Raw genomic sequence first — 57,671 nt, forward strand, 5'->3', positions numbered from 1 at the left:
GGGTGCTGCGCGTGGCGCGCTTCGCCGCCCGCTATGCCGAACTCGGTTTCAGCGTCGCCGCTGAAACCCAAGCGCTGATGCGACAGCTCGCCGAATCGGGGGAGCTCCAGGCGCTGACACCGGAGCGTAGCTGGAAAGAAATCTCGCGCGCGCTAATGGAGCCCCGCCCCGATGTGTTCGTGCAGGTGCTGCGCGATTGCGGCGCCCTGAAGGAGCTTTTCCCGGAGATCGATGGATTATTCAGCGTGTCGCAACCGCGCTCAGGTAACGCTGAAGCCACCCTCGGTGATCACGTGCTCGAGGTGCTGCGGCAGAACGCAATGCACGCACAACCGCTGACGGTGCGTTGGGCCTGCCTGCTGCAGCATCTGGGCGGGACGGTAGTGGATGACCGGGATCCGCCGGCCGACAAGGCGGGCCTGCCGCTGATCGCAGCGCTCAGCGCTCGATACAAGGTTCCACGCGATTGCCAGGATCTGGCCATGCTGGCCGGGGAGTTTTGCCCGTGCGCGCACCGGGCACCGGAGCTGCCCGCCCAGGCGCTGTTCGAAATGCTTCAGCACTTCGACATCTACCGTCGTCCGGAGCGCTTCGAGCAGTTCATTGCCGCCTGCGAGATGGATGCGCGTGGCCGCGCCGCCCCCGAACCTACCGACTACCTTCAGGCCGACTACTTGCGCGGCGCGGCCGAGGCGGCTCGCGGCGTACAGGCGAAACCACTGATCGAGCAGGGTTATCAGGCAGCGGAACTGGGCGAGGCGCTCAAACGCGCACGTTTGCTGGCCGTGCAGGCCTATCAGCGGAGGCAGCAGAGCAACGCTGGCGAAGCACCGAGCGACCCGAACAGCGGCTAGCTGATCACAGCCGCCTTCAGGTGTCTGCGCGAGGCGCTGACGCTATCAGCGCCATAGGCGTCAGCTGCGTGCCTTTCCACTGGAACGGCACCGGCCAGAGCTGCTGCTCGATGGTCGAATCGCGCCACAGCTCGGCGAAGCTCCGCCCCGCACGCGGATGCATCACATCTGGCGCCAGTAGCGCCAGTGGCCAGAGCACGAAGGCATTTTTCAGCGTCTCTGGACGCGGCAGTTCCAAGCCATTGAAATTGCCCGTCAGGTCGCCGTACATCAATACATCGATGTCCAGCGGTAGACCTTTTCGGTCAGGCGCGTAGCGGCCGTTGTCCGCCTCGATGAACTTGAGCCGACGATCCAGCTCCATCAACGGCAGTTCGGTGGTTCCGGACACGACCAGATTGTAGAAATTGTCGCCCTTGTAGCCCACTGCGAGGCTTTCGAAGACGGCAGAGCAACGCATGTCGCCAAGCAGTTGCGCCAGCGCATCGAGACCGGCAGTCAGATTCTGCTCGCGCTTGTTATTGCTGCCCAGCCCTAGCAGTACACGAGTCAGCGACATCCGCGTTCGATCTCCACGCCCAGCGCCGAAGCGCGTGTATTGACGCCCGGTTTGGTGACCCGCAGCCGCAGCCAGGGGATGCCGAACTGGCTCATCAGGTCAGCAGCCAGCCGCTCGGCAAAGGTCTCCACCAGCTCGAAGCGCGAAGCCTGCGCGAACCGATCGATGGCGGCAGTCACTTCTGCATAGTCCAGGGCCTTATCCAGCTCGTCATTTTCCGCGGCGGGACGAATGTCCCAGCCGAGGGTCAGATCCAGACGCAGGCACTGTCGAATGCCACGCTCCCAATCATAGGCGCCGATCAGCGTATCCACTTCCAGCCCCTCGATGAAAACTGTATCCACGCAACTCTCTCCCACGACACGACAACTTCGGTGCGCGCCGTTAGACTCAGGAGCTCCCTGCCCCGGATGGATGCCATGTTCTGGCAACTGACACTACTCGCCTATCTGACCGGTTCGCTGTCGTTCGCCATTCTACTAAGTCGCCTGACCGGTGCACCCGATCCGCGAGCCAGTGGCTCCGGTAATCCCGGCGCCACCAATATGCTGCGACTCGCCGGCAGACGCCTGGCAATCGGCACCTTATTCGGCGACCTGCTCAAGGGGCTTCTGCCAGTGTTGCTCGCCCAAGCGCTAGGCCTACCTATCGAACAACAAGCCTGGATTGCCCTCGCGGCAGTGCTGGGCCATCTGTATCCGCTGTATTTTCGTTTTCGTGGCGGCAAGGGCGTTGCCACTGCCGCTGGCGCCTTGCTCGGATTGAACCCGCCGACCGCATTGCTGGCTCTGACCATCTGGCTGGTGGTATTCAAGATAACCCGAACCAGCTCACTGGCCGCACTTGCCGCACTACCGCTCTGCCTGCCGCTGCTGGCCTGGCAACAGCCTGACGCGTTCTTGCCCATGGCGCTACTAGCCGCCCTGATCGCCTGGCGTCATCGGAGCAATCTGCGCGACCTGTTCGCCGGCACAGAGCGGCATTTCTAAGCGACAAGCCGTTCATACCGCCGCGAGTGTCTCCATCGGCCAGCGCGCCTGAACGGAAATCTCCGGCCCGTCCTGCTGCCCTGCCAGCAAGCGCTGACAACCGGCATACGCGATCATCGCACCATTGTCGGTACAGAAGCGGGGCCGCGCATAAAACACCTGGCCCTTCAGCTCACCGAGCATTCCTTCGAGGCTCTGACGTAGCGCCAGATTGGCGCTCACGCCACCGGCGATCACCAAATTCTTCAGGCCCGTCTGCTGTAGAGCGCGTCGGCATTTGATGGTCAGCGTTTCGACCACCGCTTGCTGGAAGGCCAGCGCGATATCGCAACGCGTCTGCTCACCATCGTCGCCAGCGTTACGGCATTGCTGCCAGGTCGTAAGGGTCGAGGTCTTTAGGCCGCTGAAACTGAAATCCAGCCCGGGCCGATCGGTCATGGGGCGGGGAAAGACGAAGCGGCCCGGCGTACCGCGCTCGGCGAGTAGCGCGATTTCGGGACCTCCGGGATAACGCAGCCCCATCAGCTTCGCCGTCTTGTCGAACGCCTCACCGGCCGCATCGTCCACCGACTCGCCCAGCAGCTCGTAGCGACCAATCCCGTCGACTCGAACCAGTTGCGTATGCCCGCCGGACACCAGCAGCGCGACGAACGGAAACGCTGGCGGCTGCTCTTCGAGCATTGGCGCCAAGAGGTGCCCTTCCATATGATGCACGCCGACCGCCGGCACACCCCAGGCAAACGCCATCGCCTGCGCGCAGGAGGCCCCGACCAGCAACGCACCGACCAGGCCAGGACCAGCGGTGTAGGCCACCGCATCGATCTGACTCGCCTCGCGGTCGGCTTCGGCGAGCACCTGGCGGATCAGTGGCAGCATCCGCTTGACGTGATCGCGCGAGGCCAGCTCCGGCACCACCCCACCATAGACGCGGTGAAGGTCGATCTGACTGAACAGAGCGTCGGCCAACAGGCCGCGCTCACTGTCGTACAGCGCGACACCGGTCTCGTCGCATGAAGTTTCCAGCCCCAGCACCAGCATGGGTACAACCTTCCAGAGAAGCGAATGAAGCCGTGCATATTAATCGTCGCAAGCGCCGACCGACCAGCGCTTTTCGCTAAGGGGGCTTTGCATTCCATGCGGCAAGGCGTTAACATCCGCAACCCTTAAAACCAGCGTGCTCGCGATATTTGCCGAAGCGCGTTGTAACCGGTAAACAAGTGAAGGTACGTCCTGGATGCCCAACGTTAAAGTTAAAGAGAACGAACCATTCGACGTAGCTCTGCGTCGCTTCAAGCGTTCTTGCGAAAAAGCCGGTGTTCTGGCTGAAGTCCGCAGCCGTGAGTTCTACGAAAAGCCCACTGCCGAGCGCAAGCGTAAAGCTGCTGCCGCAGTCAAGCGTCACGCCAAGAAAGTGCAGCGCGAACAGCGCCGCAGCGTTCGCCTGTACTGATCCAGTACAACTGAAGCTGCATCAAGCCCGGCATATGTCGGGCTTTGCATTGAAATAGACTCCGCTTCGCCAGCTGGCGAATGGCCGGAGTTTTTTTCATTCCGGCCCGAACACCGCGAGCGTATTCTCATACCCCTATGGCCGGCTTGATCCCGCAATCATTCATTGATGACCTGCTCAACCGCTCCGACATTGTCGAGGTGGTGAGTTCGCGCATCCAATTGAAAAAAGCGGGCAAGAACTACACCGCTTGCTGCCCGTTCCACAAGGAAAAGACCCCATCCTTCAGCGTCAGCCCCGACAAGCAGTTCTATTACTGCTTCGGCTGCGGCGCTGGCGGCAATGCGCTCGGCTTCATCATGGATCACGACAGCCTGGAGTTCCCCCAGGCCGTCGAGGAATTGGCCAAGCGCGCCGGCATGGAGGTTCCTCGCGAGGAAAGCGGACCGGGGCGCAAGCCGCGTCAGCCCGTAGACTCGCCGCTCTACCCGCTGCTTGAGGCCGCCGCCGAATATTACCGCCAGGCCCTCAAGGGACACCCGGCCCGCAAGGCTGCCGTGGAATATCTCAAGGGGCGCGGATTGTCCGGGGTTATCGCCAGGGATTTCGGCCTCGGCTTCGCACCGCCCGGCTGGGACAACCTGATGAAACACCTGGGCGGCGATACCCTCCAGCAGAAGGCGATGATCGACGCCGGCCTGCTGATCGAAAACGCCGAAACCGGCAGGAGCTACGACCGCTTCCGCGACCGAGTGATGTTTCCGATCCGCGATAGCCGTGGCCGCGTCATTGCCTTTGGCGGTCGTGTACTGGGCGACGATAAGCCAAAGTATCTGAACTCCCCGGAAACACCAGTGTTCCACAAAGGCCAGGAGCTGTATGGCCTCTACGAAGCCCGCAAGGCCAACCGCGACCTGGACGAGATCATGGTTGTCGAAGGCTACATGGATGTGATCGCATTGGCCCAACAGGGTCTGCGCAACGCCGTTGCCACACTCGGCACCGCCACCAGCGACGAGCATCTCAAGCGCCTATTTCGTATCGTGCCGAGCGTGCTGTTCTGCTTCGACGGAGATGCTGCCGGGCGCAAGGCCGCCTGGCGCGCTCTGGAGTCGACGCTGCCAAACCTGCAAGATGGCCGTCGCGCACGCTTTTTGTTTTTGCCCGAAGGCGAAGATCCAGACACCCTGGTGCGCAGCGAAGGCACCGATGCCTTCATGGCACGGATACAGCAACAGGCCCAACCCCTGGCCGACTACTTCTTTCAGCAGCTCAGCGAAGAAGCCGATCCGCGCTCGCTGGAAGGCAAGGCCCACCTGGCCACGCTTGCGGCGCCGCTCATCGAGAAGATTCCCGGCGCCAACCTGCGCGCACTGATGCGCCAGCGCCTCGGCGAAATAACGGGCTTGCACAGCGAAGCTCTGCAACAGATGAGCACGGCATCACCAAGCGCCGCTCCAGAATACGATGACAGCATCTATTACGACACGGGCTCCGGGAATGACGAAGGCGATTACTACGCACCACCGGAAGCTACCCAACCGAAGCGCAGCGACAATAAAGAATGGAAGAAAGACTGGAAAAAACCCGGTCAGCGTCCAGACTTCAAGTCACGCAAACCGAGAACGCCCGCCACGGTAGAACCGCCGGCGCTGACCACTTTGCGGACACTACTGCACCATCCAGAGCTTGCCCAGAAAGTCGAAGATGCCAGCCATTTCGCAGCAGAAGATGACACTTATGCGCAACTCCTTGTCGCGCTCCTTGGAACACTGCAAAAGAATCCCAAGCTGCGCAGCCTGCAGTTGATCGCACGCTGGCACGGAACCGACCAAGGGCGCCTTTTACGCGCACTTGCCGAGAAAGAATGGCTGATCTCGGCCGATAACCTTGAACAACAGTTTTTCGACACCATAACAACCCTGGCCGCCAGGCAACGCGAGCGCAGCCTCGAATCGTTGCTCCGCAAAGCTCGTCAGGGAGAACTCAGCGCGGAGGAGAAAGAACAGCTGCGCAACTTGTTAAATCGCAACTCAACACCCGCTATATCGACCTCAACTGGCGCGTGAGGTCCTTGCTCGGCTATAATGGTCAGCTTGTTTTCAACCCGCCAGAACCGTCAGTGGATAGGGTTATATGTCCGGAAAAGCGCAACAGCAGTCCCGTCTCAAAGAATTGATCCAGCGTGGCCGTGAGCAGGGGTACCTGACTTACGCCGAGGTCAATGACCACCTACCGGAGGATATTTCCGATCCGGAACAGGTGGAAGACATCATTCGCATGATCAACGACATGGGTATCAATGTATTCGAGGTCGCCCCGGATGCCGATGCCCTGTTGCTGGCCGAAGCCGATACCGATGAAGCCGCAGCCGAAGAAGCCGCAGCAGCGCTTGCCGCTGTCGAAACCGACATCGGCCGCACCACAGATCCCGTGCGCATGTACATGCGCGAAATGGGCACCGTCGAACTGCTGACCCGCGAAGGCGAAATCGAAATCGCCAAACGCATCGAGGAAGGCATTCGCGAAGTGATGAGCGCAATCGCCCACTTTCCGGGCACCGTAGACAGCATTCTCGCCGACTACGAGCGCGTCACCACCGAAGGCGGCCGTCTGTCCGACATCCTCAGTGGCTATATCGACCCTGACGACGACGGCGCCGCCGGCCCGCAACAGGAAGTCGAACCCGCCACTCCGCAGACAGCGGCAAAGCCGGCTGCAGATGACAAGGACGACGACGAAGAGGACGACTCCGACAGCGAGGAAGAGGAAGGCGATGGCGGTCCGGATCCGGAAGTCGCTCGCGTTCGCTTCGGCGCGGTTGCTGAGCAACTTGAAGCCGCCAAGAAAGCGCTGAAGAAGCACGGCCGCGGCAGTCAGCAAGCGACCGACGCGCTGCAGGAGCTGGCCACGCTGTTCATGCCGATCAAGCTCATCCCCAAGCAATACGATGCGCTGGTCGAACGCGTACGCAGCGCCCTGGGCCAGGTTCGCGCCCAGGAACGCGCCATCATGCAGATCTGCGTGCGTGACGCGCGCATGCCTCGCGCCGATTTCCTGCGTCAGTTTCCGAACAACGAGACCGACCTGGGTTGGGCCGATCAGTTGGCTAGCGGCAAAAGCAAGTACGCCGAAGCCATCGCCGCACGCAAGGAAGATATCCAGCGTTGCCAGGAAAAGCTGCTCGCACTCGAAGAAGAATGCGCACTGCTGATCACTGACATCAAGGACATCAACCGTCGCATGTCCATCGGTGAGGCCAAGGCTCGCCGGGCGAAGAAAGAAATGGTCGAGGCTAACCTGCGTCTGGTTATCTCCATCGCCAAGAAGTACACCAATCGCGGCCTGCAATTCCTCGACCTGATTCAGGAAGGCAACATCGGCCTGATGAAAGCGGTGGATAAGTTCGAATACCGCCGCGGCTACAAGTTCTCGACCTACGCCACCTGGTGGATTCGCCAGGCGATCACTCGCTCCATTGCCGACCAGGCGCGGACCATCCGCATCCCCGTGCACATGATCGAGACGATCAACAAGCTCAATCGCATCTCTCGTCAGATGCTGCAGGAAATGGGTCGCGAACCCACACCCGAGGAGCTTGGCGAGCGCATGGAAATGCCCGAGGACAAGATCCGCAAGGTACTGAAGATCGCCAAAGAGCCGATCTCCATGGAAACCCCTATCGGTGACGACGAAGACTCGCATCTGGGCGACTTCATTGAAGACTCCGCCATGCAATCGCCGATCGACGTGGCGACCGTGGAGAGCCTCAAGGAAGCCACTCGCGAAGTGCTCTCCGGCCTCACTGCCCGTGAAGCCAAGGTACTGCGCATGCGCTTCGGCATCGACATGAACACCGACCACACCCTCGAGGAAGTCGGCAAACAGTTCGATGTCACCCGCGAGCGGATCCGCCAGATAGAAGCCAAGGCGCTACGCAAGCTGCGCCACCCGACGAGAAGCGAGCATTTGCGCTCCTTCCTCGACGAGTAAAACCAGAACCCCCGGCCCGTGCCGGGGGTTTTGCATTCAAGGCCAGACAAAACAACGACGTACGCTCAGCTTCGCTTGGCGCATCAGCAGCAGCACCGGTATAATCCGCCGGCCTCTGAGGGCCTATAGCTCAGTTGGTTAGAGCAGAGGACTCATAATCCTTTGGTCCACGGTTCGAGTCCGTGTGGGCCCACCAAAAAAATCAAAGAGTTAGGCCAGCTTTTCGTAGCTGGCCTTTTCTTTTTCTGGTCCGAAAATATTTTTACGGGTACCGCTTTCTTAGCCAGGCGTAGGGACGTCGGCGAGCAAGGCATCCCCCGCTGCGACGTCTAAGACGCCTGTGGGCTCCCGGGCTTGCCACCCACGAAAAGTACGCCCACCACCGAGCGGGCGTGGAGTGCCAAGCGTCACTACATCCCTGCTGAGCGTCTGCAAGCGCAACGCGAACACCTGGGCTGGCAGTTGCTGACCAACTACGTGGTGCGCAATGCTGACTGCCACTCGAAGAACATCGCGCTGTTTTACACCTCGCGTGCTGATGCTGCCCTGACCCAGTCTATGGCCTTAAGCTTACCCACGCTTCGCCAGCAGCCGCTGGCTTGTCCAGCTGCGGGGGATCTGGCCGATTAGCTGCGCATTATGGTTTCAGTCTCCGTTGCCAGTAATTCAGAGCGACCGGTCACCTCTCGGCTGTGCTCCGGCTTGCACGGTCCTGACTAACCTGTTTCTTCGATAGCGGTATCCACGCCGTGAACATGCGGAGCGGCTTTGGGGTTGCGCAATGTCTCCATGCCTTTTGATCCAGACATGCACCATATGTTTGGCTACATCACGCCAGGCGGGCTCGTTTTCGCGGCTTCGATAACTTCATTGCCGACCTCTACCGCGGACTCGCAGGGTTGCTCAACCATGGCAGCCTACTTGCTCGGGGGAATGCTCAGCACGGCTTTGAGAAAGGTTTCCAATGATCGACCCGGTGTACAGGTTTGTCTTCCGCCTATGAGGGAGAAATGGCATCGTGGCCTGGCGCGACTATTACCCGCTCTGCCAGATGCTTAAAGCAGACAGTGATCATTGCCACAATTTAGCGAAGGCGACAAAAGCTGGGCGGACGACACGCGTATACGCTTAGTCAGCTCGTCAATGACATATACGGCGGGGACGTATTCAGCAAAACCCCATAACGAGGAAAGCGCCCCATATGCTACGGAAAGCACTTTGCGTCATCGGCTTAATGCTGCAGCTGGCGGGATGTGAAACAGTCGTGTCCGGTGGAGTGGTCGGTAGCTGCGCAATGCGGCCCGAACCGACCCTGCTGCCGGAGGCCTTGCCAACCGCCAAAGTCGGAGTCCCGTACAGCGTACAGCTCAGCGTGACCAATACTTCTTCACCTGTCCACGGCATCTATGTAAGTGACGCCCACCCCTTACCCGATGGACTGAGTATCCATCACCAAAACCGCGAACCGACTGGGCACATCAACGGCACTCCGATCAAGGCTGGCGCCTATGAAGTGCATATATCCGCCGGCACCTATGGCACCCAGTGCGCCGGCCTCAGGGCACGTCGCGTCTACACGCTTGAAGTTGCGGAATAACCGCCCCAGTGCGCCAACCAGAACGTGGCGCACGTCTACAAAATAAAGCGAAGAAATAGTAAAACCCATGAATAACCTTCGACGCACCTCTCTCATAGGCCTGGCCGTTCTGCCACTGGTTGCCCTGGGACTTTATTCTGCTGCTACCCGAATTGATCCCAACCCCAGCATGCCGTGGGCGAGCCGCTCGATGAGCTAAACGGCGTAGCCATTTACTACAACGGTGGGGTCACACGGTGCGAGGCCGTAACCTGACGCAGGACGGCTACAACCTGGGCCTTCGCTATCAGTGCGTTGAGTTCGTCAAACGCTACTACTTCGAGCGCCACGGCCACCGTATGCCGGACAGCTACGGGCATGCCAAAGACTTCTTCGATCCACAGGTCGGTGACGGCGCCCTGAATGCCAGGCGCGGCCTGTTGCAATTCACGTACCGCGCCGCCGCAAGCGGACGACCTGCTGGTATATCGAGAATGACCGGGTGCAGGGTTGGCTCCGGCTGCCTGCAGCGAATGAGCAAATCCCAACGCTCGATCAACCCGTCGGGTTGATGCACTAGCCACGCCGTGCCGGATTCGCAGACGTGAGTTCCGGGCTTGTGGATTAGACAGTGAGCCGAATAGCCGGCATTATCGACTCATCAAATGAGCCGAATAAGCTCGCTAATCGGCTCACAGACGAGCAGCCCTCATGAATGACCCGCTCTGGATTTGGCAGCAACCCAACTGGCCGCAATTCAGCTGGCAAGCCGAACCGCTAGCCCCGCTGCTGCGCGCGTGCGCCCAGGCTCAGGGCCGCCTACTCGGGATGCTCGGCGCTGTGGGTAGTGACACCGAGGTGCAGAGCAGCCTGGATGCCATGCTGCAGAACATCGTCACCTCATCCGCCATTGAGGGTGAGCAGCTGAATGTCGGCTCGGTGCGCTCATCACTGGCACGGCGCCTGGGGCTGAACGAAGAAGGCCGCACCACCTCTCGATCCGAAGGCCTGGCGGAACTAATGCTCGATGCCACCCGCGCCTATCAGCCGCCGCTCGATCTACAGCGGTTGTTCACATGGCATGGTTGGTTGTTCCCCAGCGATGACCACCTGCTGACCCGCCCGCTACGCATCGGCATGCTGCGCGGCGAAGAACCCATGCAGGTAGTTTCCGGCAGGCTCGACCGCCCTACTGTGCATTTCGAGGCTCCACCCCGCGCCGGGCTGGAGGAGCAACTAGACGATTTCCTTGCCTGGTTCGAGAGCAGCCGCAGCGATGCCAGCCTCGACCCGTTCCTAAGGGCCGGCATTGCGCACTTTTGGTTCGTTACGCTGCACCCCTTCGATGACGGTAACGGCCGCCTTACGCGCGCCATCACCGACCTGGCACTGGTTCAGGGCGAGCAGCAGGCCATCCGTTTTTACGCCATGTCGGCGAGCATCCTCGACGACCGCGCCGGCTATTACCGCATCCTGGAAGCGAGCCAGAAAGGCACGCTGGATATCACCGCCTGGCTGCAGTGGTTCCTCGCAACGCTGCTCAAGAGCCTGGAGCAGGCCCTTGCTCGTATCGACCGCGTGCTGGTCAAGACGCGCTTCTGGCAGGCTCACCGTAGCCAAGCCTTGTCTGCCGAGCAGATCAAAGTGCTTAACCGCCTACTCGATGGCGGCGAGAGAGGTTTCGAGAACGGCATCAGCGCCGCCCAATACCAGGCCGTGGCCAAGGTCTCGAAGGCCACCGCCACGCGTCATCTGAGCGATCTTGTCGAGAAGGGCTGCCTTTCACGACTACCAGGGGGCGGGCGCAGCACGCGGTACCAAATACAGCACTCGGCAAACGCTCACGGCTAACCCCGAAGCGACAAAGCAGAGCAGCACATCGGGCTCGTCGTAATGCTGTAGTGCCATTACGCCAGGTTTCGGTACTATCCGGTTAATTCTGGATTACTAGGACAGGAAATGGACTTCACTCCGATCATCGCGCAGGTCTGGGGCACACTCGGTTGGGTTATCCCGCTGATGCTGCTGATCGGTCTGCTCAAATCGCCTTGGGCCAAGGGCCATATCGGCGAACTCCTGGTGCGGCTGTTTGCCCATTGGCGGCTGGATAAGCAGACCTACCGCCGCCTGCACAACGTCACCCTGAACACGCCTGACGGCACCACGCAGATCGACCACGTATTCCTCTCGCCCTACGGCATCTTCGTGCTGGAAACGAAGAACATGAGCGGCTGGATCTTCGGCAGCGAGAAGCAGGCGCAGTGGACGCAGAAGCTTTACAAACGCACCTTCAAATTCCAGAACCCGCTTAGGCAGAACTACAAACACCTCAAGGCTCTGGAAGCCACCCTTGGCGTCAGCCCTGAGCACCTGCACTCGGTCATCACCTTTGTCGGCGGCAGTACCTTCAAGACCGAAGTGCCGGCCAACGTGACCCAGGGCATTGGCTTTATCCGCTATATCAAGTCATTCCAACAGCCGCTATTCAGCGAGGCTGAAGTCGACGCCATGCTGCAAGCCCTACAAAACGGCCGCCGCGCGCCGACGCTCGCCACCCAGCGCGAGCACGTGCAAAACCTCAAACGCCGTAGCGATCCGACAGCCGAGCGGGAGTGTCCGAAATGCGGCAGCGCGCTGCTGATCCGTACCGTGAAATCAGGGGCGAAAGCGGGGCAGCAGTTTTGGGGATGCTCGGCTTTTCCCAAGTGCCGGACGATGCAAAGTTTTGAGCGTTGTAGCAGGGAGACCATCAAGAAGCCCGCGTTCAAAATAGATCTATACATTTTTCTTATTGCCTTCATCGCAACGAAGGCAAGTGATTCCTCGAAGGAAACCTCGAAAGGAGTAGCAACATGGCAGTACCACTGGATGGCGTGCTGAGTCAGGCCCAGCGCGAGAGCTTGGAAATTGTCAGCTTCATTTTCCATATTATCGACTCAGATTCTGAGGGGGATGAAGACGTCGTTTTTCTCGACGAAGTACAACTGCAGGCTGCCCAAAAGAAGTTCTTCCTGGATCGGCTACGTGATATCGCGGAAGGCACGCAATATGTTTTCAAGCAGGACGCCGTACACCTGAAAGAGAAGTGCCAGCAACTGCTCGATGCTCCAGATAGGTTCATTGAGTTTTCACGCCAGATCACCACAGATTTTTCTGGCCGCCACCAAGGACAAATGTCAGCTGGCGTATTCATCGTGTCCACGGTGAAGTACCTAGCGGCTGCACATGATTGGAGGCAGTTAGTTTTCCTAGTGAAAATGGACAAGCAACCCTCGTTTACTTACAGCTACGAGGAAAAGGATGGTCGAAGAGTTGCTGTCATCAATGAGGTTCAAAACTCTCTTAATGAGAACAAAAACGCCATTCAGAAAAGCGCCCTGATAGATGTATCCGACCAGTTCGCATGGGATGCGCTAGCTTTTGACCGAGTGAAGAAACCGGGGTTGAGTGACTACTTTAGAGCTTTTCTCGGGGTAACAGAGCGCCAGCAGGACGCTGTATTAACGAGGGTGGCCCATAATCAGGTACGAAAATGGGCTAAAAAGCTGACAGCTGAACAGCTACCACCGGGGGAGGATATGAATACCTTTGCGGGCAGGTCGCTCAACTATCTCAATGACCATGACACTTTTGACACAGACGATTACCTCAACGCGGTGGTACGCGACGAAGATGCTGATCGTAAGGCAGTACTGATGGGGTCTTTGCGGGAGGCTCTTGCCGAAACTGGCGTCGCAGGGCAACAATTCCGCCCCCAGCCCGGATCTTTGCGTACCAGAGAGCGAAAGCAGGTCTATCAAACGCTTGAGGGCGTCACCATTTCTTTTGAAGGTAGTGCCGAAGCGGTTGGTATGGCTATCGAGCCGCTAGGCAATGGTCGAGCCCGAGTTACGATTGAAACGAATCGGCTGGATGCCAAAGGTTGAGGAATCATGCCCGCTATAGCGGATCTACTTACAGCGACACTTGAACTGCGTGGCCATGCTACGCAGTTCTTCGATGAGAGCTTTCGCCTAACGGTGGAGGGCGAGTCGTTGAGTGGGGACGTGAAAGCAGCTCTTCAACAGATCGATAGCCTAGCCAGACAACTCGGCATTGACACACCTACTGTCATGATCTCTGGTAAGGCAGTGGATACGGCCGAACTGGCATCAGATACTTTTGATGACGAGCCATGGACGCTGATCTTTGGAAAGTCTCCGCTCGCTCAGAAAATGTGCGTCAGGGACGACGAAAATACGTTGTTGTTTTTCACAACTGAGGGCTTCCTAGAATGGGCGGGTCGTATCGATCCGTTCCAATACCCAAGTAGAAATGAACCCGATTTGGCTCGCCCGACGACGATTCGAGTCAACGGACTGGCTGCTGCATTTGGCGGCCCATTACTTTGGGTGTTACCGCCAACGGAACAGACCGCAGGCATCCCAGCCAACAAACTGCCTGATCAGTCCGATGTCCATGGGTTGATTCACACCAATGCAATGAAGCCTCTCCGGGTTTGCCCAAGCGCCTATGCGCTAACTTGGGGGGATATCAGCAGTCCTGCGGCGAAGCCTCTGATTCTCCTGAGTGCATGCGTACTAGCTGCATGCCTAGTTCAAGAGCTGAAGCACACTGACGATGGCTATGACGCCACTCTTCGGGGCACCAAGCGGCTTTCATTGCCGCTCTACGACAGCGGACAAGAGGTAAGCGCCGAGGCCCTTTCTCTGCTGGCAGAAGCCGTCTGCTGGGTATACGAGGAGCGCCCAGAAACCCGCCTCAGACTTGTCATGGATCGGTTGTCCATCGATATCGAACATGGCCAAACGCTGTTGGCAGGAGCCGAGAAGTACCTTGCAGTAGCACTTCAACAAGCCCGCGATAGCTACACCTTTGTGATTCTCGACCGAAAGGATGCCTATCACAAAGAGGTTCGCGAACTCATGAAGGACATGAAGTCGCAAGCTGACCTGTATGCGACCAAGGTCAGGGATCTTGTGAGCTCGCTTACCCGAGACATTCTCAGTGTTCTGGTTTTCATTGGATTCTCATTTATTGGTAAGTTCGACCAGAGAAATATTCACGCGCTGCTGGAAAGTACCGAGCTTTCCCTGCTAGTTAAATTTCTAGCGGGCTACCTCGTGCTGTCTTGTGTTCTTCAATTCAGCTCGCATCTACGAGATGCAAACCTTGCTTATCAAGAGAGCCGAACCTGGCTCGATGTGCTACAGCATTACTCCTCTCGATCTGACAAACAGGACAGATTCCTCACGCCCATAGACAGACGCCGAGCAACGCTCTTTTTCGCTATGGGGATTGTTGGAGTGATCTACTCCGCTCTGGTACTGATTACCTGGAACCTCCCCTTTGTCATTGAGTTACTGCTTGCTCAGTAGCAAACGTTATCTTCAAATCGCAACGCATAATCGCCTGATCGCAAGTTCAAATCCTACCGGGACACCACCCAAAGCCCCGCACCGCAAGGTGACGGGGATTTTTCTTTATCCGCTACGCAGCGGTAAAGAGGCCGTTACGTAGTGCACACACGGGCAACCCGGCACGAAATCATCACTCCACGCATAAAAACATCATTCCAAGCATGAAATAATTGTTTCATGCGCAAAAACAAAGCATCATGCAAGCACACTACATCATGCGGAGCACAACATGGCATTCAGAGCAGATGAAGCAGCACGGATCGGATACGAGCAGGTTGAGGCTTACCTTGTGCCAAGACCACGAGACGCTGACGAGACGGAACGGGCACGGAGTAAAGAAATGCTCCTGGACATCCTTGATGAACTTGGCCCTGTGGTTGATAGCTACCCCACTTGGCACCCGCTAGTCTGTAACCACGACAGCCGCCACCCGACAACCACGCCGAGCGAGCAATGTGGGTACAAAGGCCTAGACCACACGAGGTTCTTCCGTAACGGGTTCATCACCTGTCCCTACACCGCAAGCGGGAAAGCCGAAAAGGTCATCGAGTCTGTCAATGCGCTCCCATATCACCCGGCAGCCACTATCACCGCAGAGCGACTGGATGTGCAGCTATACAACACCGAAGCGACACCGGTACTGGTCAAGTGCGAGTGGAACAAGCCCCTTGATGCGGACGGAATGATTCCGCTATCCATTGCCATGTCCCTGATCCTAGAGAAGGAGGTTCCTTGCTGGCACTGGGCAGAGGTAGCCGAAACATGGGAAACGATGCGCCCTTATTTCCTTGGCAGACCCCACGGCAGTAGGTCATCGCTGTTTGTAAGCCAAGAAACTGGACAAGCCATCAAGAAGATCTGGACTGCATTGATCTTCACGGGGATGTTCGGCCCTATCAAGGTTTAATAGACGGCTATGGGGCATTCCCAGATCTGAGACTCCCGGTAACGACATGCAGCCTCCTTTCAAGCAACCCCCAATATGGGTCCCATCAGTCCCTGATTGGGGCTGATCGAGGCTGTCGGGTCAGTTCTTGATTAGCAACGCAACCAAGACCTCTTGCGTAGGCAAAGCCTCGATTCGAAAGCAAAATCTGACCGTTTCGCAGTACAAAAAACAGTACACTGACGGTACAGTGCCCAGCTTTTACACATTTCGTTAAATTACGCTTAACCCTCTCTACGACGCTACTTTCAGCTAACTGCACCTGCGCTAAGCTACGCCCAATTTCCCTGGGCTTGCAGCGTTTCCAGGCAACTCATAATCCTTTGGTCCACGGTTCGAGTCGGTGTGGACCCACCACATCCAAAGCCGCGCATTTAGAACTGAGGCGTTTTCGCTATGGAGCTGAACGGGGGTTCACCGGGTTGGCGTCCCGCCCGCTACGGATGGGCGATGCCTGTAACGGCTCAGCGTCGGGCTTGAGGGGCTGGTGATTCAATGCGGTGAATGCGCGCCGCAGCAAGAACGCTGCCACACAGGCTATGGCCAGGAAAGCGATCAACACTGGAATAGCTTGAACATTCATAGCGTTTTGTCTCAGTCGAGTGGGTGGCCTTTCGGCCGCGATGGCGAACTGATATTACAGATTATTGGTTCTGATACCAACGCTGCGGATGCGTGCTCGCCAATGCCCCCGACGAATGACAAAAAGCAAATATCGGTTTGCGCGTCAACGAATCGGTTCATTGTTTGTCCTATTTCGCGGGCCACCGATTTAGGCATAGCAGCGGAGGGCTACATGAACCGGGACTACACCAGGCAATATCACCAGTTGCGCACTCACATCGATCGCATGCTCGACAGGGGAGCGGTGATCGCGGCCAGGCGGCCACTCACGATCAGGCGGGGCGATCAGCTTTTCCGAGTGTCGTGCGGAATGCTTATCAGCGAGCTGGCTCTGGCAGATAGCTGAGGGAATCCAGCTGATCATGCCGGGCCAGCGAGGCGCTCGTTCTGCGTCGCTCACCTCCTCTGCGTGCATGTGACACGCGGTAACGACCTTAACGAGCATTGAATCCTTGTTCGAGAGGAGCCGGCATCAAGCATAAGTCCTGCTTTGGAGACTGCCGAGACACACGCCCCCTTGCCGTCTAGCTGTGCCGCTTATTGCCGGCCCCCAGCCGTACGACCAGCGCGCCAACCGATGCCAGGGTCGCCACTACCATCACCGCGGGCCATCCCCACTGAGCCAACACGAGGCTACCCAGCCCCGCACCCAGCGCCATGCCAATGAACACGCCGGTAAACAGCACCGCATTCAGGCGGCTGCGGGCAGCCGGTTCGATTCCGTAGACCATCGTCTGGTGAGCCACGAGTGTCGCTTGCACGCCGAAATCGAAACCGATGGCGGCCAGTACGATCAGGCCCAACTGCACGTCAACAGGCAGCGCCCCCGCCAATCCCATCACCGCGAACGACGCGGCGGACAAGCCTGCGCCGAGACGAGTCACACGCTCCGGGCCGCTGCGATCAGCTAACCGCCCGGCCAGCGGCGCAGCCAGGGCACCAGCCGCGCCAGCCAGACCGAAGGCCCCAGCCGCGGCGCTACCCAACCCGAAACTGCCGTGCAACATCACCGCCAGGGTCGACCAGAACGCGCTGAATGCCACCGATAGCAAGCCCTGGGCAAAGGCGGCGCGACGCAGCGCCGGATGGCGCAACCAGAGCTGAAACATCGACCCAAGCAGTGCGCCATAACCCAGCGAGGTGGTCGGCGCAAAACGCGGTAGGCTGCGCCAGGCGCCGAGACAGACCAGCGAGATCGAAACGGCGGCCAGGCCATATACCGTGCGCCAGCCGAACTGCTCCGCCACCAAGCCGCTCATCACCCTGGACAACAGAATGCCCAGCAGCAGGCCGGTCATCACCGTTCCCACGATTTTTCCGCGCTGGGCTTCGGGCGCCAGGGTTGCCGCTGCGGGAACGATGTCCTGCGCGACCGTTGCCGCTAATCCGATGGCGAGACTGCCGATCAGCAACCAGCCGACTCCGGGCGCGAAACCGCTGAGCAGCAGCGCCAGCGTCAACGCCACGGCCTTGAACAGAATGATCTTTCGCCGGTCGTAACGATCGCCCAGCGGGGCCAGCAGCAGGATTCCCAGCGCGTAGCCCAGCTGGGTGAGCATCGGCACCATGCCGATGGCGCTTTCGCTGGCGTTTATGTCAGGCCCCAGCACACCCAGCATCGGCTGGCTGTAATAGAGCGTGGCGACGCTAAGCCCGGCTCCGGTGGCCAGAAGGGCAACCATGGCGCGGGATGGTTCCTTGAGCGGGGCGGGTGCATACGCCTTCTGCATGGATGTCATGGCAAAATCCGTTCTGTTTGCGAGGGTGTCATTGTCTTAGCGTGAAGCAGAGCCCTGTAGTAGGCTTCACGGCAAATCTGATATACGTCACGCGCATGACTGGAAACACATCAATCGACCGACTCGAACTGCTGCGTACCTTCGTTCGGATCGTCGAGGCCGGCAGCCTCTCGGCCGCCGCCGAGCAGCTCAAGACCACCCAACCGACCATCAGCCGCCGCCTCCAGGCCCTGGAGCGATCGCTGGGCTTACAGCTGCTGCAGCGATCTACCCACAGCATGCAGCTGACCGGTGATGGCGAGCGCTGCTATAGCTACGGCAAGGCGTTGCTGGAAAGCTGGCAGGAGATGGAGGCCGAGCTGCAGGGCGCCCGAGACGAGCCGCGTGGCACGCTGCGCGTCCAGGTCCCGCACGCCTTTGGCCAGGACCAACTGATCGCGCCGCTGAGCGAATACCTGGGTCGCCATTCGAAAGTGGCGGTCGAATGGTTGCTCCACGACCGACGACCGGACTTCGTTGCCGAGGCCATCGATTGCGCGATTCAGGTCGGAGTGGTGGATGATCCCGCCGTCGTGGCCATCCCTCTCGGCGAGGTTCCACGGATCGTGGTCGCCTCGCCGACGCTGCTGGGCGACCGGCCTATGCCAGCATCCGCCGAGGAACTCGCGCAACTGCCGTGGCTAGCTCTGCGCACCTACTACCACGACGAGGTCGCCCTGACCTGTTTGACCGACGGCCAGCACCATCGCTTCACCATCCAACCCCGCGTGAGCACCGACAGCCTCTACGCCTTGCGCAACTCGGCACTGGCGGGACTCGGCGCCTGCGTCTGCTCGGCCTGGATCGTGGCCCAGGACATTGCCGAAGGTCGTTTGGTGCAGTTGGTACCGCAATGGCAGGCGGCGCCGTTGCCGGTATACCTGATCTACCCCTATGCCCGCCGCTATCCCGCGAAACTGCGGTTGTTCGGCGAACTGATCCGCCAGCGCATGCCGCTGCTCACCGGGATGCATCGGGCATCATCAGGAGAGCGCAGGTCCTGAGGTGCCAGAGCAATGCGCTACCGGAGGCGGTCGGGCTAACTAGCACTGCTGGTACTGAACGTGAGGCAACCATGGCGCCGCAGGCGACAGCGAACCAGCCATCTGGACTTCAGTCGCAGACTTGATATCCCACCGCACGCCTCCACTTAAATAGTCGGCATGTCACCGTGTGGAGATTATCTATGAGTGCCCTCGTCGTCCCCTGTGCGCACTGCGCTGGGCTCAACCGCATCCCCGCCGGCCGATTGGCTGAGGGACCGCGCTGCGGCCGTTGCAAAGCCGCGGTATTGAGCGACAGCCCGTTCGAACTGAGCCAGGCGAGCTTCGCCAATCAAATCAAGGGCGACTTGCCGTTACTGGTGGACGTATGGGCGAGCTGGTGCGGGCCGTGTCGCAGTTTCGCGCCGATCTTCGAACAGGCGGCTGCGCAGTTGCGGGGCCGCTGCCGGCTGGCCAAGCTGGACAGCGAAGCCAACCCGCAGCTGTCGGCCCAGCTCGGCGTTCGCTCGATTCCGAGTCTGATTCTGTTCAAGCAAGGGCGGGAGATTTCACGCCAAAGCGGCGCACTGCCGTTGCCGCAATTGCTGGCGTGGCTCCAGCAGCAGGGCGTGATCACGTCCTGAGAACCACCTAACGGTGCAAGTCCGATGCACCCTGAGTAACGGCGAAGGCACGTAAAACCAGCTACAGACCACAGGCTTGGCTTCTGGTTCCGGGAATGCAGCCTACCTCTTATCAGGATATTTCAAGCAACGTTTGCCTCAGCCCGATCACGATCGGATAATGCCGCCATTTTCACGGCAGACATTTACCGATAGTCGCTTTACAGGGACGTCGACACGCCAATAACAAGGCTCGAGGACGAGCCGGTGAGTTCACGCGTGATTCAATTCGATATCGATCAATGGCAGGCCTGGGCTCCAGGTCTGGCACTCGCTGATGACTGGGCGATTTGGGCTCGGGATTCATACGACCTCGAAAGCAGCGACGCACAGCCGGACGTCAGCTTCCTGCCCGCCATGCAACGTCGACGGCTCAGCCGATTGGCACGCATGGTGTTCGCCGTGGCTGCACCGCTGGCGGCCGGGCAGCCGCCGATGCCCATGGTGTATGCCTCGCGCCACGGAGAAACCGCTCGCACTTTTGCCATCCTCAATGATCTGGCAGGTGGCGAACCCCTTTCTCCCACTCAATTCAGCCTGTCGGTGCACAACGCGGTCATCGGCCTCTGGTCGATTCAGCAGCAAGACACCAGCGAGATGACCGCGCTCGCCGCCGAAGGCGACGGCCTGGAACATGCAGTGCTCGAGGCGTCCATGCTGCTCGGCGAAGGCGCGCCGGCCGTGCTGGTGGTAGTTGCCGAAGACCAAACTCCCGCCGTCTATCGACCCTGGATCAGCGACGTCAGTTTTCCCTATGCCGTGGCGCTGTTGCTCAAGCCGGGCCGCTCTTGGCAATTGAGCCTCGAAGCCGCCGGTGACGACGCCACTCCGCGACCGCGACCGCACGCAATCGAGCTGGTCTGCGCACTGCTCAACGGCCAAGCCACCTTCAAACATCAATGGAAGAGACGCCAATGGAACTGGCAGCAGACTCATTGAACAAGCGTCCCAGCGCGCCATGGCTATGGCGTCTGATCGCGACCGGATTATCGTTCGCCCTGTTCGGTCTCGGCGGGCTCTGTCTGCGGCTACTCGTCTTTCCCTTGCTTGGCCTGCTGCCTGGCGATCACGCCACGCGCCGCCGTCGGGCACGTCAGACCGTGAGCCGGCTGTTCTGGCTATTCGTCCAGTTCATGTATCGCAGCGGCGTGCTGACCTACGAAGTCGAAGGCGCCGAGCGCCTCGGCCGCCCTGGACAGTTGGTGATCGCCAACCATCCGTCGCTGATCGACGTGGTGGTGCTGATCGCGCTGATCCGCGACGCCAATTGCGTAGTCAAGCAGAGCCTCTGGGACAACCCCTTCACTCGCGGGCCGATCCGTGCCTCGCGATACATCAGCAACAACGGCAGCGCCGAGATGCTCGATGAAGCCGCCGAAGCACTGCAACAGGGCCAGACGCTGATTATCTTTCCCGAAGGCACTCGCACCACGCCTGGGCAGGCACCGCAGTTCCATCGCGGCGCGGCATCCATCGCCCTGCGTGGCGCGCGCCTGGTGACACCCGTGGTCATCAGCGTGACGCCAACGACCCTGACCAAGGCCGAGCCCTGGTATCGCATTCCGGCAAGACGTTTTCACTTCCACCTGCGCGTCGGTGAGGATATCGACCCACAGGCCTTCGCCGCACAGGGAGCGGCGCCCATCGCCTCGCGGCGACTCAACGACCATCTGCACCGACACTTCATAAAGGAGCTCGCACTCGATGAGCCAACTGCAGCTTGAAATCAAGCAACTGATCATCGACGCCCTGGGTCTGGAAGACCTCGGCCCGAATGACATCGCGGCCGATCAGCCGCTCTTCGGCGAAGGGCTCGGGCTGGACTCGGTCGACGCGCTGGAACTGGGTCTGGCGATTCAAAAGCGCTTCGGCATCAAGATCGACGCCGACGCCAAGGACACCCGCAAGCATTTCGCCAGTGTCGACAGCCTGGCCGCCTACGTCAGCGCCAACCGCGCCGTAGCCTGAGGAGGAGCCCAACGTGAACAGTCGCAACGAGATCTTCCAGACCCTGCGCGATGCGCTGGTCGAACTCTTCGAACTCGACCCCGAGCGCATCAGCCTCGAGGCCAACCTGTATCAGGACCTGGAAATCGATAGCATTGATGCCGTCGACTTGATCGACCACATCAAGCGTCAGACCGGCAAGAAGATCGCCGCAGAAGAATTCAAGTCGGTACGCACCGTGGGTGATGTCGTCGAGGCGGTATATCGCCTGGTAAATCCACAAACGGCTTGAGCCGCACGGTCAAGGAAGCCAGCCGTCACCCGCCCATGCGGCCGGGCAACGGCTCCGATTCTGCCCAACGCGCAAACGGATAGCACAGGATGCAAGCACCCGTACGAACAGGCAAGGCGAACGCCAGCCGGCTGATTGCGCTCGGCCTGTTGCTGGCTGGCCTCGCCTATCCGTTCGCCGTGTACCTGGGTCTTGAGCATCTGTCGCCGCGACTGTTCGCCCTGCTGCTCGGCGCGCTGTGGCTGGCACGGATGTTCAGCGGCAAGCAAACGCCTCTGAGCCGCACACTGGCAACCGCAGCCCTGCTGTTCTGCCTCTTGCTCGGATTAGCCGGCGAGCCTGCGCTGCTGCGCTGGTACCCGGTGCTGATCAGCCTAGCGCTGCTCGGCCTGTTTGCCGGCAGCCTCTGCTCCGGCATGCCGATCATCGAGCGTTTCGCACGGCTGAGCGAGCCGGAGCTTCCCCCTGCTGCGGTGCGCTACACGCGGCGGGTGACCTGGGTCTGGGTGGGATATTTCGTCGTCAACGCCAGCATCGCCAGCGGTCTAGCGCTCTGGGCGCCGCTAAGCTGGTGGACGCTGTACACCGGATTGATCGCCTATCTGCTGATGGGACTGCTCTTCACCGGTGAGTGGCTGGTACGCCAGCGCATCAGGAATGCTAAATGAACTGGATTTCCCTCGAACATCTGCTCGATCAAACGCCCAAGTCACGCCCGGTCACACTGGACCCCGGCTTGGACCATGCCGGGCTGCGACAGCAAGCGCTGCGCCTGGCCGCTGGGCTGCGTAACCGCGGTGTCGCCCGCCTTGCGATTCATCTGGAGGATGCGGGCGAGCTGGCCATTGCCCTGCTGGGCGCCTGGCGAGCCGGCGTGACGGTATTACTCCCGGCCGATCTGCAGCCCGCGAGCCGCGCGCGGCTGGCCCATCAGGCCGATCTCTGGTTGACGGATCAGGACGGCGACGCGCGGATTGCCGACCTCATGGCCGAGCCGCTCGAAGGGGCGAAGTTGGATCTGGATCAGTGTCGATTGCTGCTCTGCACCTCGGGCTCCAGCGGCGAACCGAAACTGATCGACAAGCGCCTGCGTCAGTTGGCGAACGAAGTGGAGGTACTCGAAGCCTGCTGGGGCGCCGATCTCGGCGATGCCTGCATGATCGCCAGCGTCGCCGCCCAGCACATCTACGGGCTGTTGTTCCGGGTGCTCTGGCCGCTGTGCGCCGGCCGCCCCTTTCTGCGCCGCGCGCGGCCCTTCTCCGAAGACATCCAACTGGCCAGCCGTCAGCACGCGAGCTTCTGTTGGGTGGCCAGCCCGGCGCTGCTCAAGCGGATGGGCGACAACCTCGACTGGCCAGCCCTGCGCAGCGTGCGAAGGGTTTTCTCCTCCGGCGGACCACTCGACGCGCAGGCCGAGCAGCGTTTGGAGCAGCGCCTCGGTCAAGCACCGACGGAAATCTACGGCAGCTCGGAGACCGGCGGCATCGCCTGGCGACAGGGTGGCAGCCTGTGGCAGCCATTCCCCGCCGTGCAGCTGAGTCTGGACGAACAAGGCGCGCTGCGCATCGCCTCACCCTGTCTGCCGCCAGGCCATGTCGAGCAGACGGCCGATGCGGCGCGTATCGAGTCCGATGGGCGCTTCGAGCTGCTCGGCCGGCTGGACCGCATCGTCAAGCTGGAAGAGAAACGCGTCTCCCTGCCGATGCTGGAAGCGGCCCTGGCCACACACCCCTTCGTCAGTGAAGCGCGCCTCGGCGTGGTCGTCGACAACCGCGCGTACCTTGCGGCGCTGGTCGCCCTCAGCGAGGCCGGGCTGCATGCGCTGCGCAACGGCGGCCGCCGCGCCCTGACCGAGGCCCTGCGCAACCACCTGGCGAGTCACTGCGAGACGCTGGCGTTGCCGCGCCGCTGGCGACTGGTGCGACAGCTGCCCTACAACGCCCAAGGTAAGCTGCCGCAGGCGCAACTTGAAACGCTGCTGCAGGCGCCCCGCCCGCTGCAGCCCGAGCGCCTCGGCGTGTCCAGGCACGATGATCAGTGGCACGTCGAGCTGGGCGTACCGCTGGATCTGGCGCATTTCACCGGCCATTTCCCGCAGACGCCGGTGCTACCTGGAGTCGTGCAGATAGACTGGGCCATTGACCTAGCCCGCGAGCTGATCGACGACCTACCGCCGCGCTTTCAGGGCATGGAAGTCCTCAAGTTCCAGCAACTCGCCCGCCCGGGCGATCAGCTGCAGCTGACCCTGCGTTTCGACCGCGAGCGCAGCAAGTTGCACTTCGCTTACCGCAACGGCGATGCGCCCTGCTCGTCCGGCCGCATTCTGCTGGGAGAACACCCGTGACCACCCTCACCCCGATCGCACCCGCCACTGACGCCTCGCCCACGCAGCCAGGCGTCCATCAACAGCTGTCGCTGGCCATCGATGACGACTGGTTCAAGCCCTGCGCGGTGGTACCGGTCTACAACCACGAGCGCAGCCTGCCGTCAGTGGTTCGCGCGCTGCTCGCCGAAGATTTGCACTGCGTGCTCGTCGACGATGCCTCCCGCCCCGCCGCGGCACAGGTCATCGACGAGCTGGCGCAGCATCCGTCGGTGCATCTGCTGCGGCACGACGAAAACCAGGGCAAGGGCGCGGCGGTGGCCTCCGGGTTGCGTGAAGCGTATCGCCTAGGCTTCAGCCACGCCCTGCAGGTCGATGCCGACGGTCAGCACGACCTGGAAGGCGTGGCGCTGTTTCTCGATCGCGCCAGCCAGGCCCCGGATGCGCTGGTCTGCGGCTACCCCGAGTACGATTCGAGCGTGCCGAAAAGTCGGCTCTACGGGCGCTATCTGACCCATGTATGGGTCTGGATCAACACCCTGTCGCTGTCGATTCGCGACTCCATGTGCGGCTTTCGTGTCTACCCGCTGCAGCCAACCCTGGCCCTGCTCGATTCGGCGTCGTTAGGCCAGCGCATGGATTTCGATACGGAAATCCTGGTGCGCCTGCACTGGCGTGAGCAACCGATGGTCTGGCTGCCGACGCGCGTGCATTATCCGGCCGATGGCATATCGCACTTCCGCCTGTGGCGCGACAACCTGCTGATCTCCTCCATGCATGCGCGGCTGTTCGGCGGCATGCTTCTGCGTGCGCCGGCCCTGCTCCGGCGTCGGTGGCGCGGGTGAGCGAGAAAGCCGTGGGCACCCACTGGGCGGCACATCGCGAACGCGGCAGCTTCGCCTTGATGAAGCTCACCGCGGCGGCCGTGCGCCTGCTCGGCCGACGTGTCATGGCGCCGCTGCTGTACCTGATCGTGCTGTATTTCTATCTGTTCGGCCGCAGCGCCCGGCAGAGCGCCTGGACCTATCAACGTCACCTCAGCGAGTGGAGCGGTCGCCGCGATCTGACACCCAACTGGCGCACCGTCTTCCGCCAATTCATCCTGTTCGCCGATGCTTTGCTGGACAAGCTCGACGCCTGGGGAGGCCGCCTCGGTCTCGACAGACTGGTATTGCACGACCCAATGAACCTGCACGCCGAGCTCGAAGCACCACGTGGCCAGCTGCTGGTCGGCTCGCATCTGGGCAATCTGGAAATCTGCCGGGCGCTGGCCGAGATGGGCCGCAAGGTGAAGATGAACGTGCTGGTGCATACACGCCATGCCGAGCGCTTCAACCGGTTACTGGACCAGTCGGGCGCCAGCCACCTGCGGCTGATCCAGGTCAGCGAGCTGGACCCGGCGATCATGATGGAACTGTCACGGCGGCTGGATGCCGGTGAATGGCTGGCGATCGCCGGTGATCGCGTGCCGCTGCACGGCACACGCATCGCGACTGCCGATTTTCTTGGCCAGCCGGCCCATTTCCCTCAGGGCCCCTGGTTGCTGGCCGGCCTACTGCAATGCCCGGCCAACCTGCTGTTCTGCCTGAAACACGGCGAGCAGTTCCATGTCCACCTGGAGACTTTCGCCGCACGCATTCAATGGCGCCGCGGCGAGCGCGATGCAGTGGTGCAGCAGTGGGTACAGCGCTATGCCGACCGCTTGGCGGCACGCTGCGTGGAGGCCCCCTTGCAATGGTTCAATTTCTACCCTTTCTGGAACACCCATGACCAACGCTGAGCCCGTGATCTTTGGCGAAAACCACCTGCGCATCGAAGACCTGCTGGCTGTGGCCCAGAGCCGCGCGCCGGCGCGGCTGCAGCCCGATAAGGCCTTCCGTGAGCGCATCGCGCGCGGCGCGCAATTTCTCGACACCCTGCTCGATCGCGAAGGTGTGATCTACGGCGTGACCACCGGCTACGGCGATTCCTGCGTGGTGGCGGTACCGCTGCATCAGGTCGAGGCATTGCCGCAGCACCTGTTCACCTTTCACGGTTGCGGCCTCGGCAAGCTGCTCGATGCCGAAGCCACTCGCGCGGTGCTGGCCGCCCGCCTGCGTTCGCTGACGCATGGGATGTCCGGCGTACGCATCGAGCTGCTCGACCGCTTGCAGGCATTCATCGAATACGACGTCCTGCCGCTGATCCCGGAGGAAGGCTCGGTGGGCGCCAGCGGCGATCTGACGCCGCTGTCGTACGTCGCCGCGGCGCTGGCCGGCGAGCGCGACGTGATGTTTGGCGGCGAACGCCGCAGCGCCGCCGAGGTGCATCGTCACCTTGGTTGGACACCGCTGACCCTGCGCCCGAAGGAAGCCCTCGCGCTGATGAACGGCACTGCAGTGATGACCGGCCTGGCCTGCCTCGCCTATGCCCGTGCCGACTACCTGTTGAAACTGGCCACCCGCATCACAGCGCTCAATGTCGTCGCGCTGGAAGGTAATCCCGAGCATTTCGATGAACGATTGTTCGCCGCCAAGCCGCACCCCGGGCAGACGCAGGTGGCCGCCTGGATTCGCCAGGACCTCGCCATCGAGGCGCCGACCGCACCGCTGCATCGCCTGCAGGACCGTTACTCGCTGCGCTGCGCACCGCACGTGCTGGGTGTTCTAGCCGACAGCCTGGGCCTGCTGCGGCAGTTCATCGAAACCGAACTGAACAGCGCCAACGACAACCCGATCATCGACGCGGACAACGAGCGCGTGCTGCACGGCGGGCATTTCTACGGCGGCCATATCGCCTTCGCCATGGACAGCCTGAAGAATCTGGTGGCGAACGTCGCCGATCTGCTCGATCGCCAGCTTGCCTTGCTGGTCGACAGTCGCTACAACCACGGCCTGCCGAGCAACCTCTCCGGCGCGCCCGCCGCCACGGCGATGATCAATCATGGTTTCAAGGCGGTGCAGATCGGCACCAGCGCCTGGGCCGCCGAAGCCCTGAAGAACAGCATGCCGGCGAGCGTATTTTCACGTTCCACCGAATGCCATAACCAGGACAAGGTGAGCATGGGCACCATCGCCGCGCGCGATGCGTTGCGCAGCCTGGAACTGACCGAGCAGGTCGCCGCCGCCACGCTGATCGCCGCCAACCAAGGTGTCTGGCTGCGCCAACGGAGTCAGGGCACACGCCCCTTGCCCGCGCCGCTGCAGGCCATGCACGCCGCGTTGGGCGAGGATTTCCCGCCACTGATCGAGGACCGCGCGATGGAAGGCGAGCTGCGCCTGTGCCTGCAACGCATCCGTGCGCAACACTGGGGGCTCTATGCGTAAGGGCGGCGTGCTGCAAGCAGAGGTCGAGGTTCTGGTGCCCTTCTTCGACGTCGACTCGATGGACGTGGTCTGGCATGGCCATTACATCAAGTACTTCGAAGTCGCACGCTGCGCCCTGCTGGAGCGGATCGGACATAACTACACACAGATGCGCGACGCCGGCTATGCCTGGCCGATCATCGATGTCCAACTGCGCTACATACGTGGCGCCCGCTTCAACCAGCGCATCGTCGTTCGTGCCGATCTGGTGGAATGGGAGAACCGGCTGAAGATCAATTACCTGATCAGCGATGCCGAGACCGGTGAGCGCATGACCCGCGGCAGCACCGTGCAGGTCGCGGTGGAGATCGCCAGTCGCGAGATGCTGCTGGCGTCGCCTATCGTCTTCGTCGACGCCGTGGAGCGAGCCCTATCGTGATCCGACTGTCCAGGCGCCTTGCGAGTCTCTTAACCATGAGCCTGCTGCTGGCGGCGGTCGCGCGCGCCGACACCTTCGATCTGACGCAACTCAGCCGCCAATTGAGTGAGCCCGAAGTCATTCGCGGCAACTTCACCCAGGAAAAATACCTGCGCGCGCTGCCCCAGCCGCTCGTCAGTACCGGTGCCTTTGTTCTGGCGCGTGACCACGGCCTGCTCTGGTTCTTGCGCGAACCGCTGCAGCAGGACTACCGCATCAGCGCTTCGGGGGTTGCCCGACGCGACGCCAGCGGCTGGCACTCGACCCATCAACAGGGCGCCGCCGCGCGTCAGAACGATCTGTTCCTCGCCGTGCTGCGAGGTGACACAGAGGCCCTGCAACGCGACTTCGAGCTGGAGCTCAGCGGCACCGCGGACAACTGGGCGCTGTCACTAACCCCTCGATCGAAACTGCTAGGGCAGATTTTCGCCCGCATTCTCATTCAAGGCGGCCCGACGGCCGAACGCATCGAGCTGCTCGAAACCCAGGGCGACAGCACCCTGCTGTTGCTGACCGACAGCCAGGTCGACGAACAGTTGAGCCCCAGCGAGCAACATGATTTCGCCGACTGACAAAGCGCTCAGGCTCCCGGCCTGGCTTTCCTGGCTGTTCTTCATCGCACTGCTCGGGCTGGTGGCGCTGACCGCATGGCAATGGCGCGGCGGCCCGCCGGTCACGGCCAACCTGCTGAAACTGCTGCCCAGCAGCGCACCCGGCGAACTGGAGCAACTGGCCGAGCAACGGGTACAGCAACCATTGAACCGCGATTTGATGGTGCTGATTCATCATGCGGATGAAGCGACGGCCTTCGCGCTAGCCGATGAAGTCGCCGACAACCTCCGAGGCAGCGGCCTGTTCGCCCAGGTTCGCCGCTCGGTGCAAGCCGACCTGCCGGCGGTGCGTCAGCAGTTGCTCGATCAGCGCTTGGCACTGCTCGACCGGGCAAGTCGAGAAGCCTTCATCGCCTCGCCCGAGGACTTCGTTCAAGGGCGGCTGCAACGCCTTTACGGCCCATTCGAAAGTACCAGCCTGGTGCCGGTCGAGCAGGACTGGTTCGGTTTCGCCGATCTGGCGCAGCGACAACTGCCGCAACCGGGCCATATCCATCCACGTCTCGATGGCCTGCTGGTGGCCGAACATCATGGCCAGCGCTGGGCGGTGATTCACGCGCAGACCCACGGTGATGCCTTTGACGATCAGTTGCCTCTGCTGGTGGACGATCAGATTCGCGCTGCTCACCATCGGGTAGAGACCGAACAAGGCGAACTGCTCGCCGCTGGCGGCATGCTGCATGCCGCGTATGGCCAGCGCCAGGCACGTGAGGAAGCCAGCCTGATCGGCAGCGTTTCGCTCGTCGCCACACTGGCGGTGCTGCATTTGCTGTTCCGTACGCCGCGTGTCCTGCTGGTGGCATTGCCCGTGGTGGTCGGCGCACTGAGCGGTGCTGCCGCATGCATTGCATTGTTCGGTCAGATCCATGTGTTGACGCTGGTACTCGGCGCCAGTCTGGTCGGGGTCAGCATCGATTTTCCGCTGCACTACCTCTCCAAGAGCTGGACCCTGCGGCCATGGCACGCCTATCGGGCTCTGCGCTTGACGCTCCCTGGCCTGGCGCTGGCGCTGGCGACCAATGTCATCGGTTACCTGGCCATGGGCTTCACCCCGTTCCCGGCGCTGAGCCAGGTGGCGGTGTTTTCCGCGGCGGGCCTGCTCGGCGCCTTCGCCTGTGCGACCTGCCTGTTGCCCTCGCTGCTGAACGCGCCGCTGCGCCCCTGGGCCGCTCCGCTGGGCTGGGCTCAGCGTGGATTGACGCTGCGCAGGGCATTGCTGCGCCGGGTTCCCTCGACCTGGCTGCTGGCCGGCTTCGTGCTGTTCTGCATTGGCGGCATCAGCCAGCTGTCCTTCAAGGATGACCTGCGCCAGTGGGTCAGCCGCGCGCCCGCGCTGCAGCAGCAGGCCGAACGTATCGGCGCGATCACGGGGTTCGAGCCGACCAGCCAGTATTTTCTGGTGCGCGCGGCAACGCCCGATGAGTTGCTGGAGCGCCAGGACGAACTCGCCGCGCGGCTCGATGACCTGGTGGCGGAGCAGAAACTGCACGGCTATCTCGCGCTGAGCCAGTTGGTCGCCTCGACGACCGTCCAGGAAAGTCTGCATCTCGCGCTGCCGCGTTTGCTGGAAGCCAGCCAACCCCTGCTGAAACTCGGTGTCACCGCCGACATCCTGGAAAAGGAACTCGCCGACCTGCTGGCGCAACCCGTGATCGGTCTCGAGGATGTATTGGCCGGGCCACTTGCCGAACCCTGGCGCCCCTTGTGGCTGGGCACCCGAAGCGACGGCTCGGTCGCCGGCCTGGTCAGCCTGCAAGGGCTTCGCGACAGCTCGGCGCTGCACGGTCTGGCCGAAGGCATCGGCGGGGTCAGCCTGGTCGACCGGCCAGCGGAGCTGAACCGCCTTTTTGCCGAGACCCAGCGCCAGGCTGCGTTGCTCAAACTCTGCGCCGCCGTGCTCATTTTCGCCCTGCTGTGTCTGCCGTTCGGCTGGCGCGGTGCGTTGCGCTGTCTGGCCGTGCCGCTGCTGGCGGCGCTCGGCAGCCTGGCGTGCCTGGGCTGGCTGGGTCAGCCGTTGACCCTGTTCGGCCTGTTCGGCTTGTTGCTGGTCACCGCGATCGGCGTGGACTACGCCATCCTCATGCGCGAGCGAATCGGCGGCGCCGCGGTGAGTCTGGTCGGTACCCTGCTGGCGGCGGTAACCACCTGGCTGTCGTTCGGCCTGCTGGCCCTGTCGAGCACCCCCGCGGTAAGTAACTTCGGTCTGGCGGTGGGGCTCGGCCTGGTGTTCGCCTTCGCTTTAGCGCCCTGGGCCGCCGAGCCGGACACGGAGGCCAGATGCTGATCGAACAACAACTAGCGCTGGCGCAGCTTTCACGAATTGTTGCGTCGACGCCTCAGCGGCCTGAGCGCCACCCCGACTTATTGGCAACAGATATTCCGTCCTGGCCGCCGGGCACGCCTGCTAGCCATCCATTCCATCGCGTCGAACAAGGAAGGTCTAAGTGAACTCAGAACACCGTAGCGTCGTCATCATCGGCGCGGGGCCTTCCGGCGCTATCGCCGCCGCCCTGCTCAAGCGCAAGGGCCATGACGTCTTGATCATCGAGCGGCAGCGGTTTCCGCGCTTTTCCATCGGCGAAAGCCTGCTGTCGCATTGCCTGGATTTCATCGAGGAAGCCGGCATGCTCGAAGCGGTACAGGCCGCCGGCTTTCAGACCAAGCACGGCGCGGCCTTCGGCTGGGGCGAGCGCTACACCGAATTCGACTTCCGTGACAAATTCACCGAAGGCCACGGCAGCACCTATCAGGTTCAACGCGCCGATTTCGACAAGCTGCTGGCCGACCAGGCTGAATCGCAGGGTGTAGAGATCCGCTACGAGGAGGAAATTACCACCGCCGACTTCGATGGCTCGCGCCCGCGTCTGCAGGTGCGTCGGCTGGACGGCAGCGAATATGCCATCGAAGCGGACTTCGTTCTCGACGCCAGCGGCTACGGTCGCGTGCTGCCGCGTCTGCTCGAGCTGGAGGCACCGTCGAGCTTTCCGCTGCGTCGTGCCGTGTTCACCCACATCCAGGACAACATCGACGATCCGCGCTTCGATCGGGAAAAAATCCTCATCACCACCCATCCCGAGCTGCGTGACGTTTGGTTCTGGACTATCCCATTCAGTAACGGCCGCTGTTCCCTGGGTGTCGTCGCCAGCGCCGAACGCTACGAAGGGCGTCCGTTGGATCTGGACGCATGCCTCAGAGAATTCGTGCTGGAGGCGCCCAACCTCAAGCGCATCCTCCAGCACGCCGAGTGGGACACCCCGGCACGGCTGATCGGCGGCTATTCGGCGAACGTCAAGGCACTGCACGGTCCGGGCTTCGCCCTGCTGGGCAATGCGGCGGAATTCCTCGACCCAGTGTTCTCTTCCGGTGTCACCATCGCGATGCGCTCGGCGAGCATGGCGGCCGCCGTTCTGCATCGCCAATTGACGGGCGAAGCGGTGGATTGGGAAACCGAATTCGCCGCACCGCTCAAGCGAGGCGTGGACACCTTCCGGACCTATGTCGAGGGCTGGTACGACAGTAGTTTCCAGAACGTAATCTATTACGAACACGCCCAGCCGGAGATTCGCAGGATGATCAGCTCGATCCTCGCCGGCTACGCCTGGGACACCGCTAACCCCTATGTCGCTGAACCCAAACGCCGCTTGCGGGTGCTGGCCGAGCTGTGCGGCCCCTCGGTGCCGGCGTGAGTTGTCCGGCATGATCGCAAGACATACACCGCACCTGGCCTGGCTCGCGTTGCTGCTGATGCTCGGCGCCTGCGCCCAGCATCTGCCGTTGCCGACACATACGGCGCAGCTAACGTTGCCGATGCAGTTGCATATCCAGCGCCGAAGTGCGGACGAGACACGCGACTGGCTGTTGGTCATCCAGCGGGAAGGCACCGCCGTGCGCTGGTCACTGCTCGATCCGCTGGGCGTTCCGCTGGCGCGCCAGCTGCTGCGCGATGGTCACTGGCAGGCGGACGGCCTGCTGCCACCTAACCCCGAAGCACGCGAGCTCTTCGCGGCATTGCTGTTCGCGCTGAGCCCAGCCGAGCAGATGGATGAGCTCTACGCCGATACACGCTGGACTCAGCAGTCGGACGGGCGATCACTCACAGCCGACGGGGCCGCCTGGCAGGTTCGGTATTTGAAGAAGGGCCGTTTCGAACTCGACGTCGGGCCGAGGCTGTCCTATGGTGTCGCCCCCATCGTGCCTGCCGGAGCCCGCCAGCAATGACTGCCTACCTGAATGCCCTGGGGTTGGTCTGCGCGCTGGGTCGCGGCAAGGCTGAGGTAGCCCGGCGCCTGCTGGACGGTGACGGTTCGGGCATGCAGCCCTATGCGCAAGCGGTCGTCGGCCGCCAGCTGCCGGTCGGCGCGGTCACTGGCGAACTGCCCACTCTCACCGACACTCCGCTGCGTCACACCACGCGCAACAATCAGCTGCTACTCGCGGCGGTCGAGCAGATCGAAGCCGAGCTGCATGAGGCCGTTGCCCGCTTCGGCCCATCCCGCATCGGCGTGGTAATGGGTACCAGCACCACCGGCATTCAGGAAGCCACTCAGGGCATCACCGGCCTGGTGCGTCACGGGCAGCTACCGGCCAGCTATCACTACGGTCATCAGGAGCTTTGTGCTCCCGCCAGCTTTCTCAGCGAGCGGCTGCAGCTGAGCGGTCCGAGTTATTCGATCTCCACCGCCTGCACTTCGAGCGCTCGAGCGTTGCTCAGTGCCAAGCGGCTATTGGATATGGGCATTTGCGATGCGGTGATCTGTGGCGGCGTTGATAGTCTTTGCGATCTGACGCTACAGGGTTTCAGCGCCCTGGAAGCGACCAGCGAGCGCATCTGCAATCCGTTTTCGATCAACCGCGACGGTATCAATATCGGCGAGGCCGCCGCGCTCTTCCTGATGACCCGCGACCCGGCGCCGATCGCCCTGCTCGGCGGTGGTGCCAGTTCCGATGCACACCATATTTCTGCCCCTGACCCGCAGGGCCTGGGCGCCATCGAAGCGATGCGCAAGGCGCTCTCATCGACGGCAACCCAAGCGGAGCAAATCAGCTATCTGAACCTTCACGGCACCGCCACCTGGCACAACGACGCCATGGAAAGCCTGGCAGTCGCCGCGGTGTTTCCGGCTGGCGTGGCCTGTTCGTCGAGCAAGCCGCTGACCGGACACACTCTGGGCGCCGCCGGTGCGCTGGAAGCCGCGTTCTGCTGGCTGACCCTGTCCGAGCACAACGCTGCCCAACGGCTGCCACCGCATCGCTGGGACGGCCAGCGAGATGCCGACCTGCCACGCCTGGATCTGATCGCTGCCGGCACGACGATGGCGGCGGCAGGCCCACGTCGCATGATGAGCAACTCCTTCGCCTTCGGCGGCAATAACATCAGCTTGATCCTGGGAGACGCGCCATGATCGATTGGCCAGTAGCCGAATTGATACCCCATGCGGGAGACATGATCCTGCTCGATGCGGTCGAGGCATTCGACGCGGACAGCATCGATGCTCATTTGAAGGTGAGGCCCGGCGGACTGTACAACCTGCCCGACGGCAGCCTGCCCGCCTGGGTGGGCATCGAAATCATGGCGCAGACGGTCGCCGCGTTCGCCGGCTGCCAGGCACGTCAGGCCGGGCTGCCGGTGGAGCTGGGCTTTCTGCTCGGCACCCGCCGCTTTCAATGCGATGTCGAGCGATTTCCTGTTGGCACTGCGCTGCGCATTCGCGCGCTGCGCTCGCTGCAGGACGACAACGGCATGGGCGTGTTCGAATGCCATCTCGACGGGCCCGGCATCCATGCCGAGGCGCGTCTCAACGTTTTTCGCCCGCCTGAAGTGGCGAGCTACCTTCAAGAGCCCAGCCCATGAGTAACAGTATCCTCATCACCGGCTCCAGCCGAGGCATTGGCCGCGCCATCGCCTTGCGCCTGGCCCGTAGCGGTCACGATATCGTTCTGCATTGCCGCACTCGACGGGACGAGGCAGAGGCCGTCCAGGCAGAGATCCAGGATATGGGTCGCCAGGCGCGCATCCTGCAGTTCGATATCGCCGATCGCGCTCAATGCCGCACGCAGCTGGAAGCCGATATCGAAGCGCACGGTGCCTACTACGGCGTGGTCTGCAACGCCGGTCTCACTCGCGACGGCGCGTTTCCGGCGCTGACCGAGGACGACTGGGATCTGGTCATGCGCACCAACCTGGATGGCTTCTACAATGTTCTGCAGCCGCTGACGATGCCGATGATTCGTCGTCGCCAACCGGGGCGAATCGTCTGCATCACCTCAGTGTCGGGGCTAATCGGCAATCGCGGCCAGGTCAACTACAGCGCCTCCAAGGCCGGCGTGATCGGCGCCGCCAAGGCGCTCGCCGTCGAGCTCGGTAAACGACGTATCACCGTCAACTGCGTCGCACCGGGACTGATCGATACGGATATGCTCAACGACGATCTGCCTATCGAGGAAATGCTCAAGATGATTCCCGCTCAACGCATGGGCACGCCCGAAGAAGTCGCCGGCGCGGTGAATTTCCTCATGTCGGAAGAAGCCAGCTACATCACCCGTCAGGTTCTGGCGGTCAACGGCGGGCTGTGCTGATGAAACGCGTCGTCGTCACCGGCATGGCTGGTATTACATCACTGGGCAGCGACTGGGCGTCCATCGAGACAAACTTCAGCGGCAACCGCAGCGGCATCCGCTACATGCACGAATGGGATCGCTTCACCGAACTCAACACCCGCCTGGCCGGGCCAGTGGATGATTTCGTCGTGCCCAGCCACTGGACGCGCAAACAGCTGCGCAGCATGGGTCGAGTCTCTCGGCTGTCGGTAAAGGCCGCCGAGCAGGCACTCGAACATGCGGGCCTGCTTGATGATGCATCGACCCGCGACGGTCGCATGGGCGTCGCATGTGGCTCGTCCACCGGCAGCACAGAAGAGATCAAAGCCTTCGGCAATATGCTACTCAACTCCGTGGCCGACGGACTGAACGCCAACTCCTACATCCGCATGATGCCGCACACCACAGCGGCGAATATCAGCATCTTCTTCGGACTTACCGGTCGGGTGATCCCCACCTCCAGCGCCTGTACCAGTGGCAGCCAGGGCATCGGCTATGCCTACGAGGCGATCAAGTTCGGCCGATTGCCGATGATGCTCGCCGGTGGCGCCGAAGAGCTGTGTGCCACCGAGGCCATGGTATTCGACGCACTCTATGCGACCAGCCTGAAGAATGATGCACCGCATACCACACCGCGTCCCTATGACGCCGACCGCGACGGCCTGGTGATTGGTGAGGGCGCCGGCATGTTGGTGCTCGAAGAGCTCGAACACGCGCTCGCCCGCGGTGCCACCATCCACGCCGAACTGGTGGGGTTCGGCAGTAATGCCGACGGCCAGCACGCGACCAAGCCCGAACAGCTGACCATGCGCCGCGCCATGGAGCTCGCCCTGGAAGATGCCCGCTTGCAGCCCGAAGCCATTGGCTACGTCAACGGCCACGGCACCGCCACCGAACAGGGCGACATCGCCGAGACCCTGGCCACGCAAGCCTTGTTTGGTTCAGCCATGCCGATCAGCTCGCAAAAGAGTTTCTTCGGCCACACTCTGGGCGCCTGTGGCGCGCTGGAGTCCTGGTTCAGCATCGAAATGATGAACCGCGACCGCTATATCCATACGCTCAATCTGGATAGCATCGATCCGCGCTGCGGCGAGCTGGATTACCTCGTCGGGGCGCCACGTTCAATGCAACATGAATTCGTCATGAACAACAATTTCGCCTTTGGCGGCATAAACACCTCGTTGATATTCCGCCGCTGGGCCTGAATCCCCCCAAAACACCGCAAGGAGAATGCAATGAAGAAAAACACATGGATTGGCGTTGCACTGGTGCTCTGTGCTTTGCCAGGAATCAGCCAGGCCCGCGACACCACCCATTACCTGCCATTCGATCAGGTGGTGGCCGAAGCCACCGCCTCCGGCAAGCTGGACGGCAGCGTGAAGTTCTACCTCGCAGGCAAGACCCCCAAGGGCGCGCAGATCATTCGCAGCGGCGTGACCACCAGCAAGAAGACCAATGCCTTCAACAAGACTGACGAAGGTGCGTGCAGCTGGGCCCTGCAATCGGCGCTGATTGGCATGCAGCAGGCGGCCAAGGCTGCCGGCGCCAACGCCGTGGTGGACATCGCCAGCAACTACAAGCACGTCGAGTACAAAGACAGCCAGAACTACGAATGCCACGCCGGCGCGATCATGGCAGGCGTCGCGCTCAAGGGCGACCTGGCGAAGATCAAGTAACGCACCGGGGCGCTCGGTTACGCCGGGCGCCCCCAATCGCCCACCGAGGTCCCCTCCGTCGCCTTTTGCCGAACGAATAACTGGACCCGCGAGTCAACAGAGCAGACCTTTCCACCCTTGAAGGAGCTGCCCATGTTCGACAAGTCATCGCACAAGTTCGAAATCAACTACATCTTTCAGAACGATCCGCGCGTGCAGATCATCGAGTCGGATGATGAGCGCATGTCACAGGGCAGCGCCGCCCGGCACCTGATCGAGCTGCATAATGGCGATGCCGAGAACAGCCTGGTGATGCCCGAAGCGGGCGCCGATGAGGCCAAGGTGCTGGAGCAGGCCGAGGTGATCGGCATCACCGATATCCGCGTGACCAAACTGGTTCATGAACACGAACCCGGTACCACGCCCGGTCACTATCAGCAGCCCTAAACGACAAGAGCCGCAAGTGCGGCTCTTTTTTTGGTCGACAGATCAGCCGTGATACGGCGCCGACAACTCGTGGACCGACTCGATGAAGGCGCCGGCGTTGGCCGGATCGACCTCCGGGGTGATGCCATGGCCCAGATTGAACACATGGCCTTCGCCTGGGCCAAAGCTTGCGAGGATGCGCCCGACCTCGGCACGGATCGCCTCCGGCTTGGCAAACAGCACACTGGGGTCCATGTTGCCCTGCAGCGCGACCTTGTCACCGACGCGGGCACGCGCGGCGCCAATGTCGCAGGTCCAGTCGAGTCCCAGGGCCTCGGCGCCGCTCTCGGCCATCGACTCGAGCCAGAGCCCGCCACCCTTGGTGAAGAGGATCACCGGCACACGGCGGCCGTCGTGCTCACGAATCAGCCCATCGACGATCTTCTGCATATAGGCCAGGGAAAACTCCTGGTACGCCGCCGCCGACAGGCTGCCACCCCAGGAATCGAAGATCTGCACCGCCTGGGCACCGGCCAGGATCTGCCCGTTGAGGTAGCTGGTCACCGATTGCGCCAGCTTGTCGAGCAGCGCATGCATGGCCTGCGGGTTTTCGTAAAGCATGGCCTTGGATTTGCGAAAATCTTTCGAGGAGCCGCCTTCGACCATGTAGGTCGCCAGGGTCCAGGGGCTGCCAGAGAAGCCAATCAGCGGCACGCGGCCGTTCAGCTCACGGCGAATGGTACGCACCGCATTCATCACGTAGCCCAGGTCCTTTTCCGGGTCTGGTATCGGTAGCGCCTCGATGTCAGCCATACTGCTGACAACCTTCTTGAAGCGCGGCCCTTCGCCGGTCTCGAAATACAGGCCCAAGCCCATGGCGTCGGGCACGGTGAGGATGTCGGAAAACAGGATAGCGGCATCCAGCGGATAACGCTCCAGCGGCTGCAAAGTGACTTCGCAGGCCAGCTCCGGGTTCATGCACAGGCTCATGAAGTCGCCCGCCTTGCTGCGGCTGGCCCGGTATTCCGGCAGGTAGCGTCCGGCCTGACGCATCATCCACACCGGGGTGACGTCGACAGGTTGCTTGAGCAGGGCGCGAAGGAAGCGATCGTTCTTCAAGGCAGTCATGTCTGGGTTCCAGCAAAAGAGTGGCGGCATTGTCGCAAAGCGCAAAACAAAAGGCACGGCGAGCGCCGTGCCTTTTATCCATGGGCTTGATTCTGATCAGGCTTTGACGGGCGTCCGGGCTGGCAAGCCAGTCGTAGGGTGGATGACGCTTTCTCCATCCACCTTAAGACTGCTCGGTGATTGCAGAGCCTCGACCCATCCGGCGAAATCAAACGTCCAGATAGTCCAGAATACCTTCTGCCGCCTGGCGGCCTTCGAAGATCGCGGTCACCACCAGATCGGAGCCGCGCACCATGTCGCCACCCGCGAAGATTTTCGGGTTGCTGGTCTGGTGCTTGAATTGACCCATTTCCGGCGCGACGACACGCCCCTGATTGTCGGTCTGGATGTTCTGGCCTTCGAACCACTCGGGCGGACTCGGACGGAAACCGAAGGCGATGACCACCGCATCGGCCGGCAGCACTTCCTCGGAGCCCGGAATAGGCTCAGGACTGCGGCGACCGCGGGCATCCGGCGCACCGAGGCGGGTCTCGACGACCTTGACGCCTTCGACCTTGCCTTCGCCAACGATGGCAATGGGCTGACGGTTGAAGAGGAACTTAACGCCTTCTTCCTTGGCGTTCTTCACTTCCTTGCGCGAACCCGGCATGTTCGCTGCGTCACGCCGGTAGGCACAGGTCACGCTCTTGGCGCCCTGGCGAATCGAGGTGCGGTTGCAGTCCATGGCCGTGTCGCCACCGCCGAGCACAACGACCTTCTTACCCTTCATGTCGACGAAGTCTTCCGGCGATTTCTCGAAGCCGAGGTTGCGGTTGACGTTGGCGATCAGGAAGTCCAGCGCATCGTGCACACCTGGCAGATCCTCGCCGGGGAACCCACCCTTCATGTAGGTATAGGTGCCCATGCCCATGAACACCGCGTCGTAGTCGGCCAGCAGTTGGTCGATGGTCACGTCCTTACCGACTTCGGTGTTCAGGCGGAACTCGATACCCATCCCGGTGAAAATCTCACGGCGACGGCTGAGAACGCTTTTCTCCAACTTGAACTCGGGAATACCGAAGGTCAGCAAGCCGCCGATTTCCGGATTCTTGTCGAAGACCACCGGGGTAACCCCGCTGCGCACCAGCACGTCGGCGCAACCGAGACCGGCCGGGCCGGCACCGATGATCGCGACCTTCTTGCCGGTCGGCTTGACCTTGGACATGTCAGGGCGCCAGCCCATGGCGAACGCGGTGTCGGCAATGTATTTCTCCACCGAGCCGATGGTGACCGCGCCAAAACCATCATTGAGCGTACAGGCACCCTCGCACAGACGATCCTGCGGGCAGACGCGCCCGCAGACTTCCGGCAGGGTATTGGTCTGATGCGCCAGTTCGGCGGCGGCGAGAATGTTGCCCTCGGAGACCAGCTTGAGCCAGTTGGGAATGTAGTTGTGAACCGGGCACTTCCACTCGCAATAAGGGTTGCCGCAACCCAGGCAGCGATGGGCCTGCTCGCAGGCCTGTTGCGGCTTGAAGGGTTCGTAGATTTCGACGAACTCCTTCTTACGCTGGCGCAGCAGCTTCTTTTTCGGATCCTTGCGCCCGACTTCGATGAACTGGAAGTCGTTATTCAGACGTTCAGTCATTTCAAAACCTCTTAGCGGCAGCCGCAAGCCCAAGGCTGCTAGCTGCATGACAATCACGGAGCGGGGCGGGCCTCGGACTGATCGCCGAGGCTTGCCGCTTGAATCTGCTTTTTATTGGGGGTTGGCCCGAGTGGTCGACAACAACGACGCCAGGTTGGCCGCCTTCGGCTTGACCAGCCAGAAGCGACGCAGGTAGTCGTCGAGATTCTCCAGGAGTTTCTCTCCCCATGCGCTGCCGGTTTCGGCGACGTACTCGCGCAGCACTTCTTGCAGATGGCTACGGTGGGCTTCCATCGCCTCACCCGTGATGCGCTGCAGGTTTACCAACTCGTTGTTCACCCGATCGACGAAGCTGTTGTCCATGTCGAGGACATAGGCGAAACCACCGGTCATACCAGAACCGAAGTTGTAGCCGGTCTTGCCTAGCACGCAGACGAAGCCGCCGGTCATGTATTCACAGCAATGATCGCCGGTGCCTTCCACGACTGCATGCGCGCCGGAGTTACGAACGGCGAAGCGCTCCCCGGCCGTGCCGCCAGCGAACAATTTGCCGCCAGTGGCGCCATACAGGCAGGTATTGCCGACGATGGCCGAATCCTGCGACTCGAACCCGCTGCTCTTCGGCTGGGTGATGACCAGCTTGCCGCCGGTCATACCTTTGCCGACGTAGTCGTTGGCATCGCCTTCCAGATACAGGTGCAGGCCGCCGGCATTCCAAACGCCGAAGCTCTGACCCGCAGTGCCCTTGAAACGGAAGGTGATTGGCGCATCCTTCATCCCCTGGTTCCCGTGCAGTCGGGCGATCTCGCCGGAAACACGGGCACCAATGGAGCGGTCGCAGTTGCAGATATCCAATTCGAATTCGCCGCCGCTCCTGGCGTCGATAGCCGAGCGTGCGAGCCTGACCATTTCTTCGGCCAGCAGCCCCTGGTCGAACGGCGGGTTCTTCTCCACTTCGCAGAACTGCGGCTTGTCGGCAGGTATGTAGTCACTGCCGAGCAGAGGCGTCAGATCAAGATGGTTCTGTTTGGCGGTCTCGCCTGGCAGCATTTCAAGCAGGTCGGTACGCCCGATCAGTTCCTGCAGGCTGCGCACGCCCAGCTTGGCCAGCCATTCACGAGTTTCCTCAGCGACGAAGCTGAAGAAGTTGACCACCATGTCGACGGTGCCAATGAAATGGTCCTTGCGCAGCTGATCGTTCTGCGTTGCGATACCCGTAGCGCAGTTGTTCAGATGGCAAATGCGCAGGTATTTGCAGCCCAGCGCGATCATCGGCGCCGTACCGAAGCCGAAGCTTTCGGCCCCCAGGATGGCGGCCTTGACCACATCGAGACCGGTCTTCAGACCACCGTCGGTCTGCACCCGGACCTTGCCACGCAGGTCGTTGCCGCGCAGGGTCTGGTGTGTCTCGGCCAGACCGAGCTCCCAAGGCGAGCCGGCATAACGGATCGAGGTCAATGGCGAAGCGCCGGTGCCGCCGTCATAGCCGGAGATGGTGATCAAATCTGCATAAGCCTTGGCGACCCCGGCGGCAATGGTGCCAACGCCAGGCTCGGCCACCAGCTTGACCGATACCAGTGCCTTGGGATTGACCTGCTTGAGGTCGAAAATCAGCTGAGCCAGGTCTTCGATCGAGTAGATGTCATGATGCGGCGGCGGTGAAATCAATGTTACGCCGGGCACTGCATAACGCAGCTTGGCGATCAGGCCGTTGACCTTGCCGCCTGGCAGCTGGCCGCCCTCGCCGGGCTTGGCGCCCTGGGCAACCTTGATCTGCAGCACCTCGGCATTGACCAGATACTCCGGCGTCACGCCGAAACGGCCGGTCGCCACCTGCTTGATCTTCGAGCTGCGGTCGGTGCCGTAACGCGAAGGGTCTTCGCCACCCTCTCCCGAGTTGGAACGCGCGCCGATGCGATTCATTGCCGCCGCGATGGCTTCGTGGGCCTCCGGCGACAGCGCGCCGAGCGAAATGCCGGCCGAGTCGAAGCGCTTGAGAATCTGTTCCAGGGGCTCGACTTCTTCCAGCGCCAGCGGTTTGTCCGACACCTTGAGCTTGAGCAGATCGCGCAACATCGCCACGGGACGCTGGTCGACAAGCGCGGTGTAATCCTTGAAGCGGTTGTAGTCACCTTCTTGCACCGCAACCTGAAGCGCCGCCACCACGTCGGGGTTGTAGGCGTGGTATTCGCCACCGTAAACGAACTTCAGCAGGCCACCTTGCTGGATCGGCTTGCGGGTACTCCAGGCCTCTGCCGCGAGGGCTTTCTGCTCGGCTTCCAGATCGGCGAAGCGTGCACCCTTGATGCGGCTGGCAACGCCGCGGAAGCTGACGTCGACGACCTCATCGGACAGACCGACTGCTTCGAACAGCTGGGCCCCGCGGTACGAGGTGATGGTCGAGATGCCCATCTTCGAGATGATTTTCAGCAGCCCCTTGGAAATGCCCTTGCGGTAGTGCTTGAACACCTCGTACAGATCACCCAGCACTTCGCCGGTGCGGATCAGATCGCCGAGCACTTCGAAAGCGAGGAACGGATACACCGCCGTCGCGCCAAAGCCGATCAGGACCGCGAAGTGATGCGGGTCTCGCGCGGTAGCCGTTTCCACCAGGATGTTGCAGTCGCAGCGCAGGCCGGTTTCGATCAGACGATGATGCACCGCACCGACCGCCAGCGACGCGTGCACCGGCAGCTTGCCCGGCTGGATAGCGCGGTCGCTGAGAATCAGCATGACTTTGCCGCTGCGTACGGCTTCCTCAGCCTGGTCGGCGATATTGCGGACCGCGGCTTCCAGGCCGAGGGATTCGTCGTAATTGAGATCGATCAGCTGACGTTCGAATCCGGGACGATCGAGCTCCATGATCGTCCGCCATTTTGCCGGAGAGATTACCGGCGTGGTCAGAATCGCGCGGTTGGCGTGATCGGCGGTTTCTTCGAAGAGATTGCGCTCGGCACCCAGGCAGGTTTCCAGCGACATCACGATGGATTCGCGCAATGGGTCGATCGGAGGGTTGGTCACCTGCGCGAACTGCTGACGGAAGTAGTCGTACGGCGAGCGCACCCGGCGCGACAGCACGGCCATGGGCGTGTCGTCGCCCATGGAACCCACCGCTTCCTGGCCCTGCTCGGCCAGCGGACGCAGCACCTGGTCACGCTCCTCGAAGGTGACCTGATACATCTTCATGTATTGCTTGAGCTGGTCGGCATCGTAGAAGGCCGAGCCGTGATCGTTATCGTCCAGGGTCGACTGGATACGCAGCGCATTCTGGCGCAGCCACTTCTTGTACGGATGCTGCGACTTCAGGCGGTTGTCGATGTCATCGGTATGCAGGACCTGCCCCGTTTCGGTATCCACCGCGAGGATCTGGCCCGGCCCCACACGCCCCTTGGCGATAACGTCTTCCGGCTTGTAATCCCATACACCGACTTCGGAGGCGAGGGTGATGTAACCATTGGTCGTGGTCACCCAACGCGCCGGACGCAGACCGTTGCGGTCGAGCAGGCAGACCGCATGGCGACCATCGGTGAGCACCACGCCAGCCGGACCATCCCACGGCTCCATATGCATGGAGTTGAATTCGTAGAAGGCTCGCAGGTCGGGGTCCATGGTTTCGACGTTCTGCCAGGCCGGCGGAATGATCATGCGCAGACCACGGAACAAATCCATCCCACCGGTGACCAACAGCTCCAACATGTTGTCCATGCTGGAAGAGTCGGAGCCGGTACGGTTGACCAGCGGATCGAGGCTTTCCAGGTCCGGCAACAGCTCGTTGGCGAATTTCAGTCGACGCGCCTGAGCCCAGTTGCGGTTACCGGTAATGGTGTTGATTTCGCCGTTATGGGCGAGAAAGCGGAACGGCTGCGCCAGAGGCCACTGCGGCATCGTGTTGGTGGAGAAACGCTGATGGAATACGCAGATGGCAGTCGCCAGGCGCTCGTCGCCGAGATCGGGATAGAACTGCGCCAGGTCGGCCGGCATCATCAGGCCTTTGTAGATGATGTCCTTGTCGGAAAAACTGCAGACGTAGAATTCCTTGTCCGCGGCCAGCGCGACTTCCGCGCGGCGGCGCGCGAAGAACAGCTTGATGCCGAACTCGCGCTCGGACAGACCATCAGCGGAGACGAACACCTGCTCGATGCGCGGCAGGCGCTCCAACGCCAGACGACCCAGTACGGTGGTATCGACCGGAACCTCGCGCCAGCCGACCAGTGTCAGCCCTTGGGCTACGATCTGTTCGTTGAGCTGGACCCGGGCCGCATCCGCCTTGGCCGCGTCCTGGCTGAGAAAGATCATGCCGACGGCGTATAACGCCGGAAGGTCGGCATCGAAATGTTGCTTGGCCATGGCGCGCAGGAACGCATCGGGTTTCTGCATCAGCAGGCCACAGCCATCGCCAGTTTTGCCGTCGGCGTTGATGCCGCCGCGGTGGGTCATGCAGGTGAGGGATTGAATAGCGGTCTGAAGCAGGTGATGGCTTGCCTCGCCCTGCATGTGGGCGATCAGACCGAAGCCGCAGTTATCCTTGAACTCTTCAGGACGAAACAGACCTGCTCTCATAGGCACTCCACCAGCTAAATGCGTTGTAAATCAACCCCTTATTGACGGCGCACGGAACCGCCCCGTCATACACGTGGGCAAAAGGGGGAGCAGTTTACAAAGCCCGGTAGAACGACACAATTTTATTTTTGCAAGCCCCAAAAAGGTGCATTGCGCACTTTTTTGGGGCATCCACTAGCGCGCGTTAGTGATTTCCTGCTGCACACTGGCGAAACTCCGAGCCCATGGCTTGCCTACCTTCAGCGAGGCCGGCAACGCCTTGATGGCCTCTAGCGCGGCATTTCGGCTTGGGAAACTACCATGGGTGACAACGTATAGCGGCTTGCCCTCATGCTGCTTGACGAAATACCTGAAGCTATCGCCGTGTTGCTTCACCAACGCTTCAGCATTGCTCCGAGTACGCGTTCCCAGCACCTGGACCAGGTAATTGCCCTTAGGCTGGCTGGCGTACCAGCTGGCCGCAGGCGCAACCGCAGCGGGTGTCGCGACAACTTGCCGCACCGCTTCCGGAGGAGACTCAGGTTTCGGAGCCGGCTCGACCGTCGAGCCTTGCACAGGGGCAGGACTCGCAGTCTCAGCGGGCGCTTGGGCGACGTCGCGCACCGGCTCGCCGCTCACTACCGGCTCCTCTACCAACGCACCCGATGCGTCATCCGGCTCGGCACTACCGGCTGCAGCTAAAGGTTCGCGAACAAGTGGCTGCTCTGGCTGGGGCGGATTGGGATCAGGCGTCGCCTCCCCAGGATTGCCAGGCGCATTGGACGCCGGCTCCTGCGAGGATGAAGCAGGTCCGGCCGTGCCCAGCGGCAAGCTGGTGGTCGTGGGCGCCAAAGGCTCATCGCTCGAGTCACGCATAAGCAACGCAATCACGACGACAAAAACGACCGCAGCCAAGGCCAGCAGGTGTTTCATCGGCAGCGGCAAACGCCATCCAGCGGACTTTCGGCGCCCCTTCGAATGCTGCATCGTATCGAGAAGCTCATCACGGGCCGCTTGATTGATAGCACCAGGCCAGCCACCAGAATGCTCGTGGATACGAAGGATCTGTTCTTCACTGAAACAGTCCAGCCCGCTCCCGGCACCCTCGAGGCGCAACGCCAGGTACTCACGAGTCTCGTCCTCCTCGTAGGGTTGAAGCGCGATCACATGGAAGCGCTCCTCACCTTCTACCAGAGCCTCAAGACGCCCTACCAAAGCATGCTCACCGAACAGGAATACGTGCGGCCGGCCTTGGGGGCTGCCTTGGGCCAATCGCAACAATGTCTCGACAGCTGCGCCAGTCAGTCGTTCGGCATCATCGACCAGCAAGTAGACCTCTTGGCCAGTCAATGCCAACTGGACGATCTGCGCCATGATCGATTCGAAGTCGGCACCTTGGCTGCCGAGCGCCTGCGCGATTTGCTGCAGCACCACATTCGAGTCAATGGTCTCCTGCGGCGAAATGATCACGCTTTGTACGGATTGCTTGTTGCTGCTGGCAACAAGCGCCTGGCGCACGAGCGTCTTGCCGCTCCCTTCAGGCCCGGTTACCACCAATAGCAACTGGCTGTAGCGAGCAAGATGGTGCAATTGCCCCAGCACCGGCTTGCGCTGGGCCGGGAAGAATTTGAAGCCAGGCACGCGAGCAGCGAAAGGGTCATGACTGAACCCGTAATGGTTCAGATACGAATCGTCGGCAGACAAACTGGTCATGGAAATCTCTTAGGTTCTTAACTCTTGCGTAAGCGCGTCGTAATTGACGTTCAATGTGGCTTCCAGCAGCTCGCGAGGGAAATCGCCGGTGATCAACGCCTCACCCAACCGCTTGAGCAGCACCAACCGCAACTGCCCGTTCAGGACTTTCTTGTCGACCGCCATATGCTGGAGAAAATCTTCGGCTCGCATGTTGCTCGGAGGCACCACTGGCAAACCAGCACGCGCCAGGAGGCGCACGGCGCGGTCTCGCTCACCGACAGTGATCCATCCAAGCTGCCGAGACATCTCGAGCGCCATGACTGTGCCAGCCGATACCGCCTCACCATGCAGCCAGACACCGTAACCCTGATGGGTCTCGATGGCATGACCGAAGGTATGACCAAGATTCAGCGTTGCGCGAATGCCCGACTCTCGCTCATCTGCGCCAACCACGCGCGCTTTGGCCGCACAAGAGCACCTTATCGCTTCGGTAAGCGCCGCCTGATCCAGCCCACGTAGCTTGTCGATATTCTCCTCTAGCCACCCCAAGAACGGCTCGTCGCAGATCAAACCGTACTTGATTACCTCAGCCAAGCCAGCCGACAGCTCTCGCACCGGCAACGTTGCCAGCGTAGAGGTATCAATCAGTACTGCTTGCGGCTGATAGAAGGCACCGACCATGTTCTTGCCGAGCGGATGATTGATACCAGTCTTGCCACCGACCGAAGAATCGACCTGTGACAGGAGCGTTGTCGGTACCTGGATGAAATCGACTCCACGCTGGTAACTAGCAGCCGCAAAACCGGCCATGTCGCCAACCACCCCACCACCCAACGCGATAATGGTGGTGTTCCGGTCGTGCCTGGCTGTCAGCAACGCATCGAAGATCGACTGCAGCGTCTGCCAGTCCTTGTATGCCTCTCCATCAGGCAGCACGATCGGCGTGATGGCGTACCCGGCCAGGCTGCGTGAAAGACGCTCAAGGTAGAGCGGCGCAACGGTGTCGTTGGTAACAATGGCGACTTGCTTGCCGCGGATATGACGGGATAACAGCTCACCGCGATCAATGAGCTGCTCGCCAATATGGATCGGATAGCTACGCTCGCCGAGATCGACATGTAGAGTCTGCATAGGGCCCCCACGCTTAAAGGGAGCTAGGATAGCGCAGATCGCCCCAGGCTTTCACGAGGTGCTAAGGATTGGAGTTGAGCGAGAATTTCAACCACAACCAGCCGCGGGGGGCGCTCATCCGTCTGTATGATCATGTCCGCGACCTCACGGTACAGTGGATCCCGCTCAGCCATCAGATTCGTGAGCGTCTCGCGAGGATTGGGTTTTTGCAATAGTGGACGATTGCGATCGCGAGAGGTGCGGTCGAGCTGCTGCTCGACCGAGGTGCAAAGGTAGATCACCCGACCACCCGCGCGTAAGAGTCGACGATTATCCGGCCGCAGCACAGCACCACCGCCGGTTGCCAACACGACGCCACGCATCTGGCACAAATCAATAATGGCCGCGTGTTCTCTTTCGCGAAACCCCTGCTCACCCTCAACATCGAATATCAGCGGAATACTTGCACCCGTGCGCTGCTCGATCTCCTTATCGGAATCCCGAAAGGGAAGACGAAGCTCCTTGGCAAGCAGGCGCCCGATGGTGCTTTTACCGGCACCCATCGGACCCACGAGGATAATGTTTTCCACCGATTTAACGATTCACTGCAATGGCCTGGTGATTCAGGATTCTAGGGGTAAGGAATACCAACAGCTCAGACTTGGCATCTGTCACAACATCACGACGAAACAGCCGTCCAAGATAAGGTACGTCGCCAAGAAACGGAACCTTGTCGACGCTTTGCGACTGGCTGTTGGAGAATACACCACCGATCACTACTGTTTCGCCATCGTTCACCAGTACCTTGGCGTTGACTTCGTTTTTATCGATTGGTGGCACGCCATTGACTGCGTTGCGGAAGTCTGGTGCATCTTTAGTGACCTTGACTTCCATAATAATGCGGTTATCCGGCGTGATCTGGGGCGTAACCTCCAAGGACAAAGCTGCTTCTTTGAAAGAGGTGCTCGTCGCACCGCTGGAGCTAGCCTCCTGATAAGGAACTTCTGTGCCTTTCAGAATCTTCGCTGTTTCTTTGTCCGCGGTCATCACCTTCGGCTGGGATACGACTTCTCCATTTCCGGTTTTCTCCATAGCAGAGAGCTGAAGGTCCAAAAGAACGTGATCTGAAATAAAACCAATGCCTACACCGGACGTGCTATTTAATACTCCCATGTCGACAAAAGGAACCGGCGCCGTGCCGTCCTCAAGAGTATAATTACCGATTTTTTTCGTGCCTGGCGGCCTCAAAATCCCATCGTCGTCGACGGCTCGGGCGCCATCCTTGCCGTAGGCACTCCATTGGTCGTTCACAATGTTCCCGCCCCACCGAACCCCAAGCGCCTTATCATAGCCAACGTTTGCCTCAACAATCCGAGCCTCAATCATGACCTGACGAACCGGGATGTCCAGCTGAGTCACGATACGGCGTAATTCATCCAAACGCTCTTGAGTCTGGTAGGCGATTATATTGTTTGTGCGATCATCAACCGCGATGGAGCCACGCTCGTCAGCCTGCCCATCAACTGCAGTCACCGATTGAAAAAGCTTCGCAATATCCGCAGCTTTAGCGTAATTCACCTGCACGACTTCACGACGGAGGGGCGCCAGCTCGGCAATCTGCCGCTTGGATTCCAACTCCTGACGTTCACGTGCAGCAATTTCGTCCGCTGGAGCAACCAGCAGGACGTTGCCCACCTGACGCTTGTCGAGGCCCTTGGTTTTCAAGACAAGATCCAACGCCTGGTCCCACGGAACGTTCTGCAAACGCAACGTGATATTGCCCTGTACGGTATCACTCGCTACCAGATTCAAATCAGTGAAGTCTGCAATCAGCTGCAGAACAGAACGAACGTCGATATCTTGGAAGTTCAGCGACAGCTTCTCTCCAGAATAGGTGAAATGCTGCGCATTGCGCTTCTCGACATCGGCTTCGCTAAGCGGCTTGACGCTGATAGTCAACTTGTCGTCGGTCTGGTACGCCAGATAGTCGTATCGCCCGCTAGGCTCGATCGCAATGCTTGCGCCATCGGCCTTACTGCTCGAATCGACAAACTTGACCGGCGTGGCGAAGTCCTGCACGTCCAACCTGACCCGCAGCGACTCCGGTAATTGCGTCTTGGCGAACGATACGCGGATCTTGCCACCCTGCTCCTCGATACTCGGACTGATCGATGGGTCCGACAGAGTAATGACTACGTTACCGGCACCGTCTTCCCCGCGACGAAAATCGATGTTGCTAATCGACTTGCCCGTGGCCATTGAGGCGACCGGCGCGCGCCTATCAACCGGTGCAACAGGCGCGGCTGGGACCGCAGCGGGTGATGCGCCGTTTTCGCCCAGAACGACAAACACATTGCTCCCGTCGACTCGGGTCGAATAGGGAACCAAAGAGGTGAGGTTGACGATAAGCCGGGTGCGGCCCTGTGCCTCGACGACCGTTACACTCCGCGCATTGCCAACGCCGAGTTCTCGGTTCTTGGACGCCAGCTTGCTGGAGACACCCGGCAGATCAAGGGCGATGCGAGCGGGCTGGTCAAGCGTGTATCCGCGCGGAGCAGGCACCGGCTCGTCGAAGGCCAGTTTCAGCTCAACACGGTCTCCGGGTAGCGACGCAACATCGAGCGAATTCAGATTCGCGGCCAGCAGCGCGGGCGAAATAATCGCCGCCAGCAAAGACAAGCCGAGACGAGAGAGAGTGGTATTCATAAAAGGCTTCCGTTGTGCAGACCGGTATAGGTTTTCCATTTTTGCCATGACTCAGGAGCGCTCTTTCAAGGTCAGGCTACGCGGGCGCTCAAGCCACCCACCCTCTCCGTCCGGAACGATTTCAAGCACATCCACCTCGGCCTCGCTGATTTCAACGATACGACCATGGTTGCGCCCCAGATAGTCACCGACCTTGACTCGGTGAACCCCGTCGCCGCCTTTGATCAAGGCGTACTTACCTGCGTCGTTGGTCAACGTGCCGACCATGACGAAGTTTTCGATATTGAATTGTTCGAGGAACTGCTTGATGCGCGTCTCGTCAGGGTGAATATCTTTTGAACCCTTCTGCCGCTGAGTCAGATCGATCTTCATTGGCGGCTGGAATGGATGGCGCAGCGATGAAGCGCTATAGGTAAACGCCTCATATGGCAGAAACGCTGGCAATGGTTCTATCGATCCTTTGGGCTTGGCGCGCACTTCGTCCATGTAAGCACGTAGATCGTCGAAATCTCTGTTAGCGCCACATCCGGCCAGTAACACCAAGCCCATGCTCAGCGCGATAAGTCGGGCTCCATTCATTTCTGCAGCCCCTTGTCGTTATAGCGATAGGTCTTGGCCAGGATGCTCATGTGCAGCTTGGAAGAGGAATCCTTGCTCTGAGGCTTTATCTCGAAATCATGCAGGGTAACGATCCGTGGCAAACTCGACACGCCGCTGACAAACGTTGCGAGGTCGTGATAGCCACCGACCACTTTGATCTGTATCGGCAGCTCGATATAGAACTGCTGCGTCACTTCCGGCTGCAACTTGATCTCTTCGAACTCCAGCCCACTGCCCAGGCCGGTGCGGGTAATGTCTTCGAGCAAACCCGGCACTTCGGTATCGCTCGGTAACTGGCGCAACAAGGCACCAAACGATGCTTCCATCTCGACCATCTGCGCCTTGTACGCTTCCAGATTCGCTGCCTGAAACGCCTTCGTGGAGAATTGCTGCTTTAGCGTTTCCTCCTGCGCTTGCTGTTGCTCCAGGCTGACCTGCATGTCGCTGAGGTAGAAGTAATAGCCACCTCCGAGCACCAGCATCATCAGCAATACTGCAGCTATCACCTTTACCGCAGCGGGCCAGGAGCCCACGTTGTTCATGTCCAAGTCGCTCAGGTCGACGCTACGCAGACTTTCTAAGGAGTTCGCCAGACTCATGGCTTATCTCCTTCGGCTGCGACAGCCGGCTGCGTCTGCTGAACCGTTAGCTGAAACACGTTTTCCTGATCGACCGCACCCGCCGTGACAGCCTTCACCTCGTTCAGGTTTGGCGCTTCCAGCCATTCAGAACCATCCAAGTTGCGCATCAGGTTAGAGACCCGGTTGTTGGATTCAGCACCACCAACAATGGCGATGTTCTTGCCAGTCATTTTCAATCCGGTGAAATACACGCCATCGGGAAGCGTGCGTACCAGCTGATCAAAAACCCTGCCGATGATGGGGCGATTGCCCTGCAGATCCTGAATAATCTTCATACGCTCAAGCAATTGCTGCCGACGCTCACGCAGTTCTTTGATTTCCGCGATACGCGTATCCAGCACCGCAATCTCTTTGCGGATGAAGTCATTTCGCGCGTTCTGCCGTTCAATGGCATGGGTGAAGTACTGATCCGCGAGAAACAGCAGGCCCACCGCCACGACAGCCACACCGGCGAGCGACACCAGGAAGCGCTGCTTACGCTCTTCACGGAGCTGCTCGCGCCAGGGCAATAGGTTGATCCGGGCCATCAGTCGAAACTCCTCAAGGCCAACCCGCAGGCAATCATCAGGGACGGCGCATCACTGGCGAGCGCGCCAGCGTTGACCTTGCTACTCAACGCCATATCGGCAAACGGATTGGCGACTAAAGTCTGAGTCCCGATTTTCTGCTGAATCAACCGATCCAGCCCCGGAATCGATGCCGTCCCGCCAGCCAGAAGGATGTAGTCCACGTCATGGAACTGCCCGGCGGCGAAGAAAAACTGGAGCGAGCGCGACACCTGCTGAACGACCGCTTCTTTGAACGGCTGCAATACTTCGCTGTCATAGTCGTCTGGGAGGCCTCCTTGCTTTTTGGCAAGGCCAGCTTCTTCCATCGATAGCCCGTAGCGACGCTGAATCTCTTCGGTAAGCTGACGCCCACCGAACAACTGTTCGCGGGTATAGATCGTGCGGCCGTTGTGCAACACGCTCAGCGTGGTCATGGTCGCACCGATGTCGACCAGAGCAATGGTCAGCTCGTCGTGACCGGCACCCAGCTGGGGCGCTAGCAAACCAAATGAACGCTCCAGCGCATAGGCTTCGACATCGACAACCTTGGCCGCCAGTCCAGCCAGGGCCAGAGCCGCTTCGCGAATCTCTACGTTTTCCTTGCGACACGCCGCCAACAGCACCTCGACGCGTCCCGGGGCGCGAGCGGCCGGCCCCTGCACTTCAAAGTCGATAGCGACTTCTTCCAGCGGGTAAGGAATGTACTGATCCGCTTCGATCTTCAGCTGATTTTCCAGGTCGTCGTCGCTCAACCCGGCGTCCATTTCGATGCTCTTGGTGATGACCGCCGAACCGGAAACCGCTACTGCGGCGGATTTCACACCGGTTTTCGCTTTAGCTAACAACCGAGACAGCGCCTGGCCCACACCGTCCAGTTCAGCGATGTTCTTTTCTACCACAGCGTTCGGCGGAAGCGGCTCGACCGCAAATGACTCAACCCGATACCGGGAGCCTGAGCGGCTTAATTCGAGCAGCTTGACAGACGTCGAACTGATGTCGATCCCAAGCAGCGTATTCGCTTTCTTAGTGAAGAGCCCTAGCACGGCCGATTTCCTATCTTTATCCGCTACTTACGGATTAATTATGTTTGTCCGCATTAAATAACAGCCTTGACAGAAGCGCAAATGGCTCCCCAGCAAAAAAACCGCTTATAATGTGAACGGTTTTTCTTTTCAGCACTGTCTGCGGCTTACACCTCATTTCCCACCCTGGATTCAATAAACCCCGATGCGTTTTCTGAAGTTTTTCCTATGGTCGTGCTTGGCTGTTTTCTGTGGACTTTTACTCAGTCTCAGTGGCGCGTTTCTTTACCTCAGCCCCAACCTGCCATCGGTCGACTCGCTACGCAGCATACAGCTCCAGATTCCGCTGCGCGTCTACAGCGATGACGACAAGCTGATCGCCGAGTATGGCGAAATGCGTCGTTCCCCCATCGGATTCGACGAGATACCCAAGGATTTCATCGCCGCATTGCTGGCGGCCGAAGACGACAACTTCGCGAATCATTATGGCGTCGATGTTTCCAGTCTGATGCGCGCTGCCACGCAATTATTGAAAACCGGCCATATTCAGACCGGCGGCAGCACCATCACTATGCAGGTGGCGAAGAATTACTTCCTCACCAGCGAGCGAAGCTTTTCGCGGAAGATCAACGAGATCCTTTTAGCCCTTCAGATCGAAAGGGAAATGCGCAAGGATGAGATCCTTGAGCTGTACGTCAATAAAATTTATCTGGGCAACCGAGCTTACGGTATCGAAGCGGCATCGCAGGTCTACTACGGCAAACCCATCGGCGAGCTGAGCCTCGCGCAGATGGCCATGATCGCAGGCTTACCGAAAGCACCGTCTGCATTCAACCCACTGGCCAACCCAGAGCGTGCCAAGGAGCGGCGTGACTGGATTCTTGGACGAATGTACCGGCTCGGAAAAATAGACGAGACCCGCTATCAGCAAGCGCTGACAGAGGTTGTCGATGCGTCCTATCACGGGTCATCGCCGGAACTTGATGCACCTTATATAGCGGAGATGGCACGTGCCGAAATGGTCGGTCGTTTCGGTAGTGCTGCTTACACCGATGGATTCCGCGTTTACACCACCGCCACCAGTGAGCGTCAGCTCGCTGCCAACCAGGCGCTTGTCCAGGGATTGATCGAATACGACCAGCGTCACGGCTATCGCGGCCCGGAAGCTCGGCTGACCGGCACCGACCGGGAGAGCTGGCTGAAGGAATTGGGCAACTATCGCAGCCAGGCCGGCGTGCTCCCTGCTGCCGTAAGTGCCGTCTCCAAAGATGGGATCAAGGTCCTCCTTCGTGACGGCAGCGAGCGCAGCATCAGCTGGGAAAGCATGAAATGGGCTCGCCCGTTCATTAATACCAACAGCCTGGGGCCCCAACCCAGGTCACCATCGGAAGTCGTCAAGCCAGGAGACGTCATCCGCGTTCAGATCCGGGATGACGAAGTGCTGTTCAGCCAGATACCCCAGGCTCAAGGCGCACTGGTATCCCTTGATCCGCTTGACGGCTCCATCGAAGCGTTGACCGGTGGTTTTTCCTTTGGGCAAAGCAACTACAACCGCGCTATCCAGGCCAAGCGTCAGCCCGGCTCAAGCTTCAAACCTTTTATCTATAGCGCCGCATTGGATGCCGGATTCACCCCTGCGACTCTGGTCAACGACTCCCCTATCGTCTTCGTCGAGGAAGGCCTGGATCGCGTTTGGCGCCCCAAGAATGACAACAATACCTTTCTAGGCCCGATCCGGCTGCGCGAGGCGCTTTACAAATCACGCAACCTGGTCTCGATTCGCCTGCTGCAGACCCTTGGCCTTCCGTACACCCTCGACTACATCAAACGCTTTGGATTCAAATCCGAAGACCTGCCTGCCAACCTGTCGCTGGCGCTTGGTACGGCAACCCTGACGCCAATGGAAATCGCTACCGGCTGGACAGCATTCGCGAACGGGGGCTACAAGATCGAACCCTATCTGATCGAGCGCATCGAGGATCGAGACGGAAAAATCATCTTCGAGGCGAACCCGGTGCGCGTACCGGAGCAAGGCGACACAGCAGCGAAGGATGAAGCGGCGGCCACCGCCTACGCACAGCTCGACACGCCACTGGCGAGCGACTCGCAGCCAGCCAGGCCGGCGCCCGCGTATGCGGAGCAGATCATCGACGAGCGCACCGCCTACATCATGACCAGCATGCTGCAGGACGTCATCAAGCGCGGCACAGGCAGACGGGCTTTGGCGATGGGGCGCGGGGATCTTGCAGGAAAGACCGGCACGACCAACGAGTCCAAGGACAGTTGGTTCTCCGGCTACAACGCTGACATCGTGACCACGGTCTGGACAGGCTTCGATCAGCCCCAAACGCTCGGTCGGCGGGAATATGGCGGAACGGTAGCGCTGCCGATTTGGATGAAGTACATGAGCGCCGTGCTGGACGGCGCCCCCGAGCATGCGCCCGCCGAACCGGAAGGCATTTTGACATTGCGAATCGATCCCAAAAGCGGCCGAGCGGCAGCCCCTGGCACACCTGACGCTTACTTTGAGATCTTTCGAAGCGAAGACTCACCGCCTGACATGAATGACGAGATGATTCCAGGCTCAATGTTGCCCGACAGCCCGCTACCAGCATCCGAAGCCGCACCGATCGATCTGTTCTAAATCTTCTGCATCCCCCGACGCCCGCTCCTGATAGCAGCGAACTCGGGGGATCACAGGCCGCAAGCGCGCTCCAGTGCGCCAAGCTTCTTACCATAGCCCGAAATAGAAAACCCCAGCCGGGGCTGGGGTTTTTCCGAGTGCCGCGCACCCGCCGAAGCGGGGCTATGGCCGAGCTAATCAGCCATTGAACACGTCGTGAACCGACTTGAGCGGGTAATTCGACGGATACGGCAGTGTCGCCACGCCGCTTTCGATCGCTGCTTTGGCCACCGCGTCGGAGACGAGGGTGATCAGGCGAGGATCCATCGGTTTCGGAATGATGTATTCACGTCCGAACTGAAGCTGCTCAACGCCATAAGCAGCAGCCACCTCAGCCGGAACCGGCAGCTTGGCCAGCTCACGCAGAGCCACCGCAGCAGCGATTTTCATCTCCTCATTGATGCGCGTCGCACGAACATCCAGCGCCCCACGGAAAATGAACGGGAAGCCCAACACGTTGTTGACCTGGTTCGGATAATCCGAGCGGCCAGTAGCCATGATCACATCGGGACGGGTCGCGTGAGCGAGCTCTGGGTTGATCTCCGGATCGGGGTTCGAGCAGGCGAACACTACCGGGTTCGCTGCCATCAGCTTGAGGCCTTCGGCGCTCAACAGATTGGGGCCGGACAGGCCTACAAAGACGTCAGCGCCATCGAGGGCATCATCCAGCGTGCGCTTGTCTGTCTCATGGGCAAACACCGCCTTGTACTGATTCAGATCGTCACGACCAGCATGGACTACACCCTTGCGATCGATCATGAAAATGTTCTCGACCTTCGCCCCCATACTGACAAGCAGCTTCATGCAAGAGGTCGCCGCAGCGCCGGCGCCGAGGCAGACGATCTTGGCCTGCTCCAGCGTCTTGCCAGCGATTTCCAATGCATTGAGCATGCCCGCCGCAGTAACGATAGCGGTGCCGTGCTGGTCGTCATGGAATACCGGAATGTCGCATTGCTCGATCAGCGCCCGCTCGATCTCGAAGCATTCAGGCGCCTTGATATCTTCCAGGTTGATGCCACCGAAGGTAATGGAAATGCGCTTGACCGTATCGATGAAAGCCTGAGGGCTTTCCGCATCGACTTCGATATCGAACACGTCGACACCAGCGAATCGCTTGAACAGAACGCCCTTGCCTTCCATAACCGGCTTGGATGCCAGCGGCCCCAGATTGCCCAGACCAAGAATCGCGGTGCCGTCGGAGATCACCGCGACCAGATTGCCTTTACCGGTGTATCGGTAAGCCAGCTCCGGATCACGGGCGATTTCTCGAACCGGTTCCGCCACGCCAGGGCTGTAGGCCAGTGACAGATCACGAGCGGTGGAAGTGGGCTTGGTCAGCTCGACACTCAGCTTTCCCGGACGAGGCTGGGAATGATAGTCGAGAGCGGCAGTTTTCAGGTCAGTCATGAGGCATTCCGCTTATTTTACTGGGACAGACAGGGGGCCGAGCATACGCCAAGACCGAGCGCCGTCACAAGCCAACGGGAAAGGTGACTGTCAAGACCTGGCCCTACGACTTTCAGTTAAGCCGAGCCAAAAATTTTCCCGCCCCGCCAGCTAACGACGAGTTACGGCAGCGGAACAAGCATGGACGGGTGGCTTGCTCTCAGTAGCCAGCGAGCCTGACGCGACAAATCCGCACGCCCCTTGCGATCGATCACCCAACCCCTTGCTTCGACCTGCTTGCCTGGCAGGTCTTTCAGCGAATCGGCGAATGACGCAACGGCTTCACGGGGAACCTGAATCACCAGAGGGCCATCCAGCTCCAACCAGACGCCACCACGATTGGTCTCCAGTCGATCGACCCGCGCCCTGACCAGTGCAAAACCACCGCGGCGCAGGCGCTCAGCCGAGGTGATCGGGGGCTGATGCCAGACACCTTTGCCGGCAAGCCGAGCCTGCTG

General features: G+C 60.6%; 53 protein-coding genes, 1 tRNA gene and 1 pseudogene (2 of these 55 running past the window's edge). 38 read left to right on the forward strand and 17 right to left on the reverse strand.

What is annotated here, in order from left to right; translation table 11 throughout:
- Nucleotides 1-854, forward strand: the 3' portion of a protein-coding gene (locus ACL0K2_RS10775) for a multifunctional CCA addition/repair protein (RefSeq protein ID WP_413044372.1). 400 nt of this gene lie to the left of the window's left edge; only the last 854 of its 1,254 coding nucleotides appear in the window; its start codon lies off the left edge, out of view; the stop codon is at nt 852-854.
- A gap of 16 nt (nt 855-870) precedes the next feature.
- Here ACL0K2_RS10775 and folK read toward each other — a convergent pair whose 3' ends face one another.
- Complete coding sequence (folK, locus tag ACL0K2_RS10780; RefSeq protein ID WP_239610249.1) at nt 871-1,413, reverse strand: 2-amino-4-hydroxy-6-hydroxymethyldihydropteridine diphosphokinase; 543 nt, start codon at nt 1,411-1,413, stop codon at nt 871-873.
- Entirely contained in the window at nt 1,404-1,757 is a 354-nt protein-coding gene (folB, locus tag ACL0K2_RS10785; protein WP_045160530.1) for a dihydroneopterin aldolase, read from the reverse strand. Before folB ends, folK begins: the two co-directional genes overlap by 10 nt.
- A gap of 75 nt (nt 1,758-1,832) precedes the next feature.
- Here folB and plsY point away from each other — a divergent pair, with 75 nt between their 5' ends.
- Nucleotides 1,833-2,402, forward strand: coding sequence for a glycerol-3-phosphate 1-O-acyltransferase PlsY (gene plsY / locus ACL0K2_RS10790; protein ID WP_045160578.1), 570 nt, complete (start codon nt 1,833-1,835; stop codon nt 2,400-2,402).
- A gap of 12 nt (nt 2,403-2,414) precedes the next feature.
- Here plsY and tsaD read toward each other — a convergent pair whose 3' ends face one another.
- The gene (tsaD, locus tag ACL0K2_RS10795) at nt 2,415-3,440 is read right to left on the reverse strand and encodes a tRNA (adenosine(37)-N6)-threonylcarbamoyltransferase complex transferase subunit TsaD (RefSeq protein WP_045160529.1); all 1,026 of its coding nucleotides are present in this window, start codon (nt 3,438-3,440) and stop codon (nt 2,415-2,417) included.
- Nucleotides 3,441-3,636: 196 nt separating this feature from the next.
- On the opposite strand from tsaD, the gene rpsU reads away from it, so the two are divergent.
- The 12 genes and pseudogenes from rpsU (at nt 3,637) to ACL0K2_RS10855 (ending at nt 15,748) form a co-directional block, all read left to right on the forward strand.
- Nucleotides 3,637-3,852, forward strand: coding sequence for a 30S ribosomal protein S21 (gene rpsU, locus ACL0K2_RS10800; protein WP_003283508.1), 216 nt, complete (start codon nt 3,637-3,639; stop codon nt 3,850-3,852).
- A gap of 137 nt (nt 3,853-3,989) precedes the next feature.
- Nucleotides 3,990-5,921, forward strand: a complete 1,932-nt coding sequence (gene dnaG, locus ACL0K2_RS10805) for a DNA primase (RefSeq protein WP_413044373.1) — start codon at nt 3,990-3,992, stop codon at nt 5,919-5,921.
- A 67-nt stretch (nt 5,922-5,988) separates the two neighbouring features.
- Nucleotides 5,989-7,845 (forward strand): RNA polymerase sigma factor RpoD, encoded by a 1,857-nt coding sequence (rpoD, locus tag ACL0K2_RS10810; RefSeq protein ID WP_239610247.1) that lies wholly within the window; start codon nt 5,989-5,991, stop codon nt 7,843-7,845.
- A gap of 119 nt (nt 7,846-7,964) precedes the next feature.
- Nucleotides 7,965-8,041, forward strand: a tRNA-Ile gene (locus ACL0K2_RS10815).
- A gap of 158 nt (nt 8,042-8,199) precedes the next feature.
- Nucleotides 8,200-8,475, forward strand: coding sequence for a hypothetical protein (locus ACL0K2_RS10820; RefSeq protein ID WP_413044374.1), 276 nt, complete (start codon nt 8,200-8,202; stop codon nt 8,473-8,475).
- Nucleotides 8,476-9,139: 664 nt separating this feature from the next.
- Nucleotides 9,140-9,442: a putative Ig domain-containing protein gene (locus ACL0K2_RS10825; protein ID WP_413044375.1), complete on the forward strand. Its 303-nt coding sequence runs from the start codon at nt 9,140-9,142 to the stop codon at nt 9,440-9,442.
- A 236-nt stretch (nt 9,443-9,678) separates the two neighbouring features.
- Nucleotides 9,679-9,993 (forward strand): hypothetical protein, encoded by a 315-nt coding sequence (locus ACL0K2_RS10830; protein WP_413044376.1) that lies wholly within the window; start codon nt 9,679-9,681, stop codon nt 9,991-9,993.
- Nucleotides 9,994-10,132: 139 nt separating this feature from the next.
- Nucleotides 10,133-11,272: a Fic family protein gene (locus ACL0K2_RS10835; RefSeq protein ID WP_413044377.1), complete on the forward strand. Its 1,140-nt coding sequence runs from the start codon at nt 10,133-10,135 to the stop codon at nt 11,270-11,272.
- A 108-nt stretch (nt 11,273-11,380) separates the two neighbouring features.
- Nucleotides 11,381-12,145: pseudogene (locus ACL0K2_RS10840) on the forward strand (NERD domain-containing protein); the annotation flags it as partial.
- Between the two features lie 128 nt (nt 12,146-12,273).
- The gene (locus tag ACL0K2_RS10845; protein WP_413044378.1) at nt 12,274-13,347 is read left to right on the forward strand and encodes a nucleoid-associated protein; all 1,074 of its coding nucleotides are present in this window, start codon (nt 12,274-12,276) and stop codon (nt 13,345-13,347) included.
- Between the two features lie 6 nt (nt 13,348-13,353).
- The gene (locus ACL0K2_RS10850) at nt 13,354-14,799 is read left to right on the forward strand and encodes a hypothetical protein (protein ID WP_413044379.1); all 1,446 of its coding nucleotides are present in this window, start codon (nt 13,354-13,356) and stop codon (nt 14,797-14,799) included.
- Between the two features lie 271 nt (nt 14,800-15,070).
- Complete coding sequence (locus tag ACL0K2_RS10855; RefSeq protein ID WP_413044380.1) at nt 15,071-15,748, forward strand: hypothetical protein; 678 nt, start codon at nt 15,071-15,073, stop codon at nt 15,746-15,748.
- Nucleotides 15,749-16,935: 1,187 nt separating this feature from the next.
- Here ACL0K2_RS10855 and ACL0K2_RS10860 read toward each other — a convergent pair.
- A complete protein-coding gene (locus tag ACL0K2_RS10860; RefSeq protein ID WP_413044381.1) occupies nt 16,936-18,150 on the reverse strand; it encodes an MFS transporter in 1,215 nt (404 codons plus the stop codon).
- Between the two features lie 95 nt (nt 18,151-18,245).
- On the opposite strand from ACL0K2_RS10860, the gene ACL0K2_RS10865 reads away from it, so the two are divergent.
- The 23 genes from ACL0K2_RS10865 (at nt 18,246) to ACL0K2_RS10975 (ending at nt 37,489) form a co-directional block, all read left to right on the forward strand.
- Nucleotides 18,246-19,193, forward strand: a complete 948-nt coding sequence (locus tag ACL0K2_RS10865) for a LysR family transcriptional regulator (RefSeq protein WP_239610233.1) — start codon at nt 18,246-18,248, stop codon at nt 19,191-19,193.
- A gap of 182 nt (nt 19,194-19,375) precedes the next feature.
- Nucleotides 19,376-19,816 carry a thioredoxin TrxC gene (gene trxC, locus ACL0K2_RS10870; RefSeq protein WP_413044382.1) on the forward strand — a complete coding sequence of 147 codons (441 nt, stop codon included), beginning with the start codon at nt 19,376-19,378 and terminating at the stop codon, nt 19,814-19,816.
- Nucleotides 19,817-20,074: 258 nt separating this feature from the next.
- On the forward strand, nt 20,075-20,794 hold the full coding sequence (locus tag ACL0K2_RS10875; protein ID WP_239610276.1) for a beta-ketoacyl synthase chain length factor: 720 nt from the start codon (nt 20,075-20,077) through the stop codon (nt 20,792-20,794).
- Nucleotides 20,770-21,579 (forward strand): lysophospholipid acyltransferase family protein, encoded by an 810-nt coding sequence (locus ACL0K2_RS10880; protein ID WP_045160515.1) that lies wholly within the window; start codon nt 20,770-20,772, stop codon nt 21,577-21,579. The genes ACL0K2_RS10875 and ACL0K2_RS10880 overlap by 25 nt, the downstream gene beginning before the upstream one ends.
- Nucleotides 21,560-21,823, forward strand: a complete 264-nt coding sequence (locus tag ACL0K2_RS10885) for a phosphopantetheine-binding protein (protein WP_021207070.1) — start codon at nt 21,560-21,562, stop codon at nt 21,821-21,823. Before ACL0K2_RS10880 ends, ACL0K2_RS10885 begins: the two co-directional genes overlap by 20 nt.
- Before the next feature lie 13 nt (nt 21,824-21,836).
- Complete coding sequence (locus ACL0K2_RS10890; RefSeq protein WP_021207071.1) at nt 21,837-22,094, forward strand: acyl carrier protein; 258 nt, start codon at nt 21,837-21,839, stop codon at nt 22,092-22,094.
- Nucleotides 22,095-22,183: 89 nt separating this feature from the next.
- Nucleotides 22,184-22,762, forward strand: coding sequence for a hypothetical protein (locus ACL0K2_RS10895; RefSeq protein ID WP_413044383.1), 579 nt, complete (start codon nt 22,184-22,186; stop codon nt 22,760-22,762).
- Nucleotides 22,759-24,438 (forward strand): AMP-binding protein, encoded by a 1,680-nt coding sequence (locus ACL0K2_RS10900; RefSeq protein WP_413044384.1) that lies wholly within the window; start codon nt 22,759-22,761, stop codon nt 24,436-24,438. The genes ACL0K2_RS10895 and ACL0K2_RS10900 overlap by 4 nt, the downstream gene beginning before the upstream one ends.
- Nucleotides 24,435-25,262, forward strand: a complete 828-nt coding sequence (locus tag ACL0K2_RS10905; RefSeq protein ID WP_413044385.1) for a glycosyltransferase family 2 protein — start codon at nt 24,435-24,437, stop codon at nt 25,260-25,262. The genes ACL0K2_RS10900 and ACL0K2_RS10905 overlap by 4 nt, the downstream gene beginning before the upstream one ends.
- Nucleotides 25,259-26,197 (forward strand): glycosyl transferase, encoded by a 939-nt coding sequence (locus ACL0K2_RS10910; protein WP_413044386.1) that lies wholly within the window; start codon nt 25,259-25,261, stop codon nt 26,195-26,197. The genes ACL0K2_RS10905 and ACL0K2_RS10910 overlap by 4 nt, the downstream gene beginning before the upstream one ends.
- On the forward strand, nt 26,184-27,722 hold the full coding sequence (locus ACL0K2_RS10915; protein WP_413044387.1) for an HAL/PAL/TAL family ammonia-lyase: 1,539 nt from the start codon (nt 26,184-26,186) through the stop codon (nt 27,720-27,722). The genes ACL0K2_RS10910 and ACL0K2_RS10915 overlap by 14 nt, the downstream gene beginning before the upstream one ends.
- A complete protein-coding gene (locus tag ACL0K2_RS10920) occupies nt 27,715-28,140 on the forward strand; it encodes an acyl-CoA thioesterase (RefSeq protein WP_045160510.1) in 426 nt (141 codons plus the stop codon). The genes ACL0K2_RS10915 and ACL0K2_RS10920 overlap by 8 nt, the downstream gene beginning before the upstream one ends.
- Before the next feature lie 35 nt (nt 28,141-28,175).
- The gene (locus ACL0K2_RS10925; RefSeq protein WP_045160509.1) at nt 28,176-28,751 is read left to right on the forward strand and encodes an outer membrane lipoprotein carrier protein LolA; all 576 of its coding nucleotides are present in this window, start codon (nt 28,176-28,178) and stop codon (nt 28,749-28,751) included.
- Nucleotides 28,735-31,074 carry an MMPL family transporter gene (locus tag ACL0K2_RS10930; RefSeq protein WP_413044388.1) on the forward strand — a complete coding sequence of 780 codons (2,340 nt, stop codon included), beginning with the start codon at nt 28,735-28,737 and terminating at the stop codon, nt 31,072-31,074. Before ACL0K2_RS10925 ends, ACL0K2_RS10930 begins: the two co-directional genes overlap by 17 nt.
- The gene (locus tag ACL0K2_RS10935; protein WP_413044389.1) at nt 31,068-31,238 is read left to right on the forward strand and encodes a hypothetical protein; all 171 of its coding nucleotides are present in this window, start codon (nt 31,068-31,070) and stop codon (nt 31,236-31,238) included. The genes ACL0K2_RS10930 and ACL0K2_RS10935 overlap by 7 nt, the downstream gene beginning before the upstream one ends.
- Nucleotides 31,235-32,476: an NAD(P)/FAD-dependent oxidoreductase gene (locus tag ACL0K2_RS10940; RefSeq protein WP_045160507.1), complete on the forward strand. Its 1,242-nt coding sequence runs from the start codon at nt 31,235-31,237 to the stop codon at nt 32,474-32,476. The genes ACL0K2_RS10935 and ACL0K2_RS10940 overlap by 4 nt, the downstream gene beginning before the upstream one ends.
- Before the next feature lie 10 nt (nt 32,477-32,486).
- A complete protein-coding gene (locus ACL0K2_RS10945; RefSeq protein ID WP_413044390.1) occupies nt 32,487-33,008 on the forward strand; it encodes a DUF3261 domain-containing protein in 522 nt (173 codons plus the stop codon).
- Nucleotides 33,005-34,192: a beta-ketoacyl-[acyl-carrier-protein] synthase family protein gene (locus ACL0K2_RS10950; RefSeq protein WP_045160505.1), complete on the forward strand. Its 1,188-nt coding sequence runs from the start codon at nt 33,005-33,007 to the stop codon at nt 34,190-34,192. Before ACL0K2_RS10945 ends, ACL0K2_RS10950 begins: the two co-directional genes overlap by 4 nt.
- Nucleotides 34,189-34,641, forward strand: a complete 453-nt coding sequence (locus tag ACL0K2_RS10955; protein WP_045160504.1) for a hotdog family protein — start codon at nt 34,189-34,191, stop codon at nt 34,639-34,641. Before ACL0K2_RS10950 ends, ACL0K2_RS10955 begins: the two co-directional genes overlap by 4 nt.
- Nucleotides 34,638-35,366 carry a 3-oxoacyl-ACP reductase FabG gene (gene fabG, locus ACL0K2_RS10960; protein ID WP_045160503.1) on the forward strand — a complete coding sequence of 243 codons (729 nt, stop codon included), beginning with the start codon at nt 34,638-34,640 and terminating at the stop codon, nt 35,364-35,366. Before ACL0K2_RS10955 ends, fabG begins: the two co-directional genes overlap by 4 nt.
- Nucleotides 35,366-36,592 (forward strand): beta-ketoacyl-ACP synthase, encoded by a 1,227-nt coding sequence (locus ACL0K2_RS10965; RefSeq protein ID WP_413044391.1) that lies wholly within the window; start codon nt 35,366-35,368, stop codon nt 36,590-36,592. Before fabG ends, ACL0K2_RS10965 begins: the two co-directional genes overlap by 1 nt.
- 30 nt (nt 36,593-36,622) lie before the next feature.
- Nucleotides 36,623-37,063, forward strand: a complete 441-nt coding sequence (locus ACL0K2_RS10970) for a hypothetical protein (RefSeq protein WP_045160501.1) — start codon at nt 36,623-36,625, stop codon at nt 37,061-37,063.
- A gap of 132 nt (nt 37,064-37,195) precedes the next feature.
- Nucleotides 37,196-37,489: a hypothetical protein gene (locus ACL0K2_RS10975; protein WP_239610218.1), complete on the forward strand. Its 294-nt coding sequence runs from the start codon at nt 37,196-37,198 to the stop codon at nt 37,487-37,489.
- A gap of 42 nt (nt 37,490-37,531) precedes the next feature.
- Here the strand turns inward: ACL0K2_RS10975 and hemE are convergent, their stop codons facing one another.
- From hemE to ACL0K2_RS11030, 11 genes are all read right to left on the reverse strand, one after another.
- Complete coding sequence (gene hemE, locus ACL0K2_RS10980; protein WP_413044392.1) at nt 37,532-38,596, reverse strand: uroporphyrinogen decarboxylase; 1,065 nt, start codon at nt 38,594-38,596, stop codon at nt 37,532-37,534.
- A gap of 208 nt (nt 38,597-38,804) precedes the next feature.
- Nucleotides 38,805-40,223, reverse strand: coding sequence for an FAD-dependent oxidoreductase (locus tag ACL0K2_RS10985; protein WP_413044393.1), 1,419 nt, complete (start codon nt 40,221-40,223; stop codon nt 38,805-38,807).
- A 111-nt stretch (nt 40,224-40,334) separates the two neighbouring features.
- Nucleotides 40,335-44,783 carry a glutamate synthase large subunit gene (gene gltB / locus ACL0K2_RS10990; protein WP_413044395.1) on the reverse strand — a complete coding sequence of 1,483 codons (4,449 nt, stop codon included), beginning with the start codon at nt 44,781-44,783 and terminating at the stop codon, nt 40,335-40,337.
- Nucleotides 44,784-44,957: 174 nt separating this feature from the next.
- Nucleotides 44,958-46,475 (reverse strand): SPOR domain-containing protein, encoded by a 1,518-nt coding sequence (locus ACL0K2_RS10995; RefSeq protein WP_413044396.1) that lies wholly within the window; start codon nt 46,473-46,475, stop codon nt 44,958-44,960.
- A 9-nt stretch (nt 46,476-46,484) separates the two neighbouring features.
- The gene (gene aroB, locus ACL0K2_RS11000) at nt 46,485-47,588 is read right to left on the reverse strand and encodes a 3-dehydroquinate synthase (protein WP_413044397.1); all 1,104 of its coding nucleotides are present in this window, start codon (nt 47,586-47,588) and stop codon (nt 46,485-46,487) included.
- Nucleotides 47,589-47,611: 23 nt separating this feature from the next.
- On the reverse strand, nt 47,612-48,157 hold the full coding sequence (aroK, locus tag ACL0K2_RS11005; RefSeq protein ID WP_239610208.1) for a shikimate kinase AroK: 546 nt from the start codon (nt 48,155-48,157) through the stop codon (nt 47,612-47,614).
- A 4-nt stretch (nt 48,158-48,161) separates the two neighbouring features.
- Nucleotides 48,162-50,273: a type IV pilus secretin PilQ gene (pilQ, locus tag ACL0K2_RS11010; RefSeq protein WP_413044398.1), complete on the reverse strand. Its 2,112-nt coding sequence runs from the start codon at nt 50,271-50,273 to the stop codon at nt 48,162-48,164.
- Nucleotides 50,274-50,324: 51 nt separating this feature from the next.
- Nucleotides 50,325-50,852 carry a type 4a pilus biogenesis lipoprotein PilP gene (pilP, locus tag ACL0K2_RS11015; RefSeq protein WP_413044399.1) on the reverse strand — a complete coding sequence of 176 codons (528 nt, stop codon included), beginning with the start codon at nt 50,850-50,852 and terminating at the stop codon, nt 50,325-50,327.
- Nucleotides 50,849-51,472 (reverse strand): type 4a pilus biogenesis protein PilO, encoded by a 624-nt coding sequence (gene pilO, locus ACL0K2_RS11020; RefSeq protein WP_045160491.1) that lies wholly within the window; start codon nt 51,470-51,472, stop codon nt 50,849-50,851. The genes pilP and pilO overlap by 4 nt, the downstream gene beginning before the upstream one ends.
- Nucleotides 51,469-52,041, reverse strand: a complete 573-nt coding sequence (gene pilN / locus ACL0K2_RS11025) for a type 4a pilus biogenesis protein PilN (RefSeq protein ID WP_045160490.1) — start codon at nt 52,039-52,041, stop codon at nt 51,469-51,471. The genes pilO and pilN overlap by 4 nt, the downstream gene beginning before the upstream one ends.
- On the reverse strand, nt 52,041-53,105 hold the full coding sequence (locus tag ACL0K2_RS11030; RefSeq protein WP_413044400.1) for a pilus assembly protein PilM: 1,065 nt from the start codon (nt 53,103-53,105) through the stop codon (nt 52,041-52,043). Before ACL0K2_RS11030 ends, pilN begins: the two co-directional genes overlap by 1 nt.
- 184 nt (nt 53,106-53,289) lie before the next feature.
- Here ACL0K2_RS11030 and ACL0K2_RS11035 point away from each other — a divergent pair, with 184 nt between their 5' ends.
- A complete protein-coding gene (locus tag ACL0K2_RS11035) occupies nt 53,290-55,728 on the forward strand; it encodes a penicillin-binding protein 1A (protein ID WP_413044401.1) in 2,439 nt (812 codons plus the stop codon).
- A 177-nt stretch (nt 55,729-55,905) separates the two neighbouring features.
- On the opposite strand, the gene ACL0K2_RS11040 is transcribed toward ACL0K2_RS11035, so the two are convergent.
- On the reverse strand, nt 55,906-57,174 hold the full coding sequence (locus tag ACL0K2_RS11040; RefSeq protein ID WP_045160487.1) for a malic enzyme-like NAD(P)-binding protein: 1,269 nt from the start codon (nt 57,172-57,174) through the stop codon (nt 55,906-55,908).
- A gap of 161 nt (nt 57,175-57,335) precedes the next feature.
- Nucleotides 57,336-57,671: the 3' portion of a thermonuclease family protein gene (locus ACL0K2_RS11045; protein WP_045160486.1), read on the reverse strand. It continues 459 nt past the right edge of the window; the window shows 336 of its 795 coding nt (coding positions 460-795); its start codon lies beyond the right edge, outside the window — the gene reads right to left on this strand; its stop codon occupies nt 57,336-57,338.

The sequence above is a fragment of the Pseudomonas sp. YJ42 genome (assembly GCF_047225135.1).
GTDB classification, from domain to species: Bacteria; Pseudomonadota; Gammaproteobacteria; order Pseudomonadales; family Pseudomonadaceae; genus Stutzerimonas; species Stutzerimonas stutzeri_E.

Excerpts from the sequence above, each read along its gene's own strand:
- folK (WP_239610249.1), bottom strand. The coding sequence starts at position 1,413 with ATGTCGCTGACTCGTGTACTGCTAGGGCTGGGCAGCAATAACAAGCGC.
- plsY (WP_045160578.1), top strand. The coding sequence starts at position 1,833 with ATGTTCTGGCAACTGACACTACTCGCCTATCTGACCGGTTCGCTGTCG.
- tsaD (WP_045160529.1), bottom strand. The coding sequence starts at position 3,440 with ATGCTGGTGCTGGGGCTGGAAACTTCATGCGACGAGACCGGTGTCGCG.
- rpsU (WP_003283508.1), top strand. The coding sequence starts at position 3,637 with ATGCCCAACGTTAAAGTTAAAGAGAACGAACCATTCGACGTAGCTCTG.
- dnaG (WP_413044373.1), top strand. The coding sequence starts at position 3,990 with ATGGCCGGCTTGATCCCGCAATCATTCATTGATGACCTGCTCAACCGC.
- rpoD (WP_239610247.1), top strand. The coding sequence starts at position 5,989 with ATGTCCGGAAAAGCGCAACAGCAGTCCCGTCTCAAAGAATTGATCCAG.
- ACL0K2_RS10825 (WP_413044375.1), top strand. The coding sequence starts at position 9,140 with ATGCGGCCCGAACCGACCCTGCTGCCGGAGGCCTTGCCAACCGCCAAA.
- ACL0K2_RS10835 (WP_413044377.1), top strand. The coding sequence starts at position 10,133 with ATGAATGACCCGCTCTGGATTTGGCAGCAACCCAACTGGCCGCAATTC.
- ACL0K2_RS10845 (WP_413044378.1), top strand. The coding sequence starts at position 12,274 with ATGGCAGTACCACTGGATGGCGTGCTGAGTCAGGCCCAGCGCGAGAGC.
- ACL0K2_RS10850 (WP_413044379.1), top strand. The coding sequence starts at position 13,354 with ATGCCCGCTATAGCGGATCTACTTACAGCGACACTTGAACTGCGTGGC.
- ACL0K2_RS10855 (WP_413044380.1), top strand. The coding sequence starts at position 15,071 with ATGGCATTCAGAGCAGATGAAGCAGCACGGATCGGATACGAGCAGGTT.
- ACL0K2_RS10860 (WP_413044381.1), bottom strand. The coding sequence starts at position 18,150 with ATGACATCCATGCAGAAGGCGTATGCACCCGCCCCGCTCAAGGAACCA.
- ACL0K2_RS10865 (WP_239610233.1), top strand. The coding sequence starts at position 18,246 with ATGACTGGAAACACATCAATCGACCGACTCGAACTGCTGCGTACCTTC.
- trxC (WP_413044382.1), top strand. The coding sequence starts at position 19,376 with ATGAGTGCCCTCGTCGTCCCCTGTGCGCACTGCGCTGGGCTCAACCGC.
- ACL0K2_RS10880 (WP_045160515.1), top strand. The coding sequence starts at position 20,770 with ATGGAACTGGCAGCAGACTCATTGAACAAGCGTCCCAGCGCGCCATGG.
- ACL0K2_RS10885 (WP_021207070.1), top strand. The coding sequence starts at position 21,560 with ATGAGCCAACTGCAGCTTGAAATCAAGCAACTGATCATCGACGCCCTG.
- ACL0K2_RS10895 (WP_413044383.1), top strand. The coding sequence starts at position 22,184 with ATGCAAGCACCCGTACGAACAGGCAAGGCGAACGCCAGCCGGCTGATT.
- ACL0K2_RS10900 (WP_413044384.1), top strand. The coding sequence starts at position 22,759 with ATGAACTGGATTTCCCTCGAACATCTGCTCGATCAAACGCCCAAGTCA.
- ACL0K2_RS10915 (WP_413044387.1), top strand. The coding sequence starts at position 26,184 with ATGACCAACGCTGAGCCCGTGATCTTTGGCGAAAACCACCTGCGCATC.
- ACL0K2_RS10920 (WP_045160510.1), top strand. The coding sequence starts at position 27,715 with ATGCGTAAGGGCGGCGTGCTGCAAGCAGAGGTCGAGGTTCTGGTGCCC.
- ACL0K2_RS10925 (WP_045160509.1), top strand. The coding sequence starts at position 28,176 with ATGAGCCTGCTGCTGGCGGCGGTCGCGCGCGCCGACACCTTCGATCTG.
- ACL0K2_RS10930 (WP_413044388.1), top strand. The coding sequence starts at position 28,735 with ATGATTTCGCCGACTGACAAAGCGCTCAGGCTCCCGGCCTGGCTTTCC.
- ACL0K2_RS10935 (WP_413044389.1), top strand. The coding sequence starts at position 31,068 with ATGCTGATCGAACAACAACTAGCGCTGGCGCAGCTTTCACGAATTGTT.
- ACL0K2_RS10945 (WP_413044390.1), top strand. The coding sequence starts at position 32,487 with ATGATCGCAAGACATACACCGCACCTGGCCTGGCTCGCGTTGCTGCTG.
- ACL0K2_RS10950 (WP_045160505.1), top strand. The coding sequence starts at position 33,005 with ATGACTGCCTACCTGAATGCCCTGGGGTTGGTCTGCGCGCTGGGTCGC.
- ACL0K2_RS10955 (WP_045160504.1), top strand. The coding sequence starts at position 34,189 with ATGATCGATTGGCCAGTAGCCGAATTGATACCCCATGCGGGAGACATG.
- fabG (WP_045160503.1), top strand. The coding sequence starts at position 34,638 with ATGAGTAACAGTATCCTCATCACCGGCTCCAGCCGAGGCATTGGCCGC.
- ACL0K2_RS10965 (WP_413044391.1), top strand. The coding sequence starts at position 35,366 with ATGAAACGCGTCGTCGTCACCGGCATGGCTGGTATTACATCACTGGGC.
- ACL0K2_RS10970 (WP_045160501.1), top strand. The coding sequence starts at position 36,623 with ATGAAGAAAAACACATGGATTGGCGTTGCACTGGTGCTCTGTGCTTTG.
- ACL0K2_RS10975 (WP_239610218.1), top strand. The coding sequence starts at position 37,196 with ATGTTCGACAAGTCATCGCACAAGTTCGAAATCAACTACATCTTTCAG.
- hemE (WP_413044392.1), bottom strand. The coding sequence starts at position 38,596 with ATGACTGCCTTGAAGAACGATCGCTTCCTTCGCGCCCTGCTCAAGCAA.
- ACL0K2_RS10985 (WP_413044393.1), bottom strand. The coding sequence starts at position 40,223 with ATGACTGAACGTCTGAATAACGACTTCCAGTTCATCGAAGTCGGGCGC.
- gltB (WP_413044395.1), bottom strand. The coding sequence starts at position 44,783 with ATGAGAGCAGGTCTGTTTCGTCCTGAAGAGTTCAAGGATAACTGCGGC.
- ACL0K2_RS10995 (WP_413044396.1), bottom strand. The coding sequence starts at position 46,475 with ATGACCAGTTTGTCTGCCGACGATTCGTATCTGAACCATTACGGGTTC.
- aroB (WP_413044397.1), bottom strand. The coding sequence starts at position 47,588 with ATGCAGACTCTACATGTCGATCTCGGCGAGCGTAGCTATCCGATCCAT.
- pilQ (WP_413044398.1), bottom strand. The coding sequence starts at position 50,273 with ATGAATACCACTCTCTCTCGTCTCGGCTTGTCTTTGCTGGCGGCGATT.
- pilP (WP_413044399.1), bottom strand. The coding sequence starts at position 50,852 with ATGAATGGAGCCCGACTTATCGCGCTGAGCATGGGCTTGGTGTTACTG.
- pilO (WP_045160491.1), bottom strand. The coding sequence starts at position 51,472 with ATGAGTCTGGCGAACTCCTTAGAAAGTCTGCGTAGCGTCGACCTGAGC.
- pilN (WP_045160490.1), bottom strand. The coding sequence starts at position 52,041 with ATGGCCCGGATCAACCTATTGCCCTGGCGCGAGCAGCTCCGTGAAGAG.
- ACL0K2_RS11035 (WP_413044401.1), top strand. The coding sequence starts at position 53,290 with ATGCGTTTTCTGAAGTTTTTCCTATGGTCGTGCTTGGCTGTTTTCTGT.
- ACL0K2_RS11040 (WP_045160487.1), bottom strand. The coding sequence starts at position 57,174 with ATGACTGACCTGAAAACTGCCGCTCTCGACTATCATTCCCAGCCTCGT.